Genomic DNA, 55745 nt, shown 5'->3' on the forward strand with positions numbered 1-55745 from the left:
CCCGTCGAAAACGATGCGGCGCGGCCCGCCGAAGGACATAGGGCACGTCCCGTCGAAAACGATGCGGCGCGGCCCGCCGAAGGACATAGGGCACGTCCCGTCGAGGACGATGCGGCGCGTCCCGCCGAAGGACATGGGGCACGTCTGGTCGTTCGTCATGCCGGAACCGTAGGCCGGGCGGCCGCCGCCGTGCCGCGCGTTGTCCACAGCACCGGCCGTATCGTCGTACGCATGCCCCAGCCTGTGGAGAACCCCGCCCCCAGACCGGGGGACGGCACGCCCCGGACCGCCCCGGGGGCCGCGGCGCCCGAACCCGCCGCCCTGCGCGCGCGCTTCGCCTCCGCGCTGGGGACCGCGGGCGGCGCGGCGGACGCCGACCCGTACCCGTACGCGGACGCGCTGCTCGCCCGCTGGTCGGAGCCCCAGCGGCGCTACCACACCACCCGGCACCTGGCCGCCGTGCTCGACCATGTCGACACGCTGGAGCGGTACGCCGCCGACCCCGCGCTCGTACGGCTCGCGGCCTGGTTCCACGACGCCGTGTACCGGCCCGACCGCAGCGAGAACGAGGAACGCTCGGCGCGCCTCGCCGAGCGTGCCCTGCCAGAGGCGGGCGTCAGCAGGGCCGCCACCGCCGAGGTCGCGCGCCTCGTGCGGCTCACCACCACCCACGCCCCCGGGCCCGCCGACCGCAACGGCGCCGTCCTGTGCGACGCCGACCTCGCGGTCCTCGCCTCCCCGCCCGCCGCGTACGCGGCCTACGCGGCCGAGGTCCGCGAGGAGTACGGCTTCGTGCCCGACGACCTCTTCCGCACCGGGCGCTCCGACGTGCTGCGTCAGCTCCTCGCCCTGCCCCGGCTGTTCCACACCCCGCACGGCGAGAGCGCCTGGGAGGAGCCCGCCCGCCGCAACCTCGCGACCGAGCTGCGCCTCCTCGCCGCCGGCTGACCGCGCCCCGACGGCCGGGCGGCGGCAACGGCAGCGGGCAGCGGGCAGCGGGCAGCGGGCAGCGGGCAACGGGCAGCGGGAGCAGGTACCGGGCAGCGGGCAGCCGGCAACGGCGGCGGACAGCAGATACCGGGCAGCGGCAGCGGTGGCGGACGCCGGGTCCGCCGGGAATGCCCCGAAGCGCGGCCACCGTTGACGCGGTCATGCCTCAGCCAACGGTTCGACGCGACCGCATGCCGCTCGCCGTCCACATCCTGGGACTCTCCGTCTTCGCCCTCGGCACCAGCGAGTTCATGCTGTCCGGGCTGCTGCCCCCGATCGCCCGCGACATGGACGTCTCCATACCCACCGCGGGGCTGCTGGTGTCCGCCTTCGCCATCGGCATGGTCATCGGCGCGCCGCTGCTCTCCGTGGCGACCCTTCGCCTGCCGCGCCGCACCACCCTCATCGCGCTGATCTCGGTCTTCGGCCTCGGCCAGATCGCGGGCGCCCTCGCGCCCACGTACGGCGTCCTCTTCGCCTCACGCGTCGCCAGCGCCTTCGCCTGTGCCGGGTTCTGGGCGGTCGGCGCGAGCGTCGCCGTGGCGATGGTCCCGCGCACCGCCAGGGCCCGCGCGATGTCCGTGATGATCGGCGGACTGTCCATCGCGAACGTGCTCGGCGTGCCCGCGGGCGCCTTCCTCGGCGAACACCTCGGCTGGCGCTCCGCGTTCTGGGCGGTGGCGGTCGCCTCCGTGATCGCCCTCGCCGGCGTCGTCACGCTGATCCCCCGCATCCCCCTGCCCGAGCGGCGGCCAGAACTGCGCCGCGAGCTGACCGTCTACCGCGACCGCCAGGTGTGGCTCGCCGTGGCGATCACCGCGCTCGCCGGCGGCGCGGTCTTCTGCGCCTTCTCCTACATGGCGCCGCTGCTGACCGGCGTGACCGGGCTCTCGGACGGCTGGGTGCCCACGGTGCTCGCGCTGTTCGGCCTCGGCGCGTTCCTCGGCACCGTCGTCGGCGGCAGGTACGCGGACGCGCACCTCTTCGGCGTGCAGCTCAGCGGCGTCGCCGCCTCGACCGTGCTGCTCGCGGGGCTGGCGCTGACGGCGTCCCACCCGGTGGCCGCGGTCGTGCTGACGTTCCTGCTCGGCTTCTCCGCCTTCTACACGGCGCCCGCGCTCAACGCCCGGATGTTCAACGTCGCATCCGCCGCGCCCACGCTCGCAGGCGCCACCGCGACGGCCGCGTTCAACGCGGGCAACACGGCCGGCCCCTGGCTCGGCGGCCGGGTCATCGACGCCGGGTTCGGCTTCGCCTCGACCGCGTGGGCCGGGGCGGCGATGGCCGTCGTCGCGATCGGCCTGTGCGCGCTGGCGACGCGGCTGCACCGCGGCGAGGAGTCGCACGGCCGCCTCGTCGCCGCGTCCGTACCCGCGCCGCGGGAGCGGCCCGTACCGCCCGCACCGGGCCCGAAGGAGTACGGGCGGACCGCGGCAGCCGAGGCGTACGGCGGCGCCCCCACGCCCCGCGAGCACTCCGCGGCCCCGGACGCGCCGGAGCAGCCGTACCACGGCTGAGGAGTCCGCCGGGCCCCGCATCCGACCACGGGTCACATCCCCCGCGCGGCGCCGGAAGGGTGCGCGGTACGTTCACCGGGACCGACCGCACCTGCCACCACGCACCCCGCAGGAGACTCCATGCCCGCCCCCGACTTCGCGCGGCTCCTCGCGCCCGGCAGCAGTCACCGTCTCCCCGGCGCCGAGGGCAGGTTCGTGGTGCGGGAGCTGCCGGGCGTACCGCTGTCACTGCCGACCGGCAGCGTCGTCGCGGCGGAACCGCTCGGCTGCGGCACCGAAGACCCCGAAGGACTCGCCTTCGCCCAGGCGGTCGGGCCCGGCACCTATCCGGTGGTCCTGGTCACCGCGCAGCTGCTCGGCGAGGACGGAGAGCACCGCGACTCCCGCGTGGCCGCGGCCCGGCTCGCGATACGGGACGAGCCCGTCGCCGCCTGGGAGCCGGCCCTCCTGCCCGGCGAAAACCAGGAGGAGTCCGACGAGGACGCACCCCCCGGCTACCCCGTCGACGGCGGCACCGGGTGCTTCGCCGACGCCGGCGCGTTCCGGGCCGCGGGCGCAGAGGAGGACTTCATCGGCCGGGTGGCGGCAGCCATCGCGGGCAGGCCACGCGCCGTCACGGGTCCGGACGCCGGATGCCTCCCGGTCACCGTGCCCGTGGACGGGGACGAGCACGCCATGGTCGTCTTCCGCACGGGCTGGGGCGACGGCGACTACCCGACCTGGATCGGCCGCACCGCCAGGGGCGACGTCGCCTGCTTCCTCACCGACTTCGGGATCCTGACGGACGACGTGGAAACCGAGAAGGGTCCCCCGGAATCCGCGGGCGCCGAGGAGGCCGTACGGAAGCGGCAGGCCGGGGCGCCGCACGGCGCCCGCGCCCTGCGGCAGCGGCTGGACGGCCTGCCCCGGGTGACCGAGCTGCTGCCGGGCCGCTCCCTGCGGCTCGGGTCGCTCAGCTCCGCGTCAGGCGGCTTTCTGCTCGTGAACCAGGACGACGGCGACGTGGTGATCCACCGGGCCGAGGACGGCGCGGCCGTGTGGCGGACCGGCACGCTGCTCGACGAAGAACTCGTCGGCCTGCCGAACCGCCTGGTGCTCCAGGAGAGCGGCGATCTGGCCGTGTTCGCGCCCACCGGCGTCAAGCTCTGGAGCAGTGGTACGCGGGGGCGCGAGGTCGCGCGCGCGGTCCTCGGCGACGACGGCAGGCTCGTCCTGGCCGGCGCCGACGGCGGCGAGGTCTGGTCGTCGCCGCCGCCGCGGCCGTAGCGGGTACACGCGTACGGGAACCGGTACGCGCGCACGTACCCCCGCACGACGCCCGCGTCGCGCACCGCGCTCCCCTCGAACCGGCGCGCACCTGGCGCTCCCCTCAGGCCGCCGGGCGCCCCTTGGGCCGGCGCAGGCCGGCCGCCGTGATCCTGCGGACCAGCTCCTTCGAGCCGATCTCGACGGCCCCGGCGCGCACGGCGTCGGCGTAGCGGTGCGACGGCAGGTCGTAGTGGTCGCGCTCGAAGGCGCGCGGCGGGCAGCCGAGGGCCGCGGCGAAGCCGTGCAGTTCCTCGAACGAGGCGTCGCTGACCAGATGCGACCACATGCGCCCGTGGCCCGGCCAGGTCGGCGGGTCGATGAACACGGTCACGGCCGCGCGCCAAGACCGCCGACGCGCGCGACGACGACCGCCTGCTCCGGGCACACCCAGTGCGGGTCGGGGCCGAGCTCCGGCTCCACGTCGAGCGCGTGCGGGTCGTGGCCGCCGCAGACCGGGCACAGCGGCCACCTGCCGAACCGTTCGAGCACGGCGTCCTGGACGTCCTGGGCGACCAGGCCCGCGAGGTAGGGGGCGCCGTCGGGCCACTGCTCCACCCACCACCTGCGGTGCGCCACGGCCTCCTCGACGAGCGAGACGGTCTCGGCGCCCGCGACGTCGTCGGCGGCCAGGTCGGCCATGATCAGCGCACGCGCGCCGTGCAGCGCCTGTTCCAACGGGTTCACCTCGTCCATTCGGCCATTGTCCGCCGGTTGTCCACAGGCGGTGGACGAGGGGTTGACGGCCCACGCCACCCGAAAATATCTTTCAATTGTGACCCGTGACCTGAAGGAAATTTTCAACGGCGACACCGTGCCCGGCCCCGCGGCCCTCGCCGCCAAGGTGCGCACGCTCGCGCCGTCCATGACCCGCTCCATGCAGCTGGTCGCGGAGGCCGTCGCGGACGACCCCGCGGGCTGCGCCGCCCTGACGGTCACCGGTCTCGCCGAGCTGACCGGCACCAGCGAGGCGACAGTCGTGCGCACGTCGCGGCTCCTCGGCTACCCCGGCTACCGGGATCTGCGGCTCGCCCTCGCGGGCCTCGCGGCCCAGCAGCAGTCCGGCCGCTCCCCCGCCGTCACCGCGGACATAGCGGTGGACGACTCGATAGCGGACGTGGTCGCCAAGCTCGCCTACGACGAGCAGCAGACGCTCGCCGACACGGCCGCGTCCCTCGACACGGCCCAGCTGGGCGCCGTGGTCTCCGCCGCGGTCGCCGCCCGCAGGATCGACATCTACGGCGTGGGCGCCTCCTCGCTCGTCGGCATGGACCTCGCGCAGAAGCTGCTGAGGATCGGGCTGATCGCGCACTCCCACACCGACCCGCACCTCGCGGTGACCAACGCGGTGCAGCTGCGCACGGGGGACGTGGCCGTCGCGATCACCCATTCGGGCTCGACGGGCGACGTGATAGAGCCGCTGCGCGCCGCCTTCGACCGGGGCGCGACGACGGTCGCGATCACCGGCAGACCTGACAGCCCGGTGACGCAGTACGCGGACCACGTGCTGACGACGTCCACCGCGCGCGAGAGTGAGCTGCGCCCCGCGGCCATGTCCAGCAGGACGAGCCAGCTGCTCGTGGTGGACTGCCTGTTCATAGGTGTCGCCCAGCGCACGTACGAGACCGCGGCGCCCGCGCTGTCCGCTTCCTACGAGGCGCTGGCCCACCGGCACAGCCCGCGCGGCGCCCACTGAGGCCGCAGGACCACGCGGTGCCCGCCGAGCGGCGGGCACCCGGTACAGGACCGGGGAGGACCACCCGCCGTCCAGCCGCCGCACACCGGCCCGCGCACCGGCCACACCGCGCAAGCCCCCCGCCCCCGGGCCCCACCACGCCCCCCGCGCCCCGAGAAAGAGCCGCAGCCGACATGACCTCAACACCCGCGTCCGCGCCGTACGGAGACCTCCGGGCGCAGCTCGACACCCTGACCACCGAGGCGTTCCGCCCCGACCTCGCCGAGATCGACCGGCTCCCCACGGCGGAGATCGCCCGCCTGATGAACGGCGAGGACGCCACGGTCCCCACCGCCGTCGCCGCGCAGCTCCCGCGGATCGCCGCGGCCATCGACGCGATCGCCGAGCGCGCCGCGCGCGGCGGCCGGCTCGTCTACGCGGGGGCGGGGACCGCGGGCCGCCTCGGCGTGCTCGACGCGAGCGAGTGTCCCCCGACGTTCAACACGGACCCGGGCGAGGTGGTGGGCCTGATCGCGGGCGGCCCCGGCGCGATGGTGACCTCCGTGGAGGGCGCGGAGGACTCCAAGGAGCTGGCGGCCGCCGACCTCGACGCGCTGGGCGCCGGCCCCGACGACGCGGTCGTGGGCGTCTCCGCGTCCGGCAGGACGCCGTACGCGATCGGCGCGGTGGAGCACGCGAGGTCGCTCGGCGCGCTCACCGTCGGCCTCTCGTGCAACGCGGACAGCGCCCTCGCCGCCGCCGCCGACCACGGCATCGAGGTGGTCGTGGGCCCCGAGCTGATCACGGGCTCGACCCGGCTCAAGGCGGGCACCGCGCAGAAGCTCGTGCTCAACATGATCTCGACGATCACCATGATCAGGCTCGGCAAGACCTACGGGAACCTGATGGTCGACGTCCGGGCCTCCAACGAGAAGCTGCGCGCGCGCTCGCGCCGCATCGTCGCCCTCGCCACCGGCGCGTCCGACGCCGAGATCGAGGCCGCGCTGACCGCGACGGACGGGGAGGTGAAGAACGCGATCCTCACCCTCGTCGGCGGCGTCGACGGCCCCACGGCCGCCGCCCTGCTCGCACGGTCGCACGGCCATCTGCGCGCGGCGCTCCAAGCCGCCGGGTCACTCCCCGGATGACGTCCCGCACGGCCCCACCCGTGCCGGGTCCCCCTTCGCACAGCCCCCACCCGTACGCGGGTCCCCTTCGCACAGCAAGGTTCCAGGCACCATGGCAACTGACAAGAACCGCGCGACGGCGGAGGCGATCCTGCCGCTCGTCGGCGGCGCAGCGAACGTCACCTCCGTCGCCCACTGCATGACCCGCCTCAGACTCGGCCTGCGGGACAGGTCCCTCGTCCAGGACGAGGCCCTGAAAGCGCTGCCCGCGGTGCTCGGCGTGGTTGAGGACGACACGTACCAGATCGTCCTGGGCCCTGGCGCGGTCGCCCGGGTGACCCCCGAGTTCGAGTCGCTCGTCGCCGAGGCCGGCGACACCGCGGCAGCCGGTCCCGCGTCGGCGGGTCCCGCCCAGGAGGCCCCGGCCCCCGGGCGGGACGGCGGCGCCCCGGCCCGGCCGCGGACCGCCGAGGAACTGGCCGCGCAGGGCGCGCAGATGCGGGCCGCGCGCAAGGCGAAGAACGCCACCCCGGTGAAGCTGTTCCTGCGCAGGGTCGCCAACATCTTCGTCCCGCTGATCCCCGCCCTCATCGGCTGCGGCATCATCTCGGGCATCAACGGCCTCCTCACCAACCTGCACTGGCTGCCGTCGATCGTCCCGGCGCTGGCCGCGCTCGCCTCCGGGTTCATGTCACTGATCGCGGTCTTCGTCGGCTACAACACGGCGAAGGAGTTCGGCGGCACCCCGGTGCTCGGCGGCGCGGTCGCCGCGATCACGGTCTTCCCCGGCGTCACCGCCGTCGACGCGTTCGGCCAGAAGCTGGCGGCGGGCCAGGGCGGCGTGCTCGGCGCGCTCGGCGCCGCGCTGCTCGCGGTGACCGTGGAGAAGTGGTGCCGCAGATGGGTGCCCGAGGCTCTCGACGTGCTGGTGACGCCGACGCTGACGGTGCTGGTCGCCGGGCTCGTCACCCTCTTCGGCCTGATGTACGCGGCGGGCGAGGTGGCCTCCGCGATCGGCTCCTTCGCCACCTGGCTGCTGTCCAACGGCGGCGCGGCGGCCGGGTTCGTGCTGGGCGGCCTGTTCCTGCCGCTGGTGATGCTCGGCCTGCACCAGGCCCTGATCCCGATCCACACCACGCTGATCCAGCAGCAGGGCTACACGGTCCTGCTGCCGATCCTGGCGATGGCGGGCGCCGGACAGGTCGGCGCGGCCATGGCGGTCTACCTGCGGCTCCCGCGCAACGGCTCGATCCGCAGGACCATCAGGTCCGCGCTGCCCGCCGGCTTCCTCGGCGTGGGCGAGCCGCTGATCTACGGCGTCTCGCTGCCGCTCGGCCGCCCGTTCGTGACGGCCTGCGTGGGCGGCGCGTTCGGCGGCGGCTTCGTCGGCCTCTTCAACCAGCTGGGCGACGCGGTCGGCTCGACCGCGATCGGCCCGTCCGGCTGGGCCCTGTTCCCGCTCCTCGCGGGCAACAAGGGCATGGGCGTGATGATCTCCGTGTACGCGGTGGGTCTTGTCGTCGGCTACCTGGCGGGCTTCCTCGCCACGTACTGGTTCGGCTTCACGAAGACGATGCTGCGCGAGCTGAACACCGAGCCCGAGGCAGCCCGGGAGACCGCCCCCGCCACCGGGCGGGAACCGGTCCCCGCCGCCCCCGAGGCCGCGCTCCCCAGCAGCTGACCGGGCGCGCCCGGCAGCGCAACCACGGCGGTGCGGGGAGGGCCCGGCGCGGCCCTCCCCAGACCGCCCGCCTGCGCACCAGCGCGCCCAACGTCACCGCCGCGGGCACCAGCGGCAGCCACACGGTGATGGTCCGGAAGCCGAGCACCGCGGAGGTCGCCACCGCCGCGGGCGCGTCCGCCGCCACCAGCGCCACGGCGAGGGCCGCGTCGACGGAGCCGAGGCCGCAGGCGTCGGGACGAGGGCGGCGGCCACGCTCGCCACCAGATGGGCGACCGCCATGTGCCCCACCGGCATGGGCACCCGCGGCGCAAGCGCCACGGTCACAAGAACCCGCCGTCTGGAGGGCCGGGAAGCCGAGCGGGGCGCACCGCAGGGCCAGCGCGCACGCGACGGCCGCGCGTGCAGCGACCTGACGTCGGCGACCGCAACGCGGCGTACGCCCGCGACCTGTCGGGCGTGCGCCGCCCGCGCCGCCCGTACCCTCCCGGCAGCGGTCCGCGGAAGCGCCGGGGGAAAGCGCCGAGGGCGGCACCCCCTGGGAGTAGGGGATGCCGCCCTCGGAAGGAGCCGTGCAGGCTTCCGAACCTCGTGGCGAGGATCAGAAGTCCATGTCACCGCCCGGCATGCCGCCCGGCGCGCCCGCGGGGGCGGCCTTCTCCGGCTTGTCGGCGATGACGGCCTCGGTGGTGAGGAACAGGGCCGCGATGGAGGCCGCGTTCTGGAGCGCGGAGCGCGTCACCTTCGCCGGGTCGATGATGCCCTCGGCGATCATGTCGACGTACTCGCCGGTGGCCGCGTTCAGGCCGTGGCCGACGGTGAGGTTGCGCACCTTCTCCACCACGACGCCGCCCTCAAGGCCGCCGTTGACGGCGATCTGCTTCAGCGGGGCCTCCAGCGCGAGCTTGACGGCCTGCGCGCCCGTCGCCTCGTCGCCGTCCAGCTCCAGCTTCTCGAAGACGGAGGACGCCTGGAGCAGGGCCACGCCACCACCGGCGACGATGCCCTCCTCGACGGCGGCCTTCGCGTTGCGCACCGCGTCCTCGATGCGGTGCTTGCGCTCCTTGAGCTCGACCTCGGTGGCGGCACCGGCCTTGATGACGGCCACGCCGCCGGCCAGCTTCGCCAGGCGCTCCTGGAGCTTCTCGCGGTCGTAGTCCGAGTCGCTGTTCTCGATCTCGGCGCGGATCTGGTTGACACGGCCCGCGACCTGGTCGCTGTCGCCGGCGCCGTCCACGATGGTGGTCTCGTCCTTGGTGATGACGACCTTGCGCGCACGGCCCAGCAGGTCGAGGCCCGCGTTCTCCAGCTTGAGGCCGACCTCCTCGGAGATGACCGTGCCACCGGTGAGGATGGCGATGTCGCCGAGCATGGCCTTGCGGCGGTCGCCGAAGCCCGGGGCCTTGACGGCGACGGACTTGAAGGTGCCGCGGATCTTGTTGACGACCAGGGTCGAAAGGGCCTCGCCCTCGACGTCCTCGGCGATGATCAGCAGCGGCTTGCCCGACTGCATGACCTTCTCCAGCAGCGGAAGGAGGTCCTTCACGTTGCCGACCTTGGAGTTCACGATCAGGATGTAGGGGTCGTCCAGGGACGCCTCCATACGCTCCATGTCGGTGGCGAAGTACGCCGAGATGTAGCCCTTGTCGAAGCGCATGCCCTCGGTGAGCTCCAGCTCAAGACCGAAGGTCTGCGACTCCTCGACGGTGATGACGCCTTCCTTGCCGACCTTGTCCATGGCCTCGGCGATGAGCTCGCCGATCTGCGGGTCGGCGGCGGAGATGGAGGCGGTGGAGGCGATCTGCTCCTTCGTCTCGATGTCCTTCGCCTGCTCCAGCAGGGCGCCGGAGACGGCCTCGACGGCCTTCTCGATGCCGCGCTTGAGGGCCATCGGGTTCGCGCCCGCGGCCACGTTGCGCAGGCCCTCGCGGACCAGGGCCTGGGCGAGAACGGTCGCGGTGGTCGTGCCGTCGCCCGCGACGTCGTCCGTCTTCTTGGCGACTTCCTTGACCAGCTCGGCGCCGATCTTCTCGTACGGGTCCTCGAGCTCGATCTCCTTGGCGATGGAGACACCATCGTTGGTGATCGTGGGCGCGCCCCACTTCTTCTCAAGGACGACGTTGCGACCCTTGGGGCCAAGGGTGACCTTGACGGCGTCGGCGAGCTGGTTCATCCCGCGCTCCAGGCCGCGCCGTGCCTCCTCGTCGAACGCGATGATCTTGGCCATGTGAAGTGGTCCTCCCGGACTGGGGTGGATTGCTCCGGACCGCGCCCGTGCCCGCGACGGACGGCCAGTGCGCTGCCCGTTCCTTCCGGACTCGCGCCTCGGGCCTCACTGACCCGGTCCAAGTTGTCACTCTCACTAGTAGAGTGCTAACGCCAATGATTAGCACTCGACCCACCCGAGTGCAAGCCGCTCCGCGGTACGGGACCCCGCCGCCGGGGCGCGCGGGGTCCGCGCACCCCCTCGTCCGGCGCACGCCAGGGGCCCGCACCCCCGGTGTCTGCGGGGTGCGGGCCCCTCGGTTACGCTTGTGTGTGTTGCTGGCCGATCGCGCCGGGATCAGACGGCGAGCTTGACCATGTCCGCCTGCGGACCCTTCTGGCCCTGCGAGATCTCGAACTCAACTCGCTGACCTTCTTCAAGGGTGCGGTACCCGTCCATCTGGATCGCGCTGTAGTGGACGAAAACATCCGCACCACCGTCGACCGCGATGAAGCCGTAGCCCTTCTCCGCGTTGAACCACTTGACGGTGCCCTGAGCCATGCCTAACTCCCCTATTACTGGCCCCTGCACGGGACCGCACTTCGCGCCGGAACGCGTCGACCGCGGCTGAATGTATCTGCCCAACTGCCCTCTGCAACAGGTCAATCCGACGAGAATTCTGGGCATGACTGAAGACGCGAACCGGAAGCATGTTCGCGTTCTTGGGCAAGTCGGGCCGCGCAAAGCACACTTATTGCGCAATCAGTAACAAAACTTTGACCCGATGTTGTCGCGTTCCTGTGCGCGTGGGGTATGGCTCGGCACGTCGCGGATGGGCGGACCCGTGCTCGCATGAATCGTACCGCGCTCAACCATACGGAAAGGCCCCCACACGCCGGAGCGGTGGGGGCCTTTCGCGGCGACTGCCGCGCGGCGCCGGGCCGTTGGGCCCGCGGGCGGTCAGCAGCCGCCGGCGACCGCGGGGATGATCGAGACGCCCGCGCCGTCCGGCGTGGCCGTCTCAAGGCCCTGCTCGAAGCGGACGTCGTCGTCGTTCACGTACACGTTGACGAAGCGGCGCAGCTTGCCCTCGTCGTCCAGGACGCGCCCGCCGATGCCGGGGTGGTCCTTCTCCAGCGAGGCCAGGACCTCGGAGAGTGTGGCGCCTTCGGCCGGGACCTCGGCCTTGCCGCCGGTGTAGGTGCGGAGGATGGTGGGGATGCGGACGGTGACGCTCATGGGCGGGGTGCCTGCCTCTCGGGTGTCTCGGGGCTCGGGTACGGGGCGCGCGCGGCGGTCAGCTCGCCAGCCCGGCCGCGCGGAACGCGTCGAGGCTGGGCCGGATCGTCGCCGTGGGGCCGGTCGTCGGGGAGACCGCGTCCAGGGTCTTGAGGCCGTCGCCGGTGTTGAGCACGACCGTGGTCAGGGCCGGGTCGAGCCGCCCGTCCTCGATCAGCTTCCTGGTCACGCCGACGGTCACGCCACCCGCGGTCTCCGCGAAGATGCCCTCCGTGCGGGCCAGCAGCTTGATGGCGTCCACGACCTGCTCGTCGTTCACGTCCTCCACCGCGCCGCCGGTGCGGCGGGCGATGTCCAGCACGTACGGGCCGTCGGCCGGGTTGCCGATCGCCAGCGACTTGGCGATGGTGTTCGGCTTCTGCGGCCGCACCACGTCGTGGCCCGCCTTGAAGGCGGTGGAGACCGGCGAGCAGCCCTCGGCCTGCGCGCCGAAGATCTTGTACGGCCTGTCCTCGACGAGCCCGAGCTTCACCAGCTCGCGCAGCCCCTTGTCGATCTTGGTGAGCTGGGAGCCCGACGCGATCGGGATGACGATCTGGTCGGGCAGCCGCCAGCCGAGCTGCTCGCAGATCTCGTACGCGAGCGTCTTGGAGCCCTCGCCGTAGTACGGGCGGAGGTTGACGTTCACGAAGCCCCAGCCCTCGCCGAGCGGGTCACCGATCAGCTCGGAGCAGAACCGGTTCACGTCGTCGTAGTTACCCTCGATGCCGACGAGTTCGCCGCCGTAGACCGCGGCCATGACGACCTTGCCCTGCTCCAGGTCGTGCGGGATGAACACGCAGGAGCGGAAGCCGGCGCGGGCCGCAGCCGCGCCGACCGCGCCCGCGAGGTTGCCGGTGGACGAGCAGGACAGCGTGGTGAATCCGAAGGCGCGCGCGGCCTCGACGGCGATCGCGACGACACGGTCCTTGAAGGAGTGCGTCGGGTTGCCTGAGTCGTCCTTGACGTGCAGCTCTCCGGTGATGCCCAGCTCGCGGGCGAGGTTGTCGGCGCGCACGAGCTTGGTGAAGCCGGGGTTGGTGCTGGGGTGCGCGGCCACGTCGGCGGGGACGGGCAGCAGCGGGGCGTAGCGCCAGATGTTGTCGGGGCCCTCCGCGATGCGCTTCTTCAGCGCGTCGGGGCCGTCGTCCGGCAGGTCGTAGGCGACTTCGAGGGGGCCGAAACAGCTCTCGCAGGCGAAGATCGGGCCGAGCGCGAAGCGCTCCCCGCATTCGCGGCACGAGAGGGCGGCGGCGGGTCCGAGATCGACGGTGCCCGTGCCGGATTCGTCGGATGCGCTGGTGGTGTGGACGGTCTGCACAGCCATGGAGGCGAGGTCCTTTCTCCTCATCTTCCTCGCGACGCGTCTCGCCGCAAGACGGAATTGGCACCTTCCCCACCGTGACCTCGCGGTCGGCGGGAGGGTTGCCGGGGCTTCAACGGGCCGTTCCCTCTGCCCCTCTGGATGAGCGGTATGGCAACCGGAACCGGGCTCCGGTGCGTTTGTCCCGCGAGGCCCACCCGGCATGCGGGCGTCTTTCGCGTTGTTCAAGACTGTAGCCGAAGGACCGGACGGCGCTAAGGGCCGTCCGGCACGCGAGACGGATCACGCAGTGGCCCGACGAGGGAGAGCCGATCGTGCTGGAAGAGGTGGAACACTGGCTGACCAGGCGTTCCTGGTCGGTCGGCGAGCGTCCGCTCGACCGGCTGCTGGTGGCCAAGGCCACACGGGGGACGACGGTGAGCGTGGTCCTGCCCGCCCTGGACGAGGAGGCGACGGTCGGCGGGATCGTCTCCGTCATCCGCAGCGAGCTGATGGAGAAGGCGCCGCTCGTGGACGAGCTGGTGGTCGTCGACTCAGGCTCCACCGACCGCACCTCGGAGGTGGCCGCGGCGGCGGGCGCCCGGGTGGTGCACCGCGACGCGATCCTGCCGCGGCTGCCCGCCCTGCCGGGCAAGGGCGAGGTGCTGTGGCGCTCGCTCCTGGTCACCAGCGGCGACGTGGTGTGCTTCGTCGACGCGGACCTGCGGGAGTTCTCCGCCGACTTCGTCTCGGGGATCGTCGGCCCGCTGCTGACCGACCCGGGCGTGCAGTTCGTGAAGGCCATGTACGACAGGCCGCTGGGCGCGGGCTCCGGCGGCGGGCCCGCGGCCGGCCAGGGCGGGCGGGTCACCGAGCTGGTCGCGCGCCCGCTGCTCAATCTGCACTGGCCGCTGCTCGCGGGCTTCGTGCAGCCGCTCGGCGGCGAGTACGCGGTGCGCAGGCAGATGCTCGAACGGCTGCCGTTCCCCGTGGGGTACGGGGTGGAGCTCGGCCTGCTCGTGGACGCGCTGCAGCTCGTCGGGCTGGACGCGCTCGCGCAGGTCGACGTGGGGGTGCGGCTGCACAGGCACCAGGACGACCGGGCGCTCGGGCGGATGGCCGCCGCGATCTACCGCACGGCGCAACAGCGGCTGTCGCGCGCCCATCTCGTACGGCCCGCGCTGACGCAGTTCGAGCGCGGCGCGGAGGGCTTCGAGCCACGCACGCACGCGGTCGACACGGAGGAGCGGCCGCCCATGCGGGAGATCGAGGAGTACACGGCGCGCCGCGCGGCGTGAGCGGGCGCGCACCCGAGCGCGGCGTCACGGAGCGCGGGCGGCCGCGGCGTTCGGTGATCACCGCGGCACGGTCCGTGCGCGCGCCGTGGCCGTGCCGTCATGCGCCGTCACATGCGCCGCATCAAAGGTCCCACCAGCCCCGTCCGTACGTTTGAGCGTTTCCCGGACGGGCTAGGTTCGCCCCATGGCTACCCTGCACGACGCCCCGATCCTGGTCGCATCGAACCGCGGTCCCGTCTCGTACACCCTGGGCGACGACGGCGGGCTCACCGCGCGGCGCGGCGGCGGCGGCCTGGTCTCCGGGCTCTCCGCCATAGGGCCGGACGCGGGCGCGGTATGGGTGTGCGCGGCGCTCGGCGACGGCGACCGGGAGGCGGTGCGGCGCACCGGAGGGGCGCTCGACCCCGCCGACACCGGCGGGCAGCGGGTGCGCATGCTGGGCGTCCCGCCCGAGGTGTACGCGGATGCGTACAACGGGATCGCCAACTCCGCGCTGTGGTTCGTGCACCACATGCTGTTCCAGACGCCCCTGGAACCGTCGTTCGGCGCGGAGTTCCGCGCGCAGTGGGCGTCGTACGAGGCCTACAACCGCGCCTTCGCCGAGGCGCTCGCGGACGAGGCGGGCGAGGGCGCCGCGGTGCTGGTGCAGGACTACCACCTGGCGCTCGTGCCCGGCATGCTGCGGGCGCTGCGGCCCGACATGCGGATCGGGCACTTCTCCCACACGCCGTGGGCGCCCGTCGACTACTTCCGGCTGCTGCCCGACGACATCGCACGGCAGTTGCTGCGCGGCATACTCGGCGCCGACCGCGCGTGCTTCCTGACCCGGCGGTGGGCGGACGCCTTCGCCGCCTGCTGCGACGAACTGCTCGGGGGCACGGGCAACACCCGCGTCGGCGTGCACGGTCTCGGCGCGGACGGCGACTTCCTGCGCGAGCGCGCGCACCGCCCCGACGTGGACGAGCGGATGGCCGCGCTGCGCGAGCAGATCGGCACGGACCCCTCGGGCGCGCCCCGGCGGACGGTGGTACGGGTGGACCGCACGGAGCTGTCGAAGAACATCGTGCGCGGGCTGCTCGCCTACCGGACGCTCCTCGCGGAGCGCCCCGACTGGCGCGAGCGCGTGGTGCACGTGGCGTTCGCCTACCCCTCGCGTCAGGACCTCGCGGTCTACCGCGACTACACGGAGCGGGTGCGGCAGCTCGCCGACGAGATCAACACCGAGTACGGCACACCCGGTTGGACGCCCGTCGTGCTGCACGTCGAGGACGACTTCGCGCGCTCGCTTGCCGCGTACCGCCTCGCGGACGTGGCGCTCGTCAACCCGATCAGGGACGGCATGAACCTGGTCGCCAAGGAGGTCCCCGTGGTCTCCGACGACGGCTGCGCGCTGGTCCTCTCCCGCGAGGCCGGCGCCCACGCGGAGCTCGCCGAGGACGCGCTGAGCGTCAACCCGTACGACGTCACGGAGACGGCCCACGCCCTCCACGAGGCCCTGACCATGCCCGACGACGAACGCGCCCGCCGCACCAAGCGCCTCGCCGCCGCGGCCACGGCCCTCCCCCCGACCCGCTGGTTCCTCGACCAGCTCGAAGAACTGCGCGCCTGAGGGGCGCGGCGGTCCGCACTTCGACCACATCACGAGTGCGCACTACTGCACAATTCCGCCATAAGTGACACTCTGCCCATGGCCGAGGCGCGTGCCCGGTTCGGTTCGCGGGTCCGGCGTGCCTCGCACAGCCGCGAGCGGATCACCATCACCGACCACACGGTAACGATCGTGGCCATCCGCGTCGGACGGGTCGCCTGAGGCACGCGCCCCGGGTCAGGCGCCGCCGCCGAGGCGGGCGGCGAGGGCGGTGAGGAAGGCGACGACGGCCGACGGGCCGTCGAGGGCGAGGTCGGCGCGTGCCGTGAGGGCCGCGGTGGCGGTGCCGCTGCTGAGGAGGAGGCCCGTGCGGCCCTCCGCGCGCAGGGCGTCCACCGCGTCGAAGGCGGACAGGTCGCCGAGGTCGTCGCCGGCGTAGGCGACGGTGCGGGCGCCGGTCTCACGGACGTACGCGGTGAGCGCGGTGCCCTTGTCCATGCCGGGCGGCCGCAGTTCGAGGACCTGGCGGCCGGGTTCGAGGACGATGCCGTGGCGGACCGCGAGGTCGCGCAGCGGAGCGCGCAGCGCCGCGAAGGCCGCGTCGGGGTCGGCGGCCCTGCGGGTGTGCACGGCGAACGACTGGCCCTTCTCCTCGGTCCACACCTGCCGGCCCGGGGCGAACCTGCGCACCACGTCGTCGAGTTCCGCGCGGGCGCCGGCCACGCCCGGGTGCGGGGGCGGCGTCTCCAGCGTGCCGGTGGCGGCGTCCCAGCGCTCGGCGCCGTAGTGGCCGAGGACGACGAGGCGTTCGAGGCCGGGGACGCCCGCGAAGCCGCCGTACTCCACGGCGACGGACGCGGGCCTGCCGGTGATCACCACGGCGGACGCGAGGCGCGGCGCGAGCGCGGCGAGCGCCTCCACGGCGCCGGGGTGCGCCCTGGCCTGCTCGGGGTCGGGGACGATCTCGGCGAGCGTGCCGTCGAAGTCCAGCGCGACGACGGCGCTGCCGGGTGCCGCGAGCAGCGCGGCGAGGCCCTCGGCGCCCGCGTCGGTGGCCGGCTGCGGAAGAGTGGCGGGGTTGCTGCCCATGCCTGCGACCCTACCGGCCCCCGACGGCCCCGGCCCCTCAGCGGGCGTCGCGGTGCGCGGCGCGCACGCGCACGAGCCGGTTGACCGTGACGGGGTCGTGCCGCAGCGCGGCCGGGTCGTCGAGCAGGGCGTTCAGCAGCTGGTAGTAGCGGGTCGGCGACATGCCGAGCCGCTCCCTGACGGCCCGCTCCTTGGCGCCTGGCCCCGGCCACGAGCGGCGCTCGAACGCGAGCACGGCACGGTCGCGATCGCTCAACTCCCGGGACCCCGGGGGCCCCACGGGCTCCCGAGCCTCCTCGGGCTCCCCCACCGCCCCGGGCTCCCCCGGCCCGGCGGGCTCCCCCGGCCCGGCCGCCGGATCCGGAGGCGCCGACGCCCCGGCCCCGGGGGACGGCGGGTCCTCCGGGGGCGGGGCTGCGGGGTCTGCGGGCACGGCGTCCAGGCTACTTGCCCGCTTCGGTGGCGTCCGCGGTGTTCGCGTCCTTGGAGATCCTGGTCAGGATCTGCCGGGGGTCGGCGCCCGGCTCGACCGCCTTGCCGATGTTCTTCTTGATCTCGTCGCTCACCTGCGACCACGAACTCTTGCCGAACGGGTAGAGCTCGGCGTTGTCGAGCGTCTTCTGGAACTCGCGCAGGTCGTTGTGGGCCGTGTCCTGCGCCATCAGGGTGTTGGCGCTGTAGGTGACCGGCAGGAGGTCGTACTGCTTGACGAAGTCCATGACGTTCTTGTCGTTGTAGACGTAGTCGAGGAACTCGCCGATCTGCTGGGCGTGGCCGTTCTGCTTGAACGCCATCATCCAGTCGGCCACGCCCATCGAGGACTTCACGTCGCCGTCCTTGCCCGGCATGGGCACCATGCCGAAGTCGACGTGCGCCTTGCGGGCGCTGTTCATCAGCGTGGGATGGCCGTTGAGCATGCCGACCTTGCCCTCGGTGAACTGCTTGAACGCGTCGGCGCGGTCCAGCTCGCCCGGCTTGACCGGTCCGGTGAGGCCCTTGCCCACGAGGTTCTTCTGGAGCCATTCGAAGGTCTTGACGTTCTCGTCGGAGTCGATGCTGTACGAGTCGTCGGTGCTGTTGGTGTAGCCGCCGCCCCCGCTGAGCAGCCACATCATCGTCTCGGCCTGCGACTCCTCCGTGCCGAGCGGGAGCGCGAACGGCACGGGGACGCCCTCCGCCTTCAGCGCCTCGGCGTCGCTGCGGATGTCGTCCCAGTCCTTCGGGGCGCTGATCCCGGCCTCGTCGAACAGCTTGCGGTTGTAGAACAGCAGCCGCGTCGAGGCGACGAACGGCAGCCCGTACTGGGTCTGGTCGACCTTGCCCGCAGCCGCGAGCTGGGCGACGAAGCCGGACTGGACCGGCACGCTCAGGACCTGGTCCGCGCTGTAGAGCTTGCCCGCCTCCGCGTAGTCGGCGAACGACCCGACCTGGGCCATGTCGGGCGCCTGGCCCTTCTTGACCAGGGCCGCCACGTCCGCGTCGACGGTCTTCCACGACCGGACGTCCACGTCGACGGTGATGCCCGGGTGGGTCCGCTCGAACTCCGAGGCCAGTTTCTTCCAGTAGACGCTGGAGGACGTCTCCGGGCTGTTCCCGTAGTCCGCGGCGACGAGCTTGAGCGTGACATCGCCCGAGCCGGTCGTGCCGCTGCAACCCGCGAGACCCATGGTGCTCATGACGGCTATGGCCGTGGTTATGCCCAGATAGCGGTGCCGCACGGGTTCTCTTCCCACCCTTCGCCCGCCGTCCGGCGGGAATTCGACGATCGAACCGCGATTTTGTCTTGTTCGAACGTTTGAGTCCAGGCGAACGGACGAATGCCGCAAGCCGTACCGCGGGTGAAGGCGGGGAAGATCACGGGGCGCGAAACGGGGAGTGGACTAGACCTCTTGCGGCGCACGCGGGAGACTGTCCGGCGTGGAACACGTCATCGCCCTCGATGTGGGCGGCACCGGCATGAAGGCCGCCCTCGTAGGGGCGGACGGCGAGCTGCTGCACGAGGCACGCAGGCCGACCGGCAGGGAGCGCGGGCCCGGGGCCGTCGTCGAGGCCATCCTCGGCTTCGCCGCGGACCTGCGCGCCTACGGCGCCGAGCGGTGGGGCGCCGGCGCCCGGGCCGCCGGTGTGGCCGTGCCGGGCGTCGTGGACACCGAGCACGGCGTCGCCGTCTACGCCGCCAACCTCGGCTGGTGCGACGTGCCGCTGCGCGACCTGGTCTCCGAGCGGCTCGGCGGTGTGCCCGTCGCGCTCGGCCACGACGTGCGCACCGGCGGCCTCGCCGAGGGCCGCCTCGGCGCGGGGCGCGGCTCCGACCGCTTCCTGTTCATGCCCATCGGCACGGGCATCGCGGGCGCCATCGGCATCGACGGTGCCATCGAGGCGGGCGCGCACGGCGTGGCCGGCGAGATCGGCCATGTGGTGGTGCGCCCCGGTGGTGCCGAGTGCAGCTGTGGGCAGTACGGCTGTTTGGAGATGTACGGCTCGGCCCGCGCCGTGACCCGTGCCTGGGCTGCCGCGTCCGGCGACCCGGAGGCCGACGCCGCGGACTGCGCGAAGGCCGTCGCCTCCGGCGACCCCCGGGCCGTCGAGGTCTGGCGGGACGCCGTGGACGCGCTGGCCGCGGGGTTCGTCACGGCGCTGACGCTGCTCGACCCGCGCACCCTGATCGTCGGCGGCGGGCTCGCCGAGGCCGGCGGCACCCTCTTCGAACCGCTGCGGGCGGCGGTCGCGGCGAAGGTCACCTTCCAGAAACTGCCCACCATCGTTCCGGCCGCGCTCGGTGACACCGCCGGGTGTCTGGGGGCCGGCCTGCTCGCCTGGGACCTACTCGCCACGGAGGTAAGCGCCTGATGGCCGCCGCATCCACGCCCCCCGCTTCCGCACCCGCCGCGGCGCGGCCCGGCACGTCGGCGGCGCCCGTCGGCGCCGGCACCTGCACCGTGCTGGCCGGGGGCCGGGTCGTCCTGCCGACCGGGGTCGTCGACGGCGGCCGGGTGATCGTCGAGGGCGGCCGGATCGCCGGGGCGGCCCCCGAGGGCGCCACAGTGGTCGACCTGACGGACCACTGGCTGGTGCCCGGCTTCGTGGACCTGCACAACCACGGGGGCGGCGGCGCGTCCTTCACCTCGGGCACGGCCGAGGAGGTGCTGCGGGGCGTCCGTACGCACCGGGAGCACGGCACCACGACCGTCGTCGCCTCCACCGTCACCGGCGAACCCGACTTCCTGGCGCGGCGCGCGGGCGAGCTGTCCGAGCTGGTCGAGCAGGGCGACCTGGCGGGCGTGCACTTCGAGGGCCCCTTCATCTCCCCCTGCCGCAAGGGCGCGCACAGCGAGGCGCTGCTGCGCCACCCCGACCCGGCCGAGGTGCTCGCGCTGGTGAAGGCGGCGCGCGGCACGGCGAAGATGATGACGCTCGCCGCCGAGCTGCCCGGCGGCCTCGACTCCGTGCGGCTGCTCGCCGACCACGGCGTGATCGCCGCGCTCGGCCACACCGACGCGACGTACGAGCAGACCGCCGAGGCGATCGACGCGGGCGCGACCGTCGCCACCCACCTGTTCAACGCGATGCCGCCGCTCGGCCACCGGGTGCCGGGTCCCGTCGCGGCGCTGCTCAAGGACGAGCGCGTCACCGTCGAGCTGATCAACGACGGCACTCACCTGCACCCCGCGGCGCTCGAACTCGCGGTGCGCTGCGCGGGCGCCGCCCGTACGGCGTTCATCACGGACGCGATGGACGCGGCGGGCTTCGGCGACGGCGCCTACGCGCTCGGCCCGCTGGAGGTCGAGGTGAAGGACGGCGTCGCGCGCCTGGTGGACGACGGCTCCATCGCGGGCTCGACGCTCACGCTCGACACCGCCTTCAAGCGCGCGGCGACGGTCGACCTGATGCCGGTCGAGGACATCGTGCGGGCGATCTCCGCCAACCCCGCGCGGCTGCTCGGCATCGACGACCGGGTGGGCTCGCTCGAACCCGGCAAGGACGCCGACCTCGTCGTCCTCGACGCCGACTTCACCCTCAAGGGCGTGCTGCGCAAGGGCGCCTGGGTGGTGGACCCGCGCACGGCCTGAGCGCTCCGGCCGTGCGGCCGTGCCCGCACGGCCACCCGGGGCGGACCGCGGACAGGTCTGTGCCGGAGCCCGCGCTTCTGGCATGATCACCTACCGGCCGCGGCAACCCGCCGGGAGCGGGCCCGCGACCGCAGGACCGGTCAGGGGCAGAAGGGGGAGCGCGGCGTGATCCTCACGGTCACCCTCAACGCAGCCCTCGACCTCACCTACCGCACCGCCTCCCTCGTCCCGTACGCCACGCACCGGGTGACCGAGGTGATCGAGCGGCCCGGCGGCAAGGGCGTCAATGTGGCGCGGGTGCTGACCGCGCTCGGCCACGAGGCCGTCGCCACCGGCTTCCTCGGCGGCCGCACAGGCGACGACGTGCGGCGGCTGCTCGCGGACCTGTCGCCCGCGACCGCCGACGCGTTCGTGCCGGTCGAGGGCGCGACCCGGCGCACCGTCGCGGTCGCGGACAGCCGCGGCGGCGACACCACCCAGTTCAACGAGCCGGGCCCGCTCGTCACCGCCGCCGAGTGGCGGGCGTTCACCGACGCCTACACGGAGCTGCTCGGCCGCGCCGACGCCGTCGCGCTCTGCGGCAGCCTGCCGCCGGGCGTGCACGTGGGCGCCTACGCCGAGCTGGTGCGCGCCGCCCGCGCGGCCGGGGTGCCCGTCCTGCTCGACACCAGCGGCGAGCCGCTGCGCAGGGGCGTCGCCGCCAGGCCCGACCTGGTGAAGCCCAACGCCGAGGAGCTGGCCCTGCTGACCGGCGCGCGCGAGCCACTGCGCGCCGCCGGGGACGCCCGCAGGCGCGGGGCACGTACCGTGGTCGCCTCCCTCGGCCCCGAGGGCCTCGCGGCCGTCACCGCGGACGGGTCGTGGCTGGCCCGCCCGCCGTCCGCGGTGCACGGCAATCCGACGGGCGCGGGCGACTCCGCCGTCGCCGCCCTCCTCGCGGGCCTGGTCGAGGGCGTGCCCTGGCCGGAGCGGCTGCGGCGGGCCGTCGCGCTCTCCGCGGCGACCGTGGCGGCCCCGGCCGCCGGCGAGTTCGACCGGGACACCTACACCGAGGTGCTGCCGCTGGTGGCGGTCGCCGACACCGCGTGAGCTGCGGCGGCTCCGCACACCCCGGGAAACACCTCGTCCCGGCCCCGCGATGCGGCGGCCGGGACGGTGGCGTACTTCCCGCGGGGCGGTCCGCGGGCGGGGTCAGCCCTTGACGTTGCCCGCCTTCAGGTAGAGCTGGTCGAGGTTGACCCCGCACTGGTCGCCCTGCTCGCAGGAGATCTTGATCGTGTTGGACCCCTTCTTGAGGTTGATCCAGGAGAACGTCGTCGTCCAGCCCTTGTCCGCCTGGCCCTCGGGGGCGCCCGCGAAGTTCTTCATACTGATCGACCTGCGGTCGCCGTCGTTGACGAAGAGGGACATCTTGGCGTCCTTGCCCGGCACGCCGTAGTTGGCGAAGAGGGTGTACGCGCCCGCCTTCGGCACGTCGACCGTCCAGGTCGCCGAGGCGCCCTCGCCCGGCATCGCCACGTAGACGCCGCCCTTGGCCTTCGCGCCCGGCACGTCGGACGCCGTGGCGGCGGGCCCGCCGAGCTGGAGCGTCGAGGCGTCCTGCTCGGGCAGCGAGGCGCCGTCCGAGCCCGCGCTCGCGGAGGCCCCGCCCGACGGCTGGGAGGCGCCCGCGCTCGGCGAAGCCGAGGCGCCGCCGCCCGCCTCGTCGCCCTTGCCGTCCCCGCCGTTGCTCGTCATCAGGGCGACGGCGATGCCGATGACCACGGCCGCGACCACCGCGACCGCGGCGATCAGCAGCCCGCGGGTGTTCGGGCCGCCCCGGCCGCCGCGCCCCCGGCCCGGCTGTCCGGACGGCGGGCCCTGGCGCACCGGGCCCCCGGGCACGGCCTGGGTCTCGGGCGCCGCGTAGTGCGGGTTCGGGGAGCCGTAGCCGCCCGGCTGCTGCCCGTACGCCGCCTGGCCCTGCTGGCCGTACGGAGCGCCCTGCGGGGGCGGCCCGTACGGGGCGCCCTGCGGCGGCACCTGCTGCTGCGGGTAGCCGTACTGGCGCTCGCCGACGGTCCTGACCTGGTTGTAGGACGTTCTGGGCACGCCGGGCTTGGCCGCGGGGCCGGGGTAGCCGTAGCCGCCCTGCCGCCGCTGCTGGGCACCGCCCGACTGCTGCCCGTCGGCATACAGGTAGCCGAAGGGGTCGTCGTCCTCGGGTGTGCTCGCGCCGTCGTTCCCGGCCGTCATCCCTGAGTCACTCCTCTACCATCTCGTCAGCGTCGCCGACCGGGCGAGCCTACCGCGAGAATCTGGGCGCCAGGACGCCGCTCCGTCCCGTGAACACGGGCCGTGAGGCCCTTCTGCCACCTCAGGGTGGGGCAGGTGGACGGCGGGCGACACGGACGGGGCGCGGGGGTGAACAATGTCTCGCCCGCCGATTCCGCGCGCCCGCGGATACGGCGGGACGGCCGGGGCAGGAGGGCTTCGGTGTGCTCGGCTGGGTGCGGTGTCCGGGTGCTGTGCCGGGCACGGGGCGCCGGGCGCGGTGTGCTGGGCGCGGGGCGGCTCAGCCCGCCCTGCGGCTGACCTTGCTGCGCGACCGCTTCTCCACGTACATCAGCTGGTCGGCCGACTGGAGCACCTCCTCGACCGTCATGCCGCACGCCGCCCAGCCGATGCCGAAGCTGGCGCCGACGCGCACCGCGCGGCCGTCCACCCGGATCGGCGGGAGGATCGCGTTGCGCAGGCGGGCCGCGAGGTCGGAGGCGTCGCCGGGGCCGAGGCCGTCCGCGAGCACGACGAACTCGTCGCCGCCGAGGCGCGCGACCGTGTCGCCGTCCCGCACACCCGTGGTGAGCCGCCGCGCCACCTCGATCAGCACGGCGTCTCCGGTGTTGTGGCCGAACCTGTCGTTGATCGACTTGAAGCCGTCCAGGTCGCAGAAGAGGACCGCGAGGCCCTTCGCGCCCTCGCGCTCGCCCGGTGCGACGAGGTGCACATGGTGGTCGAAGCCGCCGGCCGTGAAGCCGCCGAAGCTGCCGCCGCGCTCGCCGGTGCGCTCCTCGTAGGCGTCCTGGCCCGACCCGTAGCCTTCGTAGGCCGCCTCGTACGCGCTTTCGTCGGGGGCGCCGGCCTCATAGCCGCCGACCGGGTACGCGGCACCCCCGTAGCCCCCGTGACCCTCGTGGGGTGTGTCCTGGTGGGCGGCGGGCCCGTGGGGGCCGCCCTGGTAGCCGCCGCCCGGCGCCTGCGGCCCCGGGCCCCCGTCGTAGCCGCCGAACGCGGCGTCGAGCTGCTCGACCACCGTGGCGGCGCGGGAGGCGCCCGGCCTGCCGCATATCCGGGCGCTGAGCCTGGCCCGCAGCTCCGCACTGTTGGGCAGGCCGGTCAGCGAGTCGTGCGAGGCGCGGTGCGCGAGCTGGAGCTCGCGGCTCTTGCGCTCCTCTATGTCCTCGACGTGCGTCAGCAGGAAGCGGGGCCCGTCGGCGGTGTCGGCCACCACGGAGTTGCGCAGCGAGACCCACACGTACGAGCCGTCGCGGCGGGCGAGCCGCAGCTCGGCGCGGCCCCCCTCGGCCGAGGTCCGCAGCAGCGTGCCGATGTCCTCGGGGTGCACGAGGTCGGCGAAGGAGTAGCGGCGCATCGCCGACGCGGGCCTGCCGAGCAGCCGGCACAGCGCGTCGTTGGTGCGCAGCAGCCTGCCGCGCTGGTCGCCGCCCATCTCGGCGATGGCCATGCCGCTCGGCGCGTACTCGAAGGCCTGGCGGAAGGACTCCTCGCTGGCCCGCAGCGCCTGCTGCTCGCGTTCGAGGCGGACCAGGGCGCGCTGCATGTTGGCCCGCAGGCGGGCGTTGCTGATCGCGAAGGCCGACTGCGAGGCGTACATCTGGAGGGCCTCGCGGCCCCAGGTACCGGGCTTGCGGCCACCGCGCGGCCGGTCGACGGATATGACCCCGAGCAGCTCGCTCGTGCCACCGCCCGTGGAGGCGTACATCGGCGCGTAGAGCCGGTCCTGCGGGTGCCACTCGTCGGCGAAGCGCGGCTCGGGACCCTCGGTGTGCCACTGCGGCACGTCGTCGTCGAGGAGTACCCAGCCCTCGGTGTGCGGTATGAAACGCAGCTCGCCCCAGCGCTCGCCCATGTTGAGCCGCCGCTCCCAGGACGTGCGGGAGCCGACGCGGCCCGCGATCAGTGCCTCGGCCGCCGCGGACCCGGCGAAGGCGGCGACGACGAGGTCACCGTCTGCCTGGACGACGTTGACGCAGGCCAGCTCGTAGCCGAGGCCGGTGACGACCCCGTCCGCCACGGTCTGGAGCGTGTCCGCCAGGCTCCGTGCGGTGTTGAGTTCGGCGACGGCCTGGTGCAGCTGCCGCATGGCCGCAAGACGGACATAGGGCTCCGACTCGGTCTCCATCGCTCGCTCTCCCTGAGACCTCGACAGCAACTCCAGGATTCTGATCGGCTCTCGTGTTGCACTGTTCCCGTCACTGAATCACAGCGAGCTGCCCGGCCGGTACACAGGGTCAGCGATAAGTAACCTCTGTGAGTCAAGTCACATCAAATGATGAGCGATCGGGACGAGCCGTTGGGAGCGCTCTCCCTCCGCGCACCTCCGCGCCGCGCGGCGCGGCGGCCGGCACAACAGCGCCTCACACACCTCCACCCCCGCGGCGCGGCGGCCGCCGCCGGTCCTAGGACCCGGCTGGTCCCCTGGCCCGATGCGGCGCCCCCCGGCCGCCGGTTAGCGTCCGTGGCGTGCAGCAGACGACACCGGCCACACCGGCCCCCGCGCGCTCCCCGTCCCCGGCCTCAGGGGGCGTCCCCCATGCTGAGGGGGTGAGCGACGACGAGTTCCGCAGTGCGATGGCCCGGCTGGCCGCGGGCGTGGTCCTGGTGACGGCGCGCGAGGCGCCGCTCGCCGAGGACGGCCCGCGCGGCGAGGACGCCGGCATGACCGCGACCGCGTTCCTCTCCGTCTCCCTCGACCCGCCCCTGGTCCTGGTGAGCGTGCGAACCGGCTCCCGGATGGACGACCTGCTGGAGGAGCAGCCGCTGTGGGGCGCGTCCCTCCTCGCGGAGAGCCAGCGGCACATCGCGGGCCGGTTCGCGATGAAGGGGCGGCTGAGCGACCGGCTGCTGTTCGAGGACATCCCCTACCGCAGGGGCGAGCTGACCGGCGCGCCGCTGGTGCGCGGTGCGCTCGCCGCCCTGGAGTGCAGGACCGAGCAGCGGGTGGCCGCGGGCGACCACACCCTGGTGATCGGCCGGGTGCTCACCGCGGAGGTGCCGCACACGGAGGGCGGGCCGCTCGCGTACTACCGCGGTCGCTACCGGCGGCTCGACTGAACCCGGTCCCGGCCCGGACACCGGGAGCCGTACCCGGGGGCCGGAGTCGTACGGGAACCCGGAGCCGTACGGGAACCCGGGGGCGCACAGAACCCGGAGCCGTACGGGAACCCGGAGCCGTACGGGAATCCGGGGCGCACAGAACCCGGAGCCGTACGGGACCCCGGGGGCGCACGGGACCCCGGGGGCGTACGGGACCCCGGGGGCGTACGGGACCCCGGGGGCGTACGGGACCCGGAGCTGTGCGGGGCCCCCGCCGGGCGGGCCCCGCGCGCGGCGGCGGAAACGGGGTGACGCCCGGGGCGGGGACGCGGGATCATGGAACGCATGTCCGGGCAGCCGCATGTCATCAGAGGCTCGGTCTCCCTGCCGGAGGCCGAGCTCCAGTGGCGTTTCTCCCGCTCCTCGGGGCCCGGCGGCCAGCACGTCAACACCACCGACTCGCAGGTGGAGCTCCGCTTCGACCTGGCGAACACCAAGGGGCTCCCCCCGGTGTGGCAGGAGCGCGCCCTTGAGCGGCTCGCGAGCCGCCTGGTCGACGGCGTGATCAGCGTCCGCGCCTCCGAGCACCGCTCTCAGTGGCGCAACCGCGAGGCCGCGGCCGTCCGGCTCGCCTCGCTGCTCGCCGAGGCGACGGCGCCGCCGCCGCGCGCCCGGCGCGCCTCGAAGGTCCCGCGCGGGGTCAACGAGCGCAGGCTGCGCGAGAAGAAGCGCCGCGGCGACACGAAGCGGGGGCGCTCCGGCCGCGACTGGTGAGCGCCGGGGCGCGGGCGCCGGACGGTTCGCGGGCGGGTCGCGGTCGCGGGTCGCGGGCGCGCGGTGCGGGGGGCAGGACGCGGCCGGCGGTGGCGGGCCCGTTCGGGTAAAGAAAGTAAAAACGCTGGAACCAGGCGGTCCTCTGGTGCCGTTGTAGAGGTGACGGTAGCTTCCCGAACCGTCACCGGCGTTCGTCACGAAAAGGATTTCTCCCATGGCTGTAAGCCTGTCCAAGGGCGGCAACGTCTCGCTCACCAAGGAGGCCCCGGGCCTCACCGCCGTCACGGTCGGCCTCGGCTGGGACGTCCGCACCACGACCGGCAAGGACTTCGACCTCGACGCCTCCGCGATCGCGGTGAAGGCGGACGGCAAGGTCGTCTCGGACGGGCACTTCGTCTTCTTCAACAACAAGACGTCCCCGGACCAGTCGATCGTGCACACCGGTGACAACCTCACCGGCCAGGGCGAGGGCGACGACGAGCAGATCAACGTCGACCTGACGGCCCTGCCCGCCGACTGCGACAAGGTCGTCTTCCCCGTCTCCATCTACGACGCGGACAGCCGCCAGCAGAACTTCGGCCAGGTGCGCAACGCGTACATCCGCGTCGTGAACCAGGCGGGCGGCGCCGAGATCGCGCGCTACGACCTGAGCGAGGACGCCGCCACCGAGACCGCCATGGTTTTCGGCGAGCTGTACCGCAACGGCGCCGAGTGGAAGTTCCGTGCCGTCGGCCAGGGGTACGCCTCGGGCCTGGTCGGCATCGCCACCGACTTCGGCGTCAACCTCTGACCTCCCGATGACCTCCCGATGACCTTCCGATGACCTTCCGAGGGGGAGACAGGTGATCCGCCGGCCTCCTCCGGGGCGAGGAACTCACCCCGGAGGAGGCTCGGCCGACACGCCTGCGCCGCGGCAGCCCGCCCTCTTCCCGCGGGCGCGGAGCGGGCGGCCGGGGCGGGCGGGCCCGGGGCTCGTCGAAGGCACGGTTCCTGGCGGTCGGTTGGCGGGTCCGCTGCTTGAGGGCGGTGTTCTCGGCGGGGATCCACCCCGGATGGCGGGCCGTCCGTCACGGACGGGTGGTCTCCGGCACGGTCGCCGTCTCCCCCGCCGGGGCGGACACCGCGGTCAGTTCCTCGCTGACCTCGTCCAGTGGGCGTCCGCTGGGCTCCCGCACCAGGAACGTGGCGGCGATGGCGGCGAGAACACAGCCGGAGGCGATCAGCGTCACCGTGCGCAGGCCAGGCCGGCCGGCACCAGCGGTACGAAGAGCGCCCCGAGGAAGGCACCCCTCGTGGCGATGCCTGCCGGCAGACCGTGGGAGGTGGCGTGGCCTTGGCCTTCCTCGACAGCATTCGCGCACGGTTCCCGCGGGCCGGCCCCGTCGCTGACCCGGTCCCACCCGACGAGCTGCCCGGCCTGCTCACTGGGCCCCGGGGCCCCTCCCCCGCTACGCGGTCACTCCACACCGAGCACGATCCGGTCCGCCCTGCCAGCGGCGGTGGCGGTGGCGGTGGCTGCAACGCCTACCCCCTCCCCGTGAGGAACACGACGGCCTCGCCGGAGGAGCCGGCCGTCCGGTCGGGCCCGGCCCCCCGGTCGGCGGCTCGATCACCGCGGCCGCGCGTGGGTCCCGGCCACTGCCTGGCCCTCGTGCGTACCCTGCCCGCATGATCGTCGAAGCGCTCGCCTCCGTAGCCGGCGACCTGCCGGGCCCGCTGCTCACCGAACTCGCCGCGCTGTACGCGTCGGACGAGGAGTTCGAGCGGCTCGGCGGCGACCCCGGAGCCCACGGCGGCATCGGCCCGCGGGCCGTCGCCGCGGCGCTCGCCGACGAACTCGCCCATCCCGGCGCCGAGGTACTGCTCGCCCGCTCGGCCGGGGAGCTCGTCGCGTTCGCCGTCGTCCTGCCCCACCATCCCGGCGTGCCCGCCACCGGCGTCGCCGCCCGTCAGACCCCGGACGCGGGCCCGGGGACGGCCGGCGATCCCGATCCGTGGATCGGGCTGCTCGTGGTCCACGCCGAGCGGCGCAGGGCCGGCCACGGGCGCCGGCTCGCCGGGGCCGCGGAGGCGCGGCTGCGGGACGCGGGCCGCGCCGCCGTCCGGGTCGCCGTCCCGGAACACGGCACCAGGGCCCTCGCCTTCTGGACGGCGCTCGGCTACACGGAGATCGAGCGCGGCCCCGACGCGCGCGTCCTCCGCAAAGAACTGCCGGACGCCACGGGGCGCCGGGCGGCGCGGCGCTGAGCCGGGAGGCAGCCGGGGCCGGGAGGCGCTGACCCACGCGGCGCCGAGCCGGGAGGCAGTCGGGGCCGGCCCGAGCGGAGCACGGGCATGCCGGTCCGGCGGCGCGGGCACATCGCTCGGGCGGCACGGACGCCCGAGCCGCGCGGGGACGCCCGTCCGGCGAAGGGACGCCAGAACGGCAGGACACCCGGCACCCGGGCGGCACGGCGCACGTGCCGGCGACGGCGGACGTCCGTCCGGTTACAGAGGCGTCCGGTTACAGAGGCGTCCGGTTACAGGGACGTCCGGTTACAGAGGCGTCCGGTTACAGGGACGTCCGGTTGCGGGACGCGCGTCCGGCCGCGGACGAGCCGCATGGCACCATCGGCGGGTGCTCGACATCGGTTACTCGCTCTCCCGCCGCTTTCCCGACCCGCCGCAGACGGACTACCGCACGGCGGACGGCCGTGCGCTGCGGCACGACCTGTTCTGCGGGGACGTGTACCTGGCCGACACGGCTGCCGACCGGGAGCTGTCCACAGCCTGGGGATGGGTGCCCGTGCTCGACTTCGCATGGGCCCTGTGCGACATCGTGGAGCGGCTCGACCGCGACCCGCGCGGCAGCCGGGCCGCCGAACCCCAGTACGCCGAGCTCGACTTCACCGAGTCGAGCGACCGGATGCTGTTCATGCGCCGCTTCGGCTGGGTGGAGGTCGAGGCGGACTGGATGCCCGGCGGCGAGCCGCCCCTCGTCTTCGACCATCGCGAACTGCGGCGCGAGGCGCGGGACTTCCTGCACGACCTGGCCGCCGACCTCACCGACCTGCACGAGGGGCTCGGGGACAACGTCCTGGTGTGGGACCTGCTGGCCCGCTTTCCCCGCGTGTGATTCCCGGATGCGATTCCCGGGGTGATCTTCTCGTGTGATTCCCGGGGTGATCCCCGCGTGTGAGCCGACCGCCGCCCGCGCACGCCGGCCGGGCGGTCCGCCACAGCGCCCGGGGGCCGCTACGGGCGGGGCAGCGCGTGGCCCGCCGTCGCGTCGACGTGGCCGGGGACCTCCTCGTGCCGGTCCCCGACCGACACCGTACCCGTGGGTTCGAACAGCAGGATCGACGCGCCGCGCGGCGACGAGGGCCGGTGCTCGACACCCCTCGGCACCACGAAGACCGCGCCGCGGGCCAGGTGAACCGTGCGCTCGGCCCGCGTCCCGCCCGTCTCGCGGCCGTCGCGGAGCGCGATGTCGAGTTCCCCGTCGAGCAGCAGGAAGAACTCGTCGGTGGTGTCGTGGACGTGCCACACGTGGTCGCCCGCGACCTTCGCCACGCGGACGTCGTAGTCGTTCACGCGTGTCACGATGTGCGGGCTCCACAGCGCCTCGAAGCCGGCGAGCGCGTCGCCGAGGAGTACGGGCTCGGGCGCGGCGGAGGTGCCCGGTGCATCCGGTGTGTCCGGTGTGTCTGGCGTGTTCGGTGTGTTCGGTGTGTTCGGTGTGCTCATGCCTTCCATGGTCCACGTGGCGTCCGTCGCACACGAGTGATACGAATCGCACATGTCGCATCGATCCTCGCAGCCGCCGCCGCGGGCCGAGCGCCCGGCGACGCACTCGGCGGCCCGCGCGGCGGCGCACTCGGTGGCCCTGATCGTGGACGAGGGGTCCAACCCGTTCGAACTGGGTATCGCCACCGAGCTGTTCGGTCTGCGCAGGCCTGAGCTCGACCGCCCCTGGTACGAGCTGACGCTCTGCGCCGCCGACCCCGCCGTGCCGATGCACCTCGGGCTGTTCACCATGACCGGCGTGGCGGGCCTCGACGCGGTGGAGCACGCCGACACCGTGATCGTGCCCAACAGGCCCGACCCCGAGCACGGGCCCTCCCCCTCCGTCCTCGACGCGGTCCGGCTCGCGGCCGCCCGCGGCGCGCGGCTGGTGAGCTTCTGCACGGGCGCGTTCACCCTGGCCGCCGCGGGGGTCCTCGACGGGCGCAGGGCCACCACGCACTGGCGGTGGGCCGACCTGTTCGCGGCCCGCTTCCCCGCCGTACGGCTCGACCCCGACGTCCTCTTCGTGCGCGACGGCGACGTGTTCACCGCGGCAGGCAGCGCGGCGGCGCTCGACCTCGGGCTGCACCTGATCACGCTGGACCATGGCAGCGAGGTGGCGAACGCCGTCGGCCGCCGCCTGGTCTTCCCCGGCCACCGGGACGGCGGGCAGCGGCAGTTCATCGAGCGGCCCGTCCCCGCCGTGCGGGACGAGTCGCTCGCGCCTGTCCTCGCGTGGGCGCGCGAGCGCCTGGACCGGCCGCTCGGGATCGCCGAGCTCGCCGCGTACGCCGGAGTCAGCGCCGCCACCCTGCACCGGAGGTTCCGTGCCGAGCTCGGCACCACCCCGCTGGCCTGGCTGACCGGCGAGCGCGTCGCGCTGGCGTGCCGGCTGATCGAACGCGGCGAGGCGCGGATGGAGGTCGTGGCCAGGCTGAGCGGCCTCGGCACGGCGTCCAACCTGCGGACCAGGCTGCACCGGGCCACCGGGCTCACCCCGACCCGCTACCGGGAGCGGTTCGGGCCGCGGCCCGCGCCCCCGCCATCCGCCGGGGCGCGGCCCGCACCGCCACGACCCCCCGGGTAGAGGCCCGCACCACCACAACCCCCGGGCAGCGGCCCGCACCACCACAACCCGCTGGGCAGCGGCCCGCACCACCACAACCCGCCAATCTGACCCCATAGCCTTACCGTCAGTGAACGGATATGGCAGGGTCGGGGCACCCCGGCCCCGGGGCCCCGCGCGCCGCACCCCGATCCCGAAAGGACGCAGCATGACGTCCGCCCGCCCTTCCGAGCAGGACATCGACAGCAGCACGCCGCACCCGGCCCGTATCTACGACTGTCTGCTCGGGGGCGACCACCACTTCCCCGCGGACCGTGCCGTCGCCGACCGGCTCCCGGCGGTGGCACGGCTCGGGGCGCGCGCCAACCGGGCGTTCATGCGGCGGGCGACGGCGTGGGTCGCGGGAACCGGCATCGACCAGTTCCTCGACATCGGCTCCGGCATCCCCACCGAGCCCAACCTGCACCGGGTCGCCCAGGGCGTCGACCCGCGCTGCCGGGTCGTCTACGCCGACTACGACCCGATGGTGCTGCGCTACGCCGAGGAGCTGCTCGCCGGAACGCCCGAGGGCCGCACGGAGTTCGTACGGGCCGACGTACGCGAGCCCGCGGCCATCCTCGAACGGGCGCGCGCCGTGCTCGACCTCGACCGGCCCGTCGCGCTCTCGCTGATCGCGCTGCTGCACTTCGTGCCCGACTCCGACGACCCGTACGGCCTGGTGCGGGCGCTGCTGGACGCGCTCGCGCCCGGCAGCTGCCTGGTGCTCTCGCACCTCACCATGGACCTGTTCACCCCGGAGGAGGACAGGACCGCCGATTACCGGTCGAGCGGGATCGACCTGAGGCCGCGCACCCACGCGGAGGTCAGCCGGTTCTTCGACGGCCTCGACCTGGTGCCGCCGGGGCTGGTCACGGGGTGGCACAGGGACGCGCGACCCCCGGCGGACGCGGAGTCCGAGGGCGCGCGCACCGCCTGGTCGGGCGTCGGCTTCCTGCGCTGAGGGCGCGCCGAGCCGCGGGCCCGGTGCCTCCGCGCGCCCGCCACGGCGCCGGGAACCAGCCATCCGGCGGGGATCTCACCACGCGTTTCTGTGATACGAGGAAGGGGGGCGAGAACGCAGGTCGCGAGCGCTCCCCCGCTCCGGCCGCGCGTGGCCCCCGCGGCCGCTCCCGGACCTGAAACGGGAGCGGCCGCACCCGACGCCCGGTGGGGCGGCACGTCGGACGGGGTCAGGCCCGGTGGCCCGGCACGTCCTCCAGAGCCGGCCCGGTCGCCCGGCACGCCGGCCAGGGGTGGGCCCGGTCGCCCGGCACGCCGGCCAGGGGTGGGCCCGGTCGCCCGGCACGTCCGCAAGGGGTCCGGCCGGGCGGCGCGGCACGTCAGCCGAGTTCGAGGCTGGTGGAGGCGTGGACGCGGTCCGCCGTGGTGCGCGGCGGCTCTCCCGTGTACATCCGCACCGTGAACCAGCCGGGCGCGAGCCCCCGCGCCTCCGCCGCGGCGCGGGCGGCCCCGTTCCCCTCGGGCACGTCCATCGCCACCTCGCCGCCCGGCTCCGCGTGCGCGAGGAGCGCGTCGAGGAGGGCGCCCGCGTCGTCGGGCGTGTCGGCGAAGAGGGGGCCCACACGGTGACCCGACCTGGCCGGGCGGATCACCCCGTACCCGCGGACCGCGCCGTCCCGCAGCCGCGCGTACGCCGTATGGCCCGGGTTGGTCAGCCAGCGGCCGAGGAAGGCACGCCGCCCGGCGGGGAAGCAGTGCGCGTCGTACGCGGCGACGCCGTCGAGCAGCCCGTCCCCCACCGGCACCACGCCGGCGGCCACCGGGTCCCGCTGAGGCGCGGGCACGCCCCCGTACCGCACGGACCGGTAGGCCGCGGTGAAGCCGGACCCGCGGTAGGTCGCCTCCTGCTCGGGCACGGCGTCGAGGCCGATCACCCGCGAGCCCGCGTGCGGCACGGCGGCCCGCCAGGTCGCATGGCCGAGACCACGGCCGCGCAGGCCCGGGCGTACGAGGTAGAAGCCCAGGAACGCGTACCGCTCCGAGTACCTGACCACGGAGATCGCGGACACGGCCCGGCCCCCGATCCGGCCGACGAAGAACCCCTCGGAGTCGGTGGGGTGGAAGCAGGCGGTGTCCCGGAGCCCGGGGTTCCAGCCCTCGTCGGCCGCCCACTGCTCCACCTGCGCCCACTCGGCGGCGGAGGCGGGCGCGACGAGGAGCCGTTCGGCGCCGGACGCCGCGGTGTCGGGATCGGTCATGCCGGTCGCACGTCCCTCCGGTCGACTGCGACCCCACTCGGTGACGGGCCGTCACTCACGGTACCGGCGACGGGGGTTGGGTGAGGGAGGTCAGGGGGCAGCGTGGCGGCGGTGCGGGGCGGGGCCGGCGGCCGGGGCCCCGATTCGCCGGGCCGGTCGGTGGGGCCGGTCGGTGGGGCCCGCGGCTACGGCCGGTCGGTGGGGCCGGTCAGCGAGGCCGGTCAGCGGGCCCGCGGCTACGGTCGGTCAGCTCCTCGCTCAGGGTCCAGAGCCGCTCCGCGAGGCCGGGATCGATCGCGTACGGCATGACACCGGGGACCGAGGTCGAGTCGCCGAGCCCCCACGCACCCGCAGGCGCCTGCGGCGTGACGGTCGCGACCTCGGCGTTCTCGCAGTACACACCGCCGAGCCCGGCGAGCCGCGGGCTGGTCGCGCACCACACGGAGGTGGCGGCGCCCTGCTGGAGGGTCTTCAGATTCCGCGCCGGGTCCAGCACGGCGTCGCCGTTCTCGTCGATCACACCGGCCTCCCTGAGCTGCTCCCGCGTGAGGTGCCTGCCCAGATTGGTGTCCCGGATGGACCCGGGGTGCAGCGAGAAGGCGCGGATGCCGTCGTCCCTGCCGCGCTCGTCGAGCGCCACAGCGAAGAGGATGTTCGCGGTCTTCGACTGCCCGTAGCCCGCCCACGGGTCGTAGTCGCGGCGCAGGAAGTGCGGGTCGTCGAAGACCACGGGCGAGTAGCGGTGGCCCCACGACGACACCGACACCACGCGCGCGCCGCCCGCCGCCGCCAGCGCGGGCCGCAGCCGCCGGGCCAGTTGGAAGTGGCCCAGGTGGTTCGTGGCGAACTGTGACTCGTAGCCGCGCGCGTCCCGCACCAGCGGCGTCGCCATGATTCTTGCGCTGTTGACGAGGATGTGCAGCGGGCGCCCCGACGCGAGGAAGGCGTCGGCGAACGCGTCCACCGAGGCGGGGTCGAGCAGATCCATGGGGGCGACCTCGAACACCGTCAAGCGCCTCGGCGGCCGGCGCGTCGCGCCCGCCCTGGGCGAGGGCCGGGGCCAGCGCAGCGTGGGCCCGCTCCGGGTCGCGGGCGGGGACCACGACACGGGCGCCGGCGCCGCGCAGCACCCGGACCGTCTCCACGCCGAGGCCGGAGCCACCGCCGGTGACGACGGCGGTCCTGCCGGTCAGGTCGATCCCCTCGATGACGTCCTCGGCCGTGGAGGCCGCGCCGAACCCCGAGTCGACGGGCTGCTGTGGTGTACGCACGGTGATGGGCTCGCTTCCGCGTGGATGCTGTGATGTCCCCACGCTAGAGCGGCGGATCCGTACGCTGAATGCTTGCCGGTCCGTGTTTTCTGCGCGAGAGTACGGGCATGGGGAACGATCCACTCTCCGACACCCTCGCCCTCCTGGACGCCCGGTGTGTCGTCTCCGCGGGGTTCACCGCCTCGGGCCGCTGGGCCCTGCGCTTCCCGCGCCCCAGCCGGCTGAAGATCCACGCGGTGCTCCGCGGCCACTGCCTGCTCTCGTTCGGGCCGTCCGCCCCACCGTCCGGGGGGTCCGGGCCGGGCGGCGCGCCGACCGGGGCGGGGGCGCCGGCCGTGCTCGGGGAGGGCGACGTGGCGGTGTTCGACGGGTCGTACCCCTTCGTGTTCGCGTCGGACCCGGAGACGGCGCCGGTCGACGCCACGGGACTCTTCACTGACGCCCGCGGCGAGGTGGTGCACCTCGGTGCGGGCGCGCGCGGCGCCGCTCCCGCACCCGCACGGCACGCACCCCCCGACCACATCGCCCTCGGCGGCCATGTCGAACTCGCGGGCGGCGCCGAGGACCTGCTGCTGACGGCGCTGCCGCCGCTCATCCACATCCGGTCGGCCTCGGCGGAGGCACCCGCGCTGCGGCGGCTGCTCGACGAGCTGCTGCGCGAGATGACCACTGATCTGGCGGGCGCGGCCTTCGCGCGTGACCAACTGGCGCAGCTCCTCTTCGTGCAGGTGCTGCGGGCCCACCTCGCCGACACCGACGCGCTGCCCGCGGGCCGGCTCCGCGCGCTCGCCGACGAGCGGCTCGCGCCCGCGCTGCGGCTGATGCACGAGGAGCCCGGCAGGCCCTGGGGCCTCCATGAGCTGGCACGGGCCGCCGCCATGTCCCGTACGACGTTCGCCTCCCGCTTCCGCGAGGCGGCGGGCGTGCCGCCGCTGGCGTACCTGAAGGACTGGCGGATGCGGCTGGCCCGCCGCGCCCTGCGCACGGGCGCCACGACGGTCGCCGAACTGGCGGGCACCCTCGGCTACACCTCGGAGAGCGCCTTCAGCAACGCCTTCAAACGCGAGACGGGCGTCTCGCCCCGCCGCTACCGCGACGACCTGCGGCACACGCGCACGGCCCCCGCGGGCTCCTCCACCGCGGGCCCGATCGCCGCGACTCCCGCTGCCGCGGCGGGCCCGATCACCGCGGCGCGGTAGTACGACCGGGCCGCCGGAGGCGCGGGCGACCGGTTCCACCGGAGGCACGTGCCGACCGGCCCCACCGGAGGCCGGGCGACCAGCCGCCGAAGGCGCGTGCGGCCGGTGGTCCGGCACCGCCGGAGGTTCCGGTGGCCTGGCACCGCCGGAGGTTCCGGTGGCCCGCATCGTCGGAGACCGGCGGCGCGGGCCGGCGGGGCGTACGGCCTACACCGGAGGCGCTCGCCCTGTCGCTCGCGGGCGGGTAGCCCGTTCGGTGCGAACGGGGGATCCGGTGGGCGAAACCGGGTATCCGGGCCACGGACACGCGCTCGGCCGTTCCACGGAGAGCGGCCAATCCTCCGCGCCCGCGGCGACGAATGTGCGGTGACGTTCCGCGGCCGACGCCGCGTGCGAGGAACCACATCCGGAGGAGTGCCGCGTGAAAGAGGCCGTTCAGATCGGCGGACCCGCCCCCGTGGGGCCAGACCTGGAGGAACTGCTCGGCCTTGTGGCCCGTGGCGACCACGAGGCGTTCTCCCGTGTCTTCGACATGGTCAGCGGGCCCGTGCTCGGGCTCGTGCGCTCCGTGCTGCGCGACCCGGCCCAGTCGGAGGAGGTCGCCCAGGAGGTGCTCCTTGAGGTGTGGCGCACCGCGTCCCGCTACCGCGACGACCGGGGCAGCGGCATGACCTGGGTGCTGACCCTCGCGCACCGCCGCGCGGTCGACCGCGTCAGGTCCGCGCAGGCCGCGGGCGACCGCGAGCAGAAGGCGGCGCTCCTGGCCCGCACCCCGTCGTTCGACGAGGTCACCGAGCAGGTGGAGGCCAGGCTCGAACGGGAGCAGGTACGCCGCTGCCTGCGCACCCTCACCGAACTCCAACGGCAGTCGGTGACGCTCGCGTACTACCAGGGCCTGCTGTACCGGGAGGTCGCCGAGCTGCTCTCGGTGCCCCTCGGCACCGTGAAGACCCGTCTCAGGGACGGCCTGATCCGGCTGCGCGACTGCCTGGGGGTGACGGCATGACCACGCCGGAACTGCACACCCTGACCGGCGCGTACGCGCTGCACGCGCTCGACCCGGCGGAGCGCGCCGAGTTCGAGCGGCATCTGAGGGCGTGCCCCGCCTGCGCCCAGGAGGTCGCCGAGCTGTCCGCGACGGCGGGACGGCTCGGCCTCGCCGTGTCGCTGACGCCGCCCGACGCGCTGAAGGAGCGCGTGATGCGGGCCGTCACCACCGAGCGGCAGCTGCCGCCGGCCGTACCGGCGGCGTCCCGTACCGGCTCCGGCGCGGGGCGGCGGCGCGCGCCGGCACGCTGGGCGCTGGCCGCGTGCCTCGCCGCGGCGGCCGGCCTCGGCGGTGTCGCCGTATGGCAGCACGAGGAGGTCCAGGACGCGCGCGCCCAGGCGCAGGCCGCACAGGACCAGGCCCGCGAACTCGCGGCGGTGCTCTCCGCACCCGACGCGCGCACCACGAGCGGCAAGCTCAGCGACGGCGCGAGCGGCACGGTCGTCGTCTCCAGGTCCCAGGACAGGGCGGCGTTCATCGCCTCCGGCCTGCCGAAGCCGCCGGCAGGCAAGGCGTACCAGCTCTGGTTCGACGACGGCGGCACGATGCGGTCGGCAGGCCTGATCACCTCCTCCGCCGCCACACAGTCGGTGCTGTTGCACGGCCACATCGGCAGGGCGTCGGGCATGGGCATCACGGTCGAACCGGCCGGCGGGTCCGCCTCCCCGACGACGAACCCCCTCGCCCTGATGGACTTCCCCGCATAGCGCGGGCCCGCTCAACGGACCGCCCGAGGGCGGCCACCCCGTCGGGTGGCCGCCCTCGCCCCGTGCGACGTCAGAGCCCTCACATCTTCGGCATCAGGACGCTGTCGATGATGTACACCGTCGCGTTCGCGGTCGGCACGTTGCCGCACACGATGTTCGCGCTGCCGTTGACCTTGAACGAGTCGTCGGAGCCCGACGTCATGACCTTCTCCTTCTCCAGGCTGGTGAACGAGCCGCTCCCGAGCTGCGACGGCGTCACCTTCTGGCCCACCACGTGGTACGTCAGGATCTTGGTGAGCATCGCCTTGTCACCCAGGACCTTGTCGAGTGTGGCCTTCGGGATCTTGGCGAACGCCTCGTTGGTGGGCGCGAACACCGTGATGCCCTTGGCGTTGTTGAGGGTGTCGACGAGGCCGGCCTTCTTCACTGCCGAGACCAGCGTCGACAGGTCGGGGTTGTTGGACGCGGCCGTGGCCACCGGATCCTGGGACATGCCGTCGAAGCTGCCCGCGCCCGACGTGGGCACGGAGGAACAGGCAGGCCCGAACGGCTTCGCCATCGTCCCCGTGCCCGGCATGGACGACTTCGAGGGCATGGCGGCCGACGAGGAGGCGGCTCCGGACGCGCCCGAGTCACCGCCGTCCTTGCCGCTGTCGCTGGAGCACGCGGTCAGCGCGATCGGCAGCGCCAGGGCGGCGGCGGTGAGGGCGGCGGTCCGCTGGAAACGCTTGGCGAGCATGTGTGTTCTCCTTCTGCGGGGCGCACTCCTTCGTGCGCCGGAAACGTGGACTCTGGATCTCTGGGAACAGGTCGTGGGCCGGTGGTGCCGGGGCCCGCGCCCGCTCGGGCAAGGGCCTCGGCGGTGCTCGTGTCAGGTCACGGCGACCACCACCGAGTGCCAGCCCGTGGCGCCGTCCGGCACCGTGCCGACTCGCTGGCCGGTCTGCGTGTAGCCCGTACGGTCGGTGGCGCGGACCTCCAACGTGTGGCTGCCCGGCGTGGCCCGCCACGGCCACACCCACTGACGCCAGGTGTCGTGTCCCGCCTCCGCGGCGAGCCGTGCCTCGTGCCAGGGGCCCCCGTCGATCCGGACCTCGACCCGGGAGATGCCCCTGTGCTGGGCCCAGGCCACCCCCGCGACCGGCACGACCCCGGCCTTCGGACTGGCGAACGGCCGCGGGGTGTCGATCCGCGACTCGGTCTTGATCGGCGCCCCGCGCGACCAGGTCCGCCTGACCCAGTAGGCGTCGAAGTCGTCGAACGTGGTGAGTTCCAGGTCGGTGAGCCACTTGCACGCGGAGACGTAGCCGTAGAGCCCCGGCACCAGCATCCGCACGGGGAAGCCGTGCGCGAACGGCAGGGGTTCGCCGTTCATCCCCACAGCCAGCAGGGCGTCCCTGCCGTCCATGACCGTCTCCACCGGGGAGCCGATCGTCATGCCGTCGACGGAGCGCGCCACCAGCTGGTCCGCGGGACCGCCCTCCGAAGGGGGCCGCACCCCGGCCTCGCGCAGCACGTCCGCGAGACGCACCCCCAGCCAGCGGGCCGTGCCCACATAGGGGCCACCCACCTCGTTGGACACGCAGGTGAGCGTGATGTCACGCTCCACCAGGTCCCGGCCCAACAGGTCCTGGAACGTCAGCGCCACCGGCCGCCGCACACCCCTGCCGTGCAGCCGCAGCCGCCATGTCGAGGCGTCCACACGCGGCACCGCGAGCGCCGTGTCCACCCGGTAGAAGTCCTTCGTGGACGTGTGGAACGCGCTGAGCCCCCTCACCTCCGGATGCACCCCCGCGGGCAGCGGACGGGCCGGCGAGGCGGGCCTCGGCAGCACGGTGTCCGCGCGGCTCGCGGCCTGTGCCGCCGCCTTGTCCGCGTTGAGCTGCCGGCCCAGCGCGCCCGCGCCCGCCGAGGCCGCGGCGGCCGCCGTCGCCGCCACCACGAACCCGCGCCGGTCGAACACCCCCGCCCCCGCACCACCCCGGCCGCCCGGCCGGCCCCCCAACGGCGTCCGGGCCCGCCCGGCAAGCCAGTACAGCAACGCCCCGGCCACCACACCGCCCGCCGCGGACGGCAGGACATCGGCCCACCGTGCGTCGGGCCGGGACGCCGCGGCGGCGACCCCGACCGCGCCGAACAGGAGCGCGACGCCCGACCCCGTACGCCGGTGCCGCACGGCCAGCACACCCACGGCGAGGGCAAACAGGGCCAGCACGACCACGATGCCGAGCTGCAGCACCGCCTTGTCGTCGGTACCGAAGTGGCGCACCGCGAAGTCCTTCAGCGCGGGAGGGGTGCGGTCGACGGCCGCGCCGCCCACCACCGTGACGGGGCTCGCCTCGGGACGCACCGCCACCGACACGAGTTCCGCGACGGCGAGCGCCGCGAAGCCAGAGACGAGACCGCTCGCCCCGCCGAGCAGCGCCCGCACGCCCCGGCCGCCCCTTCGGCCGGGACGGCCCCCCGGTGTCACGACATCCGCATCTCCAGTCACGCCCGTCATTCGGCGCCGCCCCCGGCAGGGATTGGTCTTCCCCCGAAGGAGTGACCCCGGCCCACCGGTCTACACCGGAAACGAACCGGGACCAGTCCTCGGAGGCTCCGGCTCCGAACCACCTGTACGAGGGGCGTGACCCGCGCCCCCGCGAGGAGGGAGCGCGATGAGCGGGGCGGCACGGAGCACTGCGGTCGTGGGCAGCGGAGTGGCGGGCCTGACCGCCGCGTACGTCCTACAGCGGGGCGGCCACGACGTGACGCTCTACGAGGCGGACGACCGGCTCGGCGGCCACGCCGACACGCACGACCTGCCCTCGGCCGACGGGCGCGTCCACCACGTCGACTCCGGCTTCATCGTGCACAACGCGCGCACGTATCCGTATCTCCTCCGTCTCTTCGCCGAACTGGGCGTGGCCACCCAGGAGTCCGAGATGAGCATGTCCGTGCGGTGCGACGGCTGCGGCCTGGAGTACGCGGGCGCCCGCGGCCTCCGCGGTGTGTTCGCCCAGCCTCGCAACGCCCTCAACCCCGCGTATCTGAGGATGCTCACCGAGATCCCCCGCTTCCACCGCGCCGCCCGCCGACTCCTCACCGCCACCCGGCGAACCCACGCGACCGGTGCGGGCGCCGCGAGCGGTGGCGGCGCGGACGAAGCGACCGGCGTGAGCGAGACGGGCGGCGCCGGCCGCGTGAGCGGCGCGGGCGACGTGAGCGGCGCGGACGGCGCGGCCGGCGCGGGCCGCGCGGGCCGCGCGGGCCGCGCGGGCCGCGACGATACGGGCATTGCGGGCGAGGCGGGTCGCGGCGATACGGGCGAGGCGAGCGGCGCGGACGCCGGCGCCCCGACGCACCCCGCGGGCGCCGCCTCCCCGCACACGGTGACGACCCTCGGCGCGTTCCTCACGGCGGGCGGCTTCTCCCGCTACTTCGTCGCCCACTACATCACTCCCCTCGTCTCGGCCATCTGGTCCTGCGACGCCAGGACAGCCCTGCGCTACCCGGCCTCATACCTGTTCCGCTTCCTCGACCACCACGGGCTCCTGTCCATCACCGGGTCCCCCACCTGGCGAACCGTCACCGACGGCTCACGCTCCTATGTGGAACGCATCGGGAAGCAGCTCACCGCCGTCCGCACCGCGACGCCCGTCCACGCCGTGGCCAGAAACCGGAACGGTGTCACCGTCACCACCGACGACAGCGGTGACGAGCACTTCGACTCCGTCGTGATCGCCGTACACCCCGGGCAGGCGCTCCGGCTGCTCACGGACGCCACGGACACGGAACGCGACGTGCTGAGCGCCTTCACCTACTCCCGCAACCCGGCCCAGCTCCACACCGACACCTCCGTGCTGCCGACGGCTCCCGGCGCCGGCGCCTCCTGGAACATGCACCTCCCGGCCTGCGAGGCCGACGCCGCGTCAGTCCGGATCAGCTACGACATGAACCGCCTCCAGCGCCTCGACGCACCCGAGCGGTACGTCGTCACCCTCAACGGCGCCGGCCAGATCGACGACCGGCACATCGTGGCCCACATGGACTACGAACACCCGGTCTACACACCGGAGTCCGTCGCCGCCCAGCGCCACCTTCCCGGGTTGAACAGCGGCGTCACCGCCTACGCCGGGGCATACCACGGCTGGGGCTTCCACGAGGACGGCTGCCGCTCCGGAGTCCGCGCCGCCGCGTCGCTGGGGGTGGTCTGGTGACACCGGCACCTCCGCGCCGCCTGCCCGTGCCGGGGCCCGCCCCGCTGGAAGCCGGGCCGCCGGAAATTGCCCCGCCGGGGACCGGGCCCGGCGCGAGGCCCGGCACGGGGAACCCGACGCCCGCGCTGTATCCCTGCACCGTCGCCCACGCCCGCGTCTCCCCCCGCCGCTATGCCTTCCGCATGCGTACCTACCTGTGGCTGATCGATCCGGACCGGCCGCCGGCGCTCCCGTGGTGGTTGCGCCCGCTGGCCCGCTTCGACGCGCGCGACCACTTCGGCGGGAACCTGCCGACGATCCGGGCCGGTCTCGAATCCTTCCTCGCCGCCCACGGCATCGACCTGGCAGGCGGGAGAGTGTCGATGCTGGCGCACGCCCGTGTGTTCGGCCATGTGTTCAACCCCCTGACGCTGTACTGGTGCCACCACCACGACGGCTCTCCCGCGTGCGTGGTCGCCGAGGTCCACAACACCTACGGCGAGCGGCACTGCTATCTGCTGCATACCGACGACAGCGGCCGCGCCAGGATCGGCAAGGACTTCTATGTCTCGCCGTTCTTCCCCGTCGACGGCTCCTATGCGATGCGCCTCCCCGAACCCGGCGCCCGGCTCTCCCTGACCGTGCACTTGGACAGGCCCGGCGGCCGGGCATTCACCGCGACCGTGCGGGGTACCCGACGCCCCGCGACCCCCCGTGAACTGCTCGTCGCCGCTCTCCGCCACCCGTGGTCGACCGCGGCCGTCTCCGCGGGCATCCGGATCCACGGCATAGCGATCCGGGTGCTGCGCGGCCTGCCCGTCCAACCCCGCCCCCGACACCCGCACCAGGAAGGCGTGGAGTAAGAAGTGACCCTCTCCCCGTACCCGCACCACAGCTCCCCCACCGACGCCTCCCCCGGCCCAGGAGACCGCCGGAGCGTCGACGCGACGCAGTGGCCCGACGTGGCGCGGCTGCCCCGCTCGTCGCGGGCCCGAAGCACGATCGCCGGACGCCTCGTGCGCCACGCATTCGCCGGCCTGCCGCTTTCCGTTCGGCTCGGCGACGGCACGGGGAAGGCCATCGGGCTCGGCGGACCCCGGATGACCGTGCACGACCCGGACGCCTTCCGTCGGCGGATCGGCGCCGGCGGGCTGATCGGCTTCGGCGAGTCCTACATGGCCGGCGAATGGGACGCGCCGGACCTGGTAGGGGTGCTGACAGTGCTCGCCGCGCACGCGGACCGGCTCATCCCCCCGTCGCTGCAACGGCTCCGCAGGTCCTTCCTGCCCAGGCACCCCGCCTCGCTGCGCAACACGCCGGAGGGGGCACGCGACAACATCCGCAGGCACTACGACCTGTCCAACGACCTCTTCGCCCTGTTCCTCGACGAGACCATGACCTACTCGTCGGCCGTCTTCCGCGCGCTGCCAGGAGACGCGTCGCTGCTGGACGACGCGCAGCACCGCAAGATCGACCTGCTGCTGGACGCCGCCCGTGTCGGACCCGGCACACGCCTGCTGGAGATCGGCACGGGCTGGGGCGAACTCGCCGTACGGGCGGCGGCCCGCGGGGCACGGGTCCACAGCGTCACGCTCTCCGAGGAGCAGCGGGACCTGGCCCTGAAGCGAGTGCGGACGGCGGGCCTTGGGGACGCCGTCACCATAGAACTGACGGATTACCGCGCGGTCCACGGCACCTTCGACGCCGTGGTCAGCGTGGAAATGATCGAGGCCGTGGGCATCGAGTTCTGGCCGACGTACTTCAGGACGCTGGACCGGCTGGTGGTACCCGGCGGGCAGGTCGCGCTCCAGGCGATCACCATGGCGCACGACCGGATGACCGCCACCAAGGACACCTACACCTGGATCCACAAGTACATCTTCCCGGGCGGGATGATCCCTTCGCTTGAGGCGATCGAGCAGATCACTCAACAGCTGACGGGCCTTCGGACGGTCCGCTCGGACCGGTACGGCGCGCATTACGCCGAGACCTTGCGGCTGTGGCGCGAGGCTTTCATCCAACAGACGGACTCGGTGGACGCGTTGGGTTTCGACAGGACTTTCCGGCGCATGTGGGCCTTCTATCTGGCGTATTCGGAGGCGGGGTTCCGCTCCGGGTATCTGGATGTCCGGCAGATCGTGCTGACCCGGACCGGCGACGGGGCAGGGGCGGACGGCGGGGCCCGGTGAGCGGTTTCCCCTGGGGTGCGTTCGGCACGGGAGTCGGCATCTCGGCAGCCGGGGTGCTGGCCGTGATGCTGGTGACCTTCGCCGCCGGTGTCACGAGGAACCGGCACAGGTACGTGGATGTGGCCTGGGGTGCCACGTTCGCCGTGGCAGCCGTCGTCTCGCTGGCCGCGGCACTCGGCCAGGGCGGGGGAAACGGTGCCCGGCAGGGCCTCGTCACGGCGCTGACAGTGGTTTGGGCGATGCGCCTCGCACTGCACATCGCCCACCGGGGCTGGGGCAAGGGCGAGGATGCCCGCTACGAGAAAATGCTGGCCGAGGGGTCGGGCGACCCGCGGCTGCGGGCCCTGCGGACGGTGTATCTCCTCCAAGCCCTCCTGGTGATTTTGGTGTCGCTTCCCGTCCAAGCTGCCCAGTACCTGCCGCAGCCCGTGGGCCCCTGGGAGTACGGGGGCTGCGCGCTGTGGGCGCTGGGGCTGTTCTTCGAGGCGGTGGGCGACCGTCAACTGGCCGCTTTCACAGCCGATCCTGTGAACAAGGGCCGCATCATGGACCGCGGTCTGTGGAGTTGGACCCGCCACCCCAACTACTTCGGTGACTTCTGCGTGTGGTGGGGGTTGTTCCTTTTCTCGTGCGGCACCTGGCAGTCCGCTGCCGCGACCGTCGTGAGCCCAGTCGTCATGTCCCTGCTTCTGACCAAAGGAAGTGGGAAGCGCCTGTTGGAGCGGCACATGGCCGAACGTCCCGGCTACGCCGCATACGTCTCCCGAACCAGCGGCTTCCTCCCCCGGCCGCCGAAAAGGCGCTTTCCCGCCCAGAGCTGAAGCGGCGACTCCGTGCCCGGTGAGCTACAGAGCCGACCCCTTCCAGCGCCGTCACCGGTACGGGCGGCCATCCACGGCGTTCGGATCAGCGCGGCCAGCCACCGCGATCGCTCCTGCTGACAGCACCGCGATCAGTCCGTGGGTGGGCTACCGCGAACGGTCCAAGCGGTCGGCTACCGCGATCGGTCTGGGGAAGGCCCGCCACCTCATTCGCGTCCGAGTGGCCGGCCCCCGCGGCCCTTGGGGGCAGCCCGGCGGTGGAATCAGGGGCCGTGCTCAACGCGCCCTTCGGCTCCGGTGCGACGCCGCCCGCATCCGCACCGCTGCCTTCGGCCGACCCAGCCCGGTCGAGCTACCCGCATCGGCCAACGGTCCGTGTACAAGTTTGTCGAGTACGGGCCCCGGCTCCGCGTACGGTTCCAGCACAACGGTCATCCGCGTAAGGAACCGCCCTTGCCGGTAAGCCCCCCGGTGGCCCCGACCTCCCTTCATGGTGAGCCGGGCCCGAGCCCCGGCCACGCCCGGCAGCGTCTCCGTCTCCGCCGCTATCGCGCTTTCGAGGGTCCGCCTGCGCAGGCGCGCCCCGGACCGGCGCAGCGACAGCGCCGTCGGCCCGCGCCTTCCTCCCTGTGCGAACAGCCAGCACAGGCAGAGCAGACACCCCACCGCGAGGCCGCTGATCACCACCGGGCTCCACCAGTCCTGCACCCTGACCCGGTCGACCGCCGCACGGTCGAGGAGATGGCCATGGGCCCCCAGTCCTGGCCACCATGACGGCAGTTCCCACCGCACCTGCCCCTTGGCGACCAGCCAGGTGACGCCGAGCCAGCCGCCGGCGCCCACCGACGCGATCCCGACCAGCGCGATCAGAACCCTGTTCGCCGCTCCTCGCACATCGCCCACCGCCTCTCGCACTCCCCTGCGCCCGTGTTTTCCCTCGGGCGCTGCCTGTGTTGCTCTCGCTCACTTCTCCCCAGCGGTGGGTGCCACGGGCCCGTCCACCCCCTGCTTCTGCGGCGGGCTCTGTTTCTGCCTGGGCGTCCGCGGCACCCCGGAAGGGGCGGCGGCAGGTGGAGGTGCCCACTCCTCTTCAGGACGCACACGAACCGTCAGCCGGAGAGGCTTCGCCAGTCCCAACCGGTCACGCTTCGCAGTGACGGCGGAAGAGAGCGCGTCCCGGAGTTCGTCGGGGTCGCCGAACCGAACGGTGGCGCCGATGAACACCTTTCTGCGGCGGACCTTGACCCGCACCGCGCCTACGCCCGGCACCTCCAGAGCTGTGTCGCGCAACAGCAACACGACCGCAGACCGGTCCATATACGCCCGCACCTCGGCGGAAGGCGGCTTCATTGGGGTGAGCCTGCGCGCTCCGGGCATCACGGCCAGCCACACGAGCCACAGCCCCAGCAGGACCAGGACGAGGGCGGCGACTGCCACCATCACTGCTGTCAGGCTCAGCCCGTAGACCCGGTCGAGCAGGGCGTGCCGCCATGGCGCGGGCCTGGCGCCGAGCCGCACCGCCGCAACGTCGTACAACACCGCGGCGCAGCCCAGCGCACCGAGCACAGCGCACACACCGGCTGGCACACGCCTCGCTGAACTGGGCCTTCGCGCTCTGAGTCCCGGCGGGCCGGGCCTGCGGACACTCTCGCCCACGATCACACCACCCTCTCGGTGTTCAGCGCACGGACCGGTGTGAGCCGGCCTACGAGCACGTCCACAGACACGACGGGGATCCCGGTCAACGCTGCGGTGCGTTCGGCGACATGCTGGCGTACCCGCGCGCACACGGCGTCGATGTCCAGTGGGTAGGGCAAGTCGATCTCCAGCGCGATCTTCGTGCGGCCCCTTCGGGTGTCTGCCGTTGCCTGGGCGCCGGCGTGTGGGTGCGGCACAAGGGCTTCCCTGGCCGCCTGCGCGGCGATACGGCCGGCTGCCCGGCCGCTGACGGTCGTCTCCCCACGGCGCGCGATCTCGTCCTTCGTGCCGCCCGTCCCTTCGGCCCTCGGGCCGCCGGTGTGCCCATGGACGATCGCGCCCGCGATCTGTCCGGCCGTCAGCGCCATCACGGCCTCCTGCGCCGGTCCGGGTGCAGGAGATCCTGGACGTCGAGATCACCGTCGACTATCCGACCGACACCGAAGCCGACCGCTCCTAGCGCCGCCACCAGGAGGAACGCACCGAAGCCGCCGAAATACCCGGCGAATCCGAGCGCCATCCCCACCACGAGGCCCAGCGCGGACCACCCTTTCATTTCTCCTCCTCAGCCGAACCAGGACAGCAACCGACCGCTGTGCTTAGTGAAGGCGCAGCTCGCTGTCCGGCTCTGCGTCGTCGTCAGGCAGATGGACGTCTCCGACAGCGACGTTGACCTCCACGACTTCGAGCCCGGTGATCCGCTCCAGGGCCGAGATCACGTTCTCCCTGATCTCCGCGGCACAGTCCTGGATCGCGACCCCGTACTCCACGACCACGTCGAGGTCGACGGCCGTCTGCCGCTCTCCCACCTCCACCTTGACCCCGCGCCCCAGCCCCGACCGGCTGCTGCCACCCGGCACCCGGTCGCGTACGGCGCCCAGCGTGCGGCTGAGGCCGCCGCCTCCGAGTGAGTGCACACCAGGGACCTCGCGGGCGGCCATGCCTGCGATCTTCTCCACTACTCCGTTGGCGATGATCGTCCTGCCGCGGGTGCCCGCGGGGGCGTCCGGGCCCTTGTGTCCCGCGTCGACGGTGGTCACTCCCTGCGCGGCCGCCGAACGGGGCGGCTGCGGGGGCGGGCCGCTCGGGGCCGCCGGGATGCCCTTTACGCCGGTGGAAGCTGCGGACGTCGTCATGGGGTCCTCCTCGGTCTCGGTACTCGATCTGTTGCTCGGCCGGCGCCGCCGGCATTCGCGCGGCGGGCGCTGTCCGCTTGTTTGTGCGTGCGCGGGTGTACGCGCGTGTACGCGTATGCCCGCCGGCGCGTACTGCTTCCCCCGAAGGGCAGCCGTGCTGCGTGCCGATAACTGTTGGACACAGCGGCGGCGCTTTCGTCACGCGCTCCGCGGAAATCAATCGAAATTTTTTTCCTGGGCGAACGAGCGTGATGATCGCGCCGCAACCGTGTCAAAGCAGGTGAAGCAATCACGGGGAGAGGAGGCCGTACGTGCCTGTAGGGGAGCGGCGCATCAGACGCGCCGGGCCATCGGAGCGCCGTTCGTGGCCGGACGACGCACTGCTCGCGGTGCGCGCAGGCGAGGGGGACGCTGAGGCCTTCGAGACCTTGGTCCGCAGACATATGCCAGCGCTGTTGAAGCTGGGGTATCGGATGCTGGGCGACAGGGGCGACGCCGAGGACGCCGTGCAGGAGGGGTTCGTGAGCGCGTGGCGCCGGCTGCCGGAGTTCCGCAGCGACTCGGAGTTCAGCACATGGATGTTCCGCATCGTGACCAACAAATGTCTCAATCAGCTGCGGGCACGACAGCCAACAACACCGCTGGACGCCGTCCCTGAGCCATCGGCGCCCGACCACACGGCCTCGCCCGCGCGCGCCGCGGAGTCCGCCATCGTCGCGTTGGCCCTGGACAGGGAACGCCGCCGCCTCCCTCCCGAGCAGCAGGCGTGCTGGGTGCTGCGCGAGTACTACGGCCTGTCGTACAGGGAGATCGCGGAGACCATGGGGATCAACGAGCACACGGCACGCGGCAGGATCTATCGGGCTCGCCAGGCTCTGACGGAGGCGATGAAGGCATGGAGATGAATACGAACCAGCCGTCATGGAGCCGCGGGCCCGAGAGCGGCAGAGGACGGGACACATCGGGGAACACAAGCGCGGACGCGGAGCGGGAGGGGGAGTTGGCTGTGGCACGAGACGCGGACCAGGAGGAGATGCTGCCCTGCGGCCGCTCGCTGATCCACCTCTGGGAGGCGTGGGACGAGGGCGCCCTCACCGCCGATCCGCACGTGGTCGGCTGTCCGCACTGCACGGCGGCGCTGGAGCGCCTGCGCGCGTTGCAGGACTTCGTCGACGAGGAAGACCCGGACGACGTGGAAGTGGACGGGGGCAACCAGAGCGGCGGATACGTCGGAGGCGGAGATCCCGCAGCTGAGGACGAGACGTTCGGCAGTCGTGTAGAGGCCGTCACAGGCCGCGTCATGGACATCGTGAGGTTGGAGCTTCGCCCCGGCCACACGCTCCCTCTCGGCGAGCCCGACGAGGACTCCTGGATCGTGGAGGCAGCCTTGGCGAAGGTGCTGCGTCGCGCCGCGGACTCCCTTCCCGGAGTCCGAGCCGGCAGTTGCCGCATCCGGCCCTCTTCTGTCGCCTACGCGCCGGAGACCGCGAGGGGGGCGCACGGCGTAGCGGCCAGGGGTTCCGGAAGCACGGCCGGCAGCGGTGCGGACCGAGTCGTCGACAGCGACCATGTCGCGGACCATGGGGCGGGCCGGACGACGGATCCCGCGCCGGAGTACCGCCCCGACGTCATGGTGTTCCAAAACCGGGGGCCTGTGGACGTGTATCTGGAGGTGGCCGCGACTCTGTCGTGGACCATGCCGGAGCTGGCCCACCGGGTGCGGGAGCGGGTGACGGTCGCCGCGATCGAAGCGGTGGGCGTCCATGTGGGGGCCATAGATGTCTCGGTGGTCGACCTGCTGGACGACGAGCTCATGGACACGTCGGCGGGTGCGGATCGGGGACGGGAGGAAGGGTTCCGGTGGTGAGCGGAGAGAACACGCGCGAGCTGTCGCTGTTGCTGACGAGCGGGGCGGCGGAGGCGGCGCGCTCCACCGAGGGAGTTGCCTTCCTCCGTCCCGGCCTGGCGGACATCGTCCGTGGCGCTGCCGGGCTCGCGCCTCCGCCAGCCTCTGGAGTGCGCGTCCGGTACGACGCGGAGAGGGACCACTGGCACATACAGGTCCAGCTGGTGACGGCGCGAGGGCACCGTGCGGTGGATGTGACGCGAGCGGTGCGCAGCGCGGTGAAGGCGAGGGCTGCAGCAGCCCTGGCGCCGACGCGGGTGGCCCCGGCTCCGCAAGGCGACTCCGAAGACGGGCGGAGGACATCGGCACGGATCTCCGTGGCCGTCACGGTCACTGGTGTGGGCTGAACCGCCAAGGACACGGGTGCCGGTCACTCTGTGCTCGGGGTGCCGGTGTCGTCCGCGGGGTGGCGGGGACTGTCCTCGTCCAGCCCGTGCGGCGGCTGTGACCATCCTCGTCCAGCCCCCGGGGCGGGTTGGAGCTGTCCTCGTCCACCCGGCCGGGTGCCGGAGCCGCCGTCTCCGGCCGGGTGGGCGGAGCTCCGCAGCGGGCGAGGGTGGTGGGTGTCCGGCGCCCAGGAATCGAATCGAGATCCACAGAGGGAACGCACCGCACTCGGTCGGATACGCAAAGTGAGACGGCGCCGGTTCCTGCTCACCTCGAAGGTCCGCTGTCCATGCCCGCGCACGGGCCACTCAAGGTGGGACGCAGCGCCGATCGGACGCTGACGGGAGACGTGGGACGGACGGCATTCATGGGGTACCCGGCTTCGAGCCTGCATGAAAGGAGGGGTCTGTGGCCAGGGAAGACTCACTGAAGCGTTACCGGGACAAGCGGGATTTCGGCGCCACGGGCGAACCACCCGGCGGCGTCGGCACGGCCGGAGCGGCCGGGAAGCTGGACGGCCGCCGCGGCAAGCGGGTGGGACACGGCGCGGAGAGGGTGCGGCATGCGGCGAAGGAGGGCTTTCCGTCGTATGTGGTGCAGATCCACGACGCGAGCACGATGCACTTCGACTTCCGGCTGGAAGTGGACGGGGTCCTCAAATCGTGGGCGGTGCCGAAGGGCCCCTCCACCGATCCCGGGGACAAGCGGCTCGCCGTGCCCACGGAGGACCATCCGCTTGAGTACCGGGAGTTCGAGGGCGTCATCGGCAACGGCCAGTACGGGGCCGGCACGGTGATCGTCTGGGACACGGGAACGTACCGCCCGATGGGCGAGGAGGGAACCGCGGAGGACATGCGGCCCTTCGCGGAGGCGCTGGCCAAGGGCCACGCGAGCTTCTGGATCGACGGGACGAAGCTGAAGGGCGGCTATGTGCTCACCCGGTTCAGGGGCGGGAACGGCGCCGGTCACGGGGACGGCGTCGAAGAGGCCTGGCTGCTGGTGAAACGGGCGGACGCGCAGGCGGACCGGGCGGGTTCCGCCACTCCGGACCCGCACCGCGCCAGGTCGGCGCGGTCGGGCCGCACACTGCGCCAGGTCGCCGACGACCCCGGAGGGGGGAACGGCACATGATCGGGCTGCTGACCTCCCTCTCCCCTGACGAGCAACGTCTGCTGTCGGACGCGCCACCCGGCGCCGAGCTGGCGGCACAGCCCATGTTGGCGACACTGAGCGACCGCCGGGACTTCGGCGCGGGCGGCTGGGTCTTCGAGCGGAAGCTCGACGGGGTGCGGGTGCTGGCCGTGCGGGACGCGGACGGCATCAGGTTGCTATCCCGGAACGGTCTGCGGCAGAACGGGACCTACCCGGAGATCGTGGACGCGTTGAAGGCGCAGGACACGCTGGACTTCGTGCTCGACGGTGAGGTCGTGGCGTACTCGCACGGCAGGACGGACTTCGCCCGGCTCCAGCAGCGGCTGGGCATCACCGACGAGCGTCAGGCACGCGCGAGTCATGTGGCGGTGTCCTATTACGTCTTCGACATCCTCCGTCTCGACGGGGCGGATGTGACCCGACTGCCGCTGCGGACACGGAAGTCGCTGCTGCGACGGGCCCTCTCCTATCAGGCGCCGTTGCGTTTCACCCCGCACCGCAACGAGGGCGGACAGGAGTTGCTCGACCGGGCCTGCCGGCACGGCTGGGAGGGCTTGATTGCCAAGCGCGCGACGGGCGGCTATCAGCCGCGCAGGTCGGGTGACTGGCTGAAGCTGAAGTGCGAGCGGGGGCAGGAGTTCGTGGTGGGCGGATTCACGGAACCCGCCGGGTCGCGGACCGGCTTCGGTGCCCTGCTGCTGGGCTACTACGAGGGGCCTCGACTGCGTTACGCGGGCAAGGTGGGTACTGGTTACGACCGGACCGCACTGCGGGACATCCGTAGGCGGCTCGACGATCTTGAGATCGCGAAGGCGCCGTTCGCGGACCGGATACCGGAGCACACGGCGCACTGGGCGCGGCCCGAGCTGGTGGCACAGATTGGTTTCACCGAGTGGACCAAGGACGGCATGCTGCGGCACCCGCGCTTTTTGGGGCTGCGCGACGACAAGGAACCACGAGAGGTCGTGCGGGAAGAGGCAGAGGGCGGAGCCTCAGTGTCGGGCCGTTGAGGACGGATGGCGAGGCAGGAAAGGGAGGGGAGGAGAGCGGTGGAAGGGTTGCAGAACGTGTCTTTTCGGAGGACTCAGGGACCGCCGCACCGTGACCCGCTGCGGCGGGAGTGCCGGCCCGACGGGTCCGCGCACCAGGGGCGGCCTCAGCCGACGGCGTTGGCCAGCAGGCGTTCCAGCTGCACGGCTGCGGCGTGGAGTTGGCGCGCGACGAGGGGGCGGCGCCTACGGTCCATACGGGTGGCGGGGGCTGAGGCGTTGATCGCGGCGATCGCGATGTCGCGGCGGTCCCGGACGACCGTCGCGACGGACACGATCTCGTCGGCCTCGCGGTGGTTGGTGGCGTAGCCGCGTTCGCGCACGCGGGCGAGTTCCTGGTGAAGCCCGGCCCGTTCGGCCGGCGTGAGGCCGTCGGCCGGGGAGGAGGAATCGGCGGGGAAGAGTTCGTCCAGCTGGCTCGTGGTGAGTTCGGCGAGCAGGGCCTTGCCGGTGGCGGTGCGGGGTGCCGGCATCAACTGCCCGGTGCGGTCGGCCACGCGGAGGTCCCGTCCGCTCTCCGCCCCCGCGATATAGCGGATGCGGCCGCCTTCAAGCTGCGCGAGATGCACGGTCTCGTCGATCTGCTGCGCCAGTTCGGCGAGGACAGGCCGGGCCAGGTGGCGGATGTCCAGGTTGCGTACGGCGGCGAGCCCGATCTCCAGGAGTGCGGGGCCTGCCAGGTAGAGGCGGGCGTCGTCGCGCCGGACGAAGTCGTGGTGGACGAGCATCGCGAGCAGCCGGTGCGCGGTGGAGTCGGCGACGCCGAGGGCTTCCGCGGCCTCGGAGAGCCTGAGGCGCTTGTGGTCGCGGAACATCAGGAGGAGCCGCAGAGCATTGTCGACGGAGGCGATGGGGTAGGCCGGGCCTGCCGTCGCGGAGGCTCGGCCGTCCGGATCCGGGTCACGGGGGCCGGCCGGACTTGAGCCCCTGAGCCCCGCCGCAGCTGGTTCCCGGGGGCCCGCGCCGTTCGGTTCGTCGGGTGCAGTCCGTGCCGCCATCAGGTGATCGTAACGCCCGGTGGGCGGACTGGCGGAGGAGCACGAGGAGCGCAGAGCGGGGAGGGAGGGCGCGATGGCGGGGAGAGGCCGCGCGGGCGAGGCGGCTGTCCTTGACCGGCGCAAAGAACCGGTGACACGGTTCTCTGTGAAAGAAGCAGTTTCTTCAAACCAGAAGAGGTCAGCTGTGATGAGTTCTCTCGGCGTCGGAGCCGGCGCGAGCGCGGGAGCGGGCGCGGAGGTTCCAGGGGGCGCGGGGCCTGCGGAGCTGATCGCGTTGGGGTGTCGCGTCCTGGCGTTCCAGGGACTCGCGGAGGACATCCTCGGGCACATCAGCCTGCGGGCCGCGGACGCGCCCGATGTCGTCCACATCCGGTGCCGGGGGCCGCGGGAGCGGGGGCTGCTGTTCACCGAGCGCACCGACGTCCACCGGGTTCCGCTGGACGGCCCGGCGACCGATTTGCCGGAGGGCACGAAGGCGCCCAACGAACTTCCCATCCACCAGGAGGTGTTGAAGGCTCGTCCGGACGTCCGGGCGGTGGTCCATGTCCATCCGCCGTCGGTGGTGGCGGCGGACCTGGGCGGACTGGCGCTGCGGCCGATCGTCGGGGCGTACAACATCCCGGCGATGCGGATGGCGCTCGGCGGCATACCCGTCTATCCCCGTGGCGTGCTGATAACCAGGCCCGGCCTGGGCAAGGAGTTGGCCGACGCTCTCGGCGACCACCCGGCGTGCGTGCTGCGGGGGCACGGCATCGTGGCGACGGGCGAGACCGTTCAGCAGGCGGTGGTGCGGGCGCTCAACCTGGACGCGCTCGCGAAGATCACCTTGTCGGCGAGCGCGCACGGTGTCCCACCCGTACTGCCCGACGAGGACATCGCCGAGCTGCCCGACCTAGGGGGCAGCTTCAACGACGACCTGGTGTGGCGGAGCAATGTGGCCAAGCTGGACCACGCCGGTCTGAGCCGGGTCTGATCCGAGGAGGTGCGGCCACGGAGCCCCGAGTCGCGGCACGGGCCCAGGCGCCCGGCTCTCCGCCGCGCCGCGCAGGGCGGGCGGGGAGCCGGGGCCCGGCCGGCCGGCGGTCAGGGAGTCGGAGGGAGCTGCGAGGCGGGAGTGGAAGCGGCTTCGTCGGGGACCGCGGTGTGGATGCGGCCCCGGACGCGGAACCAGCCGATCACCAGGGCCACGGCGATGACGGGGATGATCAGGATGGTGTTGCGGCCCACGGGCGTGTCGAACCACATCAGCACCAGCACGCCCGCCAGGAACGCCAGGGTCACGATCTCGACCACGGGCGAGCCCGGGAGGCGGTAGGAGGGGCGCTGGACAAGGCCCTTTTTGGCCCGCTGCACGAACACCAGGTGGCAGACCATGATCATGCCCCAGGCGGTCAGCACGCCCAGCGAGGCGATGTTGAGGACGATCTCGAAGGCCTCACCGGGGACGATGTAGTTCAGGACGACGCCCAGGATGCAGACGCAAGCCGTGAGCAGGATGCCGCCGTAGGGCACCTGGTGGCGGTTCATCCGGCCGGTGAAGCGCGGAGCGGAGCCCGCCATGGCCATGGATCGGAGGATGCGGCCCGTGGAGTAGATACCGGAGTTGAGGCTGGACATCGCGGCGGTGAGGACGACGAGGTTCATCACGCCGCCCGCCGCCGGCACGCCGATCTTCGAGAGCACGGTGACGAAGGGGC

General features: G+C 73.3%; 53 protein-coding genes, 2 pseudogenes and 1 riboswitch (1 of these 56 running past the window's edge). Of the genes and pseudogenes, 31 read left to right on the plus strand and 24 right to left on the minus strand.

The genetic code is table 11. The annotated features are described in order from the left end of the window. Positions 1 to 231 precede the first annotated feature (231 nt). From ABEA77_RS21695 to ABEA77_RS21705, 3 genes are all read left to right on the plus strand, one after another. Positions 232 to 948 carry an HD domain-containing protein gene (locus tag ABEA77_RS21695; RefSeq protein WP_345650155.1) on the plus strand — a complete coding sequence of 239 codons (717 nt, stop codon included), beginning with the start codon at positions 232 to 234 and terminating at the stop codon, positions 946 to 948. A 233-nt stretch (positions 949 to 1181) separates the two neighbouring features. Next, entirely contained in the window at positions 1182 to 2507 is a 1326-nt protein-coding gene (locus tag ABEA77_RS21700; RefSeq protein ID WP_345650273.1) for a Cmx/CmrA family chloramphenicol efflux MFS transporter, read from the plus strand. Between the two features lie 120 nt (positions 2508 to 2627). Beyond that, complete coding sequence (locus ABEA77_RS21705; RefSeq protein ID WP_345650157.1) at positions 2628 to 3773, plus strand: DUF4241 domain-containing protein; 1146 nt, start codon at positions 2628 to 2630, stop codon at positions 3771 to 3773. Positions 3774 to 3876: 103 nt separating this feature from the next. On the opposite strand, the gene ABEA77_RS21710 is transcribed toward ABEA77_RS21705, so the two are convergent. Both ABEA77_RS21710 and ABEA77_RS21715 read right to left on the minus strand, forming a co-directional pair. Continuing rightward, positions 3877 to 4146: a DUF4031 domain-containing protein gene (locus ABEA77_RS21710; RefSeq protein WP_345650159.1), complete on the minus strand. Its 270-nt coding sequence runs from the start codon at positions 4144 to 4146 to the stop codon at positions 3877 to 3879. Continuing rightward, entirely contained in the window at positions 4143 to 4508 is a 366-nt protein-coding gene (locus ABEA77_RS21715; RefSeq protein ID WP_345650161.1) for a hypothetical protein, read from the minus strand. Before ABEA77_RS21715 ends, ABEA77_RS21710 begins: the two co-directional genes overlap by 4 nt. A gap of 79 nt (positions 4509 to 4587) precedes the next feature. Between ABEA77_RS21715 and ABEA77_RS21720 the strand changes: the two genes are divergently transcribed. The 3 genes from ABEA77_RS21720 to ABEA77_RS21730 all read left to right on the plus strand — a co-directional run bounded on the left by ABEA77_RS21720 (position 4588) and on the right by ABEA77_RS21730 (position 8295). Next, a complete protein-coding gene (locus ABEA77_RS21720; RefSeq protein ID WP_345650164.1) occupies positions 4588 to 5508 on the plus strand; it encodes a MurR/RpiR family transcriptional regulator in 921 nt (306 codons plus the stop codon). Positions 5509 to 5681: 173 nt separating this feature from the next. Further along, complete coding sequence (gene murQ, locus ABEA77_RS21725) at positions 5682 to 6635, plus strand: N-acetylmuramic acid 6-phosphate etherase (RefSeq protein ID WP_345650166.1); 954 nt, start codon at positions 5682 to 5684, stop codon at positions 6633 to 6635. Positions 6636 to 6726: 91 nt separating this feature from the next. Continuing rightward, positions 6727 to 8295 (plus strand): PTS transporter subunit EIIC, encoded by a 1569-nt coding sequence (locus tag ABEA77_RS21730; protein ID WP_345650168.1) that lies wholly within the window; start codon positions 6727 to 6729, stop codon positions 8293 to 8295. Positions 8296 to 8896: 601 nt separating this feature from the next. On the opposite strand, the gene groL is transcribed toward ABEA77_RS21730, so the two are convergent. The 4 genes from groL to thrC all read right to left on the minus strand — a co-directional run bounded on the left by groL (position 8897) and on the right by thrC (position 13106). Then, complete coding sequence (gene groL / locus ABEA77_RS21735; protein WP_345650171.1) at positions 8897 to 10522, minus strand: chaperonin GroEL; 1626 nt, start codon at positions 10520 to 10522, stop codon at positions 8897 to 8899. A 336-nt stretch (positions 10523 to 10858) separates the two neighbouring features. Further along, a complete protein-coding gene (locus ABEA77_RS21740) occupies positions 10859 to 11062 on the minus strand; it encodes a cold-shock protein (RefSeq protein ID WP_005315736.1) in 204 nt (67 codons plus the stop codon). Between the two features lie 399 nt (positions 11063 to 11461). Continuing rightward, the gene (locus ABEA77_RS21745; protein WP_345650174.1) at positions 11462 to 11740 is read right to left on the minus strand and encodes a ubiquitin-like small modifier protein 1; all 279 of its coding nucleotides are present in this window, start codon (positions 11738 to 11740) and stop codon (positions 11462 to 11464) included. 58 nt (positions 11741 to 11798) lie between these two features. Further along, positions 11799 to 13106 (minus strand): threonine synthase, encoded by a 1308-nt coding sequence (thrC, locus tag ABEA77_RS21750; RefSeq protein WP_345650177.1) that lies wholly within the window; start codon positions 13104 to 13106, stop codon positions 11799 to 11801. A gap of 17 nt (positions 13107 to 13123) precedes the next feature. After that, positions 13124 to 13251, minus strand: a riboswitch (SAM riboswitch). 166 nt (positions 13252 to 13417) lie between these two features. Here thrC and ABEA77_RS21755 point away from each other — a divergent pair. From ABEA77_RS21755 to ABEA77_RS21765, 3 genes and pseudogenes are all read left to right on the plus strand, one after another. Continuing rightward, the gene (locus tag ABEA77_RS21755; protein WP_345650180.1) at positions 13418 to 14380 is read left to right on the plus strand and encodes a glucosyl-3-phosphoglycerate synthase; all 963 of its coding nucleotides are present in this window, start codon (positions 13418 to 13420) and stop codon (positions 14378 to 14380) included. 184 nt (positions 14381 to 14564) lie between these two features. Then, positions 14565 to 15989 carry an alpha,alpha-trehalose-phosphate synthase (UDP-forming) gene (locus ABEA77_RS21760; RefSeq protein ID WP_345650183.1) on the plus strand — a complete coding sequence of 475 codons (1425 nt, stop codon included), beginning with the start codon at positions 14565 to 14567 and terminating at the stop codon, positions 15987 to 15989. A gap of 60 nt (positions 15990 to 16049) precedes the next feature. Next, positions 16050 to 16148, plus strand: a pseudogene (locus tag ABEA77_RS21765) (type II toxin-antitoxin system prevent-host-death family antitoxin); the annotation flags it as partial. 57 nt (positions 16149 to 16205) lie between these two features. Here ABEA77_RS21765 and otsB read toward each other — a convergent pair. From otsB to ABEA77_RS21780, 3 genes are all read right to left on the minus strand, one after another. Beyond that, the gene (otsB, locus tag ABEA77_RS21770; protein ID WP_345650186.1) at positions 16206 to 17057 is read right to left on the minus strand and encodes a trehalose-phosphatase; all 852 of its coding nucleotides are present in this window, start codon (positions 17055 to 17057) and stop codon (positions 16206 to 16208) included. A 37-nt stretch (positions 17058 to 17094) separates the two neighbouring features. Further along, positions 17095 to 17313 (minus strand): DUF3263 domain-containing protein, encoded by a 219-nt coding sequence (locus tag ABEA77_RS21775; protein ID WP_425588354.1) that lies wholly within the window; start codon positions 17311 to 17313, stop codon positions 17095 to 17097. A gap of 187 nt (positions 17314 to 17500) precedes the next feature. Continuing rightward, on the minus strand, positions 17501 to 18733 hold the full coding sequence (locus ABEA77_RS21780; protein WP_345650192.1) for an extracellular solute-binding protein: 1233 nt from the start codon (positions 18731 to 18733) through the stop codon (positions 17501 to 17503). Between the two features lie 241 nt (positions 18734 to 18974). Here ABEA77_RS21780 and ABEA77_RS21785 point away from each other — a divergent pair, with 241 nt between their 5' ends. The 3 genes from ABEA77_RS21785 (at position 18975) to ABEA77_RS21795 (ending at position 22216) form a co-directional block, all read left to right on the plus strand. Then, on the plus strand, positions 18975 to 19907 hold the full coding sequence (locus tag ABEA77_RS21785) for an ROK family protein (protein WP_345650195.1): 933 nt from the start codon (positions 18975 to 18977) through the stop codon (positions 19905 to 19907). Beyond that, positions 19907 to 21127 carry an N-acetylglucosamine-6-phosphate deacetylase gene (gene nagA, locus ABEA77_RS21790; protein WP_345650198.1) on the plus strand — a complete coding sequence of 407 codons (1221 nt, stop codon included), beginning with the start codon at positions 19907 to 19909 and terminating at the stop codon, positions 21125 to 21127. Before ABEA77_RS21785 ends, nagA begins: the two co-directional genes overlap by 1 nt. Before the next feature lie 165 nt (positions 21128 to 21292). Next, entirely contained in the window at positions 21293 to 22216 is a 924-nt protein-coding gene (locus ABEA77_RS21795) for a 1-phosphofructokinase family hexose kinase (protein ID WP_345650201.1), read from the plus strand. Positions 22217 to 22318: 102 nt separating this feature from the next. On the opposite strand, the gene ABEA77_RS21800 is transcribed toward ABEA77_RS21795, so the two are convergent. Beyond that, positions 22319 to 23362 (minus strand): carbohydrate-binding protein, encoded by a 1044-nt coding sequence (locus tag ABEA77_RS21800; protein WP_345650204.1) that lies wholly within the window; start codon positions 23360 to 23362, stop codon positions 22319 to 22321. Between the two features lie 319 nt (positions 23363 to 23681). Continuing rightward, positions 23682 to 25529: a diguanylate cyclase CdgB gene (gene cdgB / locus ABEA77_RS21805; RefSeq protein ID WP_345650205.1), complete on the minus strand. Its 1848-nt coding sequence runs from the start codon at positions 25527 to 25529 to the stop codon at positions 23682 to 23684. A 449-nt stretch (positions 25530 to 25978) separates the two neighbouring features. Here cdgB and ABEA77_RS21810 point away from each other — a divergent pair, with 449 nt between their 5' ends. The 3 genes from ABEA77_RS21810 to ABEA77_RS21820 all read left to right on the plus strand — a co-directional run bounded on the left by ABEA77_RS21810 (position 25979) and on the right by ABEA77_RS21820 (position 28007). Continuing rightward, positions 25979 to 26461, plus strand: a complete 483-nt coding sequence (locus ABEA77_RS21810) for a flavin reductase family protein (protein ID WP_345650276.1) — start codon at positions 25979 to 25981, stop codon at positions 26459 to 26461. Positions 26462 to 26788: 327 nt separating this feature from the next. Further along, positions 26789 to 27217 (plus strand): alternative ribosome rescue aminoacyl-tRNA hydrolase ArfB, encoded by a 429-nt coding sequence (gene arfB / locus ABEA77_RS21815; RefSeq protein ID WP_345650207.1) that lies wholly within the window; start codon positions 26789 to 26791, stop codon positions 27215 to 27217. Between the two features lie 214 nt (positions 27218 to 27431). Next, positions 27432 to 28007 (plus strand): TerD family protein, encoded by a 576-nt coding sequence (locus ABEA77_RS21820; RefSeq protein ID WP_345650209.1) that lies wholly within the window; start codon positions 27432 to 27434, stop codon positions 28005 to 28007. Between the two features lie 277 nt (positions 28008 to 28284). Here the strand turns inward: ABEA77_RS21820 and ABEA77_RS21825 are convergent, their stop codons facing one another. Then, positions 28285 to 28446: a hypothetical protein gene (locus tag ABEA77_RS21825; RefSeq protein WP_345650212.1), complete on the minus strand. Its 162-nt coding sequence runs from the start codon at positions 28444 to 28446 to the stop codon at positions 28285 to 28287. A gap of 439 nt (positions 28447 to 28885) precedes the next feature. Between ABEA77_RS21825 and ABEA77_RS21830 the strand changes: the two genes are divergently transcribed. Together ABEA77_RS21830 and ABEA77_RS21835 are read left to right on the plus strand one after the other, a co-directional pair. Then, positions 28886 to 29464, plus strand: a complete 579-nt coding sequence (locus ABEA77_RS21830; protein WP_345650215.1) for a GNAT family N-acetyltransferase — start codon at positions 28886 to 28888, stop codon at positions 29462 to 29464. Between the two features lie 370 nt (positions 29465 to 29834). Then, positions 29835 to 30332 carry a hypothetical protein gene (locus ABEA77_RS21835; RefSeq protein WP_345650218.1) on the plus strand — a complete coding sequence of 166 codons (498 nt, stop codon included), beginning with the start codon at positions 29835 to 29837 and terminating at the stop codon, positions 30330 to 30332. A 119-nt stretch (positions 30333 to 30451) separates the two neighbouring features. Here ABEA77_RS21835 and ABEA77_RS21840 read toward each other — a convergent pair whose 3' ends face one another. Further along, positions 30452 to 30943 carry a cupin domain-containing protein gene (locus tag ABEA77_RS21840; protein WP_345650220.1) on the minus strand — a complete coding sequence of 164 codons (492 nt, stop codon included), beginning with the start codon at positions 30941 to 30943 and terminating at the stop codon, positions 30452 to 30454. Positions 30944 to 30995: 52 nt separating this feature from the next. On the opposite strand from ABEA77_RS21840, the gene ABEA77_RS21845 reads away from it, so the two are divergent. Both ABEA77_RS21845 and ABEA77_RS21850 read left to right on the plus strand, forming a co-directional pair. Continuing rightward, entirely contained in the window at positions 30996 to 32069 is a 1074-nt protein-coding gene (locus tag ABEA77_RS21845; RefSeq protein WP_425588355.1) for a GlxA family transcriptional regulator, read from the plus strand. Positions 32070 to 32256: 187 nt separating this feature from the next. Further along, positions 32257 to 33048, plus strand: coding sequence for an SAM-dependent methyltransferase (locus tag ABEA77_RS21850; protein WP_345650221.1), 792 nt, complete (start codon positions 32257 to 32259; stop codon positions 33046 to 33048). Between the two features lie 379 nt (positions 33049 to 33427). On the opposite strand, the gene ABEA77_RS21855 is transcribed toward ABEA77_RS21850, so the two are convergent. Next, positions 33428 to 34306 carry a GNAT family N-acetyltransferase gene (locus ABEA77_RS21855; RefSeq protein ID WP_345650222.1) on the minus strand — a complete coding sequence of 293 codons (879 nt, stop codon included), beginning with the start codon at positions 34304 to 34306 and terminating at the stop codon, positions 33428 to 33430. Between the two features lie 208 nt (positions 34307 to 34514). Then, positions 34515 to 35577: pseudogene (locus ABEA77_RS21860) on the minus strand (oxidoreductase). A 107-nt stretch (positions 35578 to 35684) separates the two neighbouring features. On the opposite strand from ABEA77_RS21860, the gene ABEA77_RS21865 reads away from it, so the two are divergent. From ABEA77_RS21865 to ABEA77_RS21875, 3 genes are all read left to right on the plus strand, one after another. Then, entirely contained in the window at positions 35685 to 36776 is a 1092-nt protein-coding gene (locus ABEA77_RS21865) for an AraC family transcriptional regulator (protein WP_345650223.1), read from the plus strand. A gap of 421 nt (positions 36777 to 37197) precedes the next feature. Beyond that, positions 37198 to 37782, plus strand: coding sequence for a sigma-70 family RNA polymerase sigma factor (locus ABEA77_RS21870; protein WP_345650226.1), 585 nt, complete (start codon positions 37198 to 37200; stop codon positions 37780 to 37782). After that, complete coding sequence (locus ABEA77_RS21875) at positions 37779 to 38531, plus strand: anti-sigma factor (RefSeq protein WP_345650229.1); 753 nt, start codon at positions 37779 to 37781, stop codon at positions 38529 to 38531. The genes ABEA77_RS21870 and ABEA77_RS21875 overlap by 4 nt, the downstream gene beginning before the upstream one ends. Before the next feature lie 79 nt (positions 38532 to 38610). On the opposite strand, the gene ABEA77_RS21880 is transcribed toward ABEA77_RS21875, so the two are convergent. Next, on the minus strand, positions 38611 to 39270 hold the full coding sequence (locus ABEA77_RS21880) for a fasciclin domain-containing protein (protein WP_345650232.1): 660 nt from the start codon (positions 39268 to 39270) through the stop codon (positions 38611 to 38613). Positions 39271 to 39402: 132 nt separating this feature from the next. Next, on the minus strand, positions 39403 to 41034 hold the full coding sequence (locus ABEA77_RS21885) for a molybdopterin-dependent oxidoreductase (protein ID WP_345650235.1): 1632 nt from the start codon (positions 41032 to 41034) through the stop codon (positions 39403 to 39405). Positions 41035 to 41191: 157 nt separating this feature from the next. On the opposite strand from ABEA77_RS21885, the gene ABEA77_RS21890 reads away from it, so the two are divergent. From ABEA77_RS21890 to ABEA77_RS21905, 4 genes are all read left to right on the plus strand, one after another. Beyond that, positions 41192 to 42733: an NAD(P)/FAD-dependent oxidoreductase gene (locus tag ABEA77_RS21890; RefSeq protein WP_345650237.1), complete on the plus strand. Its 1542-nt coding sequence runs from the start codon at positions 41192 to 41194 to the stop codon at positions 42731 to 42733. Positions 42734 to 42915: 182 nt separating this feature from the next. Next, the gene (locus ABEA77_RS21895; protein WP_425588356.1) at positions 42916 to 43575 is read left to right on the plus strand and encodes a DUF1365 domain-containing protein; all 660 of its coding nucleotides are present in this window, start codon (positions 42916 to 42918) and stop codon (positions 43573 to 43575) included. 3 nt (positions 43576 to 43578) lie between these two features. Beyond that, complete coding sequence (locus ABEA77_RS21900) at positions 43579 to 44901, plus strand: class I SAM-dependent methyltransferase (protein ID WP_425588357.1); 1323 nt, start codon at positions 43579 to 43581, stop codon at positions 44899 to 44901. Further along, complete coding sequence (locus ABEA77_RS21905) at positions 44898 to 45722, plus strand: DUF1295 domain-containing protein (RefSeq protein ID WP_345650240.1); 825 nt, start codon at positions 44898 to 44900, stop codon at positions 45720 to 45722. The genes ABEA77_RS21900 and ABEA77_RS21905 overlap by 4 nt, the downstream gene beginning before the upstream one ends. A 276-nt stretch (positions 45723 to 45998) precedes the next feature. Here ABEA77_RS21905 and ABEA77_RS21910 read toward each other — a convergent pair whose 3' ends face one another. From ABEA77_RS21910 to ABEA77_RS21930, 5 genes are all read right to left on the minus strand, one after another. Beyond that, the gene (locus ABEA77_RS21910) at positions 45999 to 46625 is read right to left on the minus strand and encodes an alkaline shock response membrane anchor protein AmaP (protein WP_345650241.1); all 627 of its coding nucleotides are present in this window, start codon (positions 46623 to 46625) and stop codon (positions 45999 to 46001) included. Between the two features lie 60 nt (positions 46626 to 46685). Next, complete coding sequence (locus ABEA77_RS21915; protein ID WP_345650243.1) at positions 46686 to 47288, minus strand: DUF6286 domain-containing protein; 603 nt, start codon at positions 47286 to 47288, stop codon at positions 46686 to 46688. Positions 47289 to 47380: 92 nt separating this feature from the next. Continuing rightward, entirely contained in the window at positions 47381 to 47788 is a 408-nt protein-coding gene (locus ABEA77_RS21920; RefSeq protein WP_345650246.1) for an Asp23/Gls24 family envelope stress response protein, read from the minus strand. After that, positions 47788 to 47976, minus strand: a complete 189-nt coding sequence (locus tag ABEA77_RS21925; protein ID WP_345650249.1) for a hypothetical protein — start codon at positions 47974 to 47976, stop codon at positions 47788 to 47790. Before ABEA77_RS21925 ends, ABEA77_RS21920 begins: the two co-directional genes overlap by 1 nt. A gap of 43 nt (positions 47977 to 48019) precedes the next feature. Further along, positions 48020 to 48556 carry an Asp23/Gls24 family envelope stress response protein gene (locus tag ABEA77_RS21930; protein WP_345650252.1) on the minus strand — a complete coding sequence of 179 codons (537 nt, stop codon included), beginning with the start codon at positions 48554 to 48556 and terminating at the stop codon, positions 48020 to 48022. 332 nt (positions 48557 to 48888) lie between these two features. Between ABEA77_RS21930 and ABEA77_RS21935 the strand changes: the two genes are divergently transcribed. The 4 genes from ABEA77_RS21935 to ligD all read left to right on the plus strand — a co-directional run bounded on the left by ABEA77_RS21935 (position 48889) and on the right by ligD (position 53011). Further along, on the plus strand, positions 48889 to 49461 hold the full coding sequence (locus tag ABEA77_RS21935) for an RNA polymerase sigma factor (RefSeq protein ID WP_345650288.1): 573 nt from the start codon (positions 48889 to 48891) through the stop codon (positions 49459 to 49461). Positions 49462 to 49562: 101 nt separating this feature from the next. Further along, positions 49563 to 50423, plus strand: coding sequence for an Asp23/Gls24 family envelope stress response protein (locus ABEA77_RS21940; RefSeq protein ID WP_345650255.1), 861 nt, complete (start codon positions 49563 to 49565; stop codon positions 50421 to 50423). A gap of 834 nt (positions 50424 to 51257) precedes the next feature. Further along, the gene (locus ABEA77_RS21945) at positions 51258 to 51980 is read left to right on the plus strand and encodes a DNA polymerase ligase N-terminal domain-containing protein (protein WP_345650258.1); all 723 of its coding nucleotides are present in this window, start codon (positions 51258 to 51260) and stop codon (positions 51978 to 51980) included. After that, positions 51977 to 53011, plus strand: a complete 1035-nt coding sequence (ligD, locus tag ABEA77_RS21950) for a non-homologous end-joining DNA ligase (RefSeq protein WP_345650261.1) — start codon at positions 51977 to 51979, stop codon at positions 53009 to 53011. The genes ABEA77_RS21945 and ligD overlap by 4 nt, the downstream gene beginning before the upstream one ends. A gap of 146 nt (positions 53012 to 53157) precedes the next feature. Here ligD and ABEA77_RS21955 read toward each other — a convergent pair whose 3' ends face one another. Next, positions 53158 to 54048 carry an IclR family transcriptional regulator gene (locus ABEA77_RS21955; protein WP_345650264.1) on the minus strand — a complete coding sequence of 297 codons (891 nt, stop codon included), beginning with the start codon at positions 54046 to 54048 and terminating at the stop codon, positions 53158 to 53160. 187 nt (positions 54049 to 54235) lie between these two features. On the opposite strand from ABEA77_RS21955, the gene phtC reads away from it, so the two are divergent. Next, a complete protein-coding gene (phtC, locus tag ABEA77_RS21960; protein WP_345650267.1) occupies positions 54236 to 55021 on the plus strand; it encodes a 3,4-dihydroxyphthalate decarboxylase in 786 nt (261 codons plus the stop codon). A 110-nt stretch (positions 55022 to 55131) separates the two neighbouring features. Here the strand turns inward: phtC and ABEA77_RS21965 are convergent, their stop codons facing one another. Further along, positions 55132 to 55745: the 3' portion of an amino acid permease gene (locus ABEA77_RS21965; RefSeq protein ID WP_345650291.1), read on the minus strand. The gene runs 835 nt beyond the window's last position; only the last 614 of its 1449 coding nucleotides appear in the window; its start codon lies off the right edge, out of view; its stop codon occupies positions 55132 to 55134.

Origin of the sequence: Streptomyces tremellae, assembly GCF_039540215.1 — a bacterium.
GTDB classification, from domain to species: Bacteria; Actinomycetota; Actinomycetes; order Streptomycetales; family Streptomycetaceae; genus Streptomyces; species Streptomyces tremellae.

Bases quoted from the DNA above. Each gene is read 5' to 3' on its own strand.
- ABEA77_RS21695 (WP_345650155.1), top strand. From the start codon at position 232: ATGCCCCAGCCTGTGGAGAACCCCGCCCCCAGACCGGGGGACGGCACG.
- ABEA77_RS21700 (WP_345650273.1), top strand. From the start codon at position 1,182: ATGCCGCTCGCCGTCCACATCCTGGGACTCTCCGTCTTCGCCCTCGGC.
- ABEA77_RS21705 (WP_345650157.1), top strand. From the start codon at position 2,628: ATGCCCGCCCCCGACTTCGCGCGGCTCCTCGCGCCCGGCAGCAGTCAC.
- ABEA77_RS21715 (WP_345650161.1), bottom strand. From the start codon at position 4,508: ATGGACGAGGTGAACCCGTTGGAACAGGCGCTGCACGGCGCGCGTGCG.
- murQ (WP_345650166.1), top strand. From the start codon at position 5,682: ATGACCTCAACACCCGCGTCCGCGCCGTACGGAGACCTCCGGGCGCAG.
- ABEA77_RS21730 (WP_345650168.1), top strand. From the start codon at position 6,727: ATGGCAACTGACAAGAACCGCGCGACGGCGGAGGCGATCCTGCCGCTC.
- groL (WP_345650171.1), bottom strand. From the start codon at position 10,522: ATGGCCAAGATCATCGCGTTCGACGAGGAGGCACGGCGCGGCCTGGAG.
- ABEA77_RS21740 (WP_005315736.1), bottom strand. From the start codon at position 11,062: ATGGCTCAGGGCACCGTCAAGTGGTTCAACGCGGAGAAGGGCTACGGC.
- ABEA77_RS21745 (WP_345650174.1), bottom strand. From the start codon at position 11,740: ATGAGCGTCACCGTCCGCATCCCCACCATCCTCCGCACCTACACCGGC.
- thrC (WP_345650177.1), bottom strand. From the start codon at position 13,106: ATGGCTGTGCAGACCGTCCACACCACCAGCGCATCCGACGAATCCGGC.
- ABEA77_RS21760 (WP_345650183.1), top strand. From the start codon at position 14,565: ATGGCTACCCTGCACGACGCCCCGATCCTGGTCGCATCGAACCGCGGT.
- otsB (WP_345650186.1), bottom strand. From the start codon at position 17,057: ATGGGCAGCAACCCCGCCACTCTTCCGCAGCCGGCCACCGACGCGGGC.
- ABEA77_RS21780 (WP_345650192.1), bottom strand. From the start codon at position 18,733: ATGAGCACCATGGGTCTCGCGGGTTGCAGCGGCACGACCGGCTCGGGC.
- nagA (WP_345650198.1), top strand. From the start codon at position 19,907: ATGGCCGCCGCATCCACGCCCCCCGCTTCCGCACCCGCCGCGGCGCGG.
- ABEA77_RS21800 (WP_345650204.1), bottom strand. From the start codon at position 23,362: ATGACGGCCGGGAACGACGGCGCGAGCACACCCGAGGACGACGACCCC.
- cdgB (WP_345650205.1), bottom strand. From the start codon at position 25,529: ATGGAGACCGAGTCGGAGCCCTATGTCCGTCTTGCGGCCATGCGGCAG.
- ABEA77_RS21810 (WP_345650276.1), top strand. From the start codon at position 25,979: ATGGCCCGGCTGGCCGCGGGCGTGGTCCTGGTGACGGCGCGCGAGGCG.
- arfB (WP_345650207.1), top strand. From the start codon at position 26,789: ATGTCCGGGCAGCCGCATGTCATCAGAGGCTCGGTCTCCCTGCCGGAG.
- ABEA77_RS21820 (WP_345650209.1), top strand. From the start codon at position 27,432: ATGGCTGTAAGCCTGTCCAAGGGCGGCAACGTCTCGCTCACCAAGGAG.
- ABEA77_RS21830 (WP_345650215.1), top strand. From the start codon at position 28,886: ATGATCGTCGAAGCGCTCGCCTCCGTAGCCGGCGACCTGCCGGGCCCG.
- ABEA77_RS21840 (WP_345650220.1), bottom strand. From the start codon at position 30,943: ATGAGCACACCGAACACACCGAACACACCGAACACGCCAGACACACCG.
- ABEA77_RS21845 (WP_425588355.1), top strand. From the start codon at position 30,996: ATGTCGCATCGATCCTCGCAGCCGCCGCCGCGGGCCGAGCGCCCGGCG.
- ABEA77_RS21850 (WP_345650221.1), top strand. From the start codon at position 32,257: ATGACGTCCGCCCGCCCTTCCGAGCAGGACATCGACAGCAGCACGCCG.
- ABEA77_RS21855 (WP_345650222.1), bottom strand. From the start codon at position 34,306: ATGACCGATCCCGACACCGCGGCGTCCGGCGCCGAACGGCTCCTCGTC.
- ABEA77_RS21865 (WP_345650223.1), top strand. From the start codon at position 35,685: ATGGGGAACGATCCACTCTCCGACACCCTCGCCCTCCTGGACGCCCGG.
- ABEA77_RS21875 (WP_345650229.1), top strand. From the start codon at position 37,779: ATGACCACGCCGGAACTGCACACCCTGACCGGCGCGTACGCGCTGCAC.
- ABEA77_RS21880 (WP_345650232.1), bottom strand. From the start codon at position 39,270: ATGCTCGCCAAGCGTTTCCAGCGGACCGCCGCCCTCACCGCCGCCGCC.
- ABEA77_RS21885 (WP_345650235.1), bottom strand. From the start codon at position 41,034: ATGACGGGCGTGACTGGAGATGCGGATGTCGTGACACCGGGGGGCCGT.
- ABEA77_RS21890 (WP_345650237.1), top strand. From the start codon at position 41,192: ATGAGCGGGGCGGCACGGAGCACTGCGGTCGTGGGCAGCGGAGTGGCG.
- ABEA77_RS21895 (WP_425588356.1), top strand. From the start codon at position 42,916: ATGCGTACCTACCTGTGGCTGATCGATCCGGACCGGCCGCCGGCGCTC.
- ABEA77_RS21920 (WP_345650246.1), bottom strand. From the start codon at position 47,788: ATGGCGCTGACGGCCGGACAGATCGCGGGCGCGATCGTCCATGGGCAC.
- ABEA77_RS21925 (WP_345650249.1), bottom strand. From the start codon at position 47,976: ATGAAAGGGTGGTCCGCGCTGGGCCTCGTGGTGGGGATGGCGCTCGGA.
- ABEA77_RS21930 (WP_345650252.1), bottom strand. From the start codon at position 48,556: ATGACGACGTCCGCAGCTTCCACCGGCGTAAAGGGCATCCCGGCGGCC.
- ligD (WP_345650261.1), top strand. From the start codon at position 51,977: ATGATCGGGCTGCTGACCTCCCTCTCCCCTGACGAGCAACGTCTGCTG.
- ABEA77_RS21955 (WP_345650264.1), bottom strand. From the start codon at position 54,048: ATGGCGGCACGGACTGCACCCGACGAACCGAACGGCGCGGGCCCCCGG.
- phtC (WP_345650267.1), top strand. From the start codon at position 54,236: ATGAGTTCTCTCGGCGTCGGAGCCGGCGCGAGCGCGGGAGCGGGCGCG.